This window comes from Salinivibrio sp. KP-1, assembly GCF_000968645.1.
GTDB classification, from domain to species: Bacteria; Pseudomonadota; Gammaproteobacteria; order Enterobacterales; family Vibrionaceae; genus Salinivibrio; species Salinivibrio siamensis.
In genome coordinates this window covers 633,703-691,373 of the sequence record NZ_LAQR01000048.1, presented here as the reverse complement: position 1 = coordinate 691,373, position 57,671 = coordinate 633,703, and the positions used below count along the sequence as shown (strand labels likewise).

The window sequence follows — 57,671 nt, the reverse complement described above, 5'->3', positions numbered from 1 at the left end:
ATCACCCAGTCACGTTGTTCGTGCGGCGTAATATGGATTTTGTATTGCTCATCAATGCTACCGTCGCGGTGCATTAAGTAGGAGACGTTATACAGTTTGCCATTTTCCAACACGGGCATACTGCCAGCGATAATATTGATGTTGTAGGTGACGGCCAATTGCGAAAAACGTTGCTTAATCGCCTGGGTAAATTCACTGAGAAAGCGAATTGCCTCGACGGAGCGCTTATCAGGTGCAAGCCCCATCAATGGTGCACAGAAAAACTCGGGAAAGAGCGCGAAATCTGACTGGTAGTTGGCTAAGGATGAGACAAAGAATTCGGCCTGATTCAAAAGATCATCCACTGAGAGCACATGACGCATCTGCCATTGCACGACCCCGAGGCGGACGATGGTTTTTTCAATATCATGCACGGAGGATGCATCTTCTTCATAGAAGAAGTTATCCCACTCCAACAGTGTGGCATAGCCCGCCGACTTATCGTCTTCGGGTAAATAGCGATTCATCAAACGCTTAACATCAAAGTCATTAGATAGCTGGAAAGAAAGGATCGGGTCGTGAATCTCTTTTCTTCTGACTTTATTAATATAATCCGTCACCGAAACATCATTGTGTTTGTGATAACCAGGTATACGGCCGCCGGCGAGGATCGCTTTTAGGTTCAGCGCCTGACACAGATCTTTTCTCGCTTCGTAAAGTCGACGGCCAAGGCGATGGCCACGATAATCAGGGTGTACAAACACGTCGAGGCCATACAGTGCATCCCCTTTTGAGTCGTGGAATACCACACCGTCATCCGTGATAATGTCGGCATAGGTATGCGGAAGTGAAAAGCGGTTGTAGGATACTTTTAGCGTTAACGCGGCGGCGACGATTTTTCCATTATCTTCAATGCATATCTGGCCATCCGGGAAAGCGGTGACCAGTTGCATGATCGTGCTCTTAGGCCAAGCACCGCCGACATCCGGGAAGACGAGATCCATCAACTCTGCTAAGGGTTGATAGTCGCTGACTTCAATGACACGCAGATTCAGTAGCGTGGCGGTGTTCTCATCCATTACACGTTCTCCTATTACGGGCTGAACGCCTATTATGACAAAGATTGACGCTCGAGATAACGTTTAGGCAGAGAAGGATTATCAGTTTCTTGGCTGATGGGCGATTGGTTGGATGTTGGTGACACACTGGAGGGCGCATCACGATGTTCAGTTAACGCAAATTCTACACGGTTTCGCCCGCGGGCCTTGGCTTCATATAAAGCCGTATCTGCGCACTCAAATAACTGGTTCATCGCAACATATTGCATTTGGCGCTTGATGCCGACGCCGATACTCACCGTAAACTGGATGTGATGGCCATGTTCGGTCGTCACCTGGCATGCCTCGATTTGTCGTTTCAGCTGTAGCGCTATTTCTTGTACGCGACGCACAGACTGGCCACTGAGTAGCAAAATAAATTCTTCACCTCCCGTTCTGGCGCAAAACGCCCCTTCTTGTTGGGTGATCCGTTCTAAGTGTTGGCTGAAAGCGACCAATACCTGATCGCCAGCAAGGTGACCATATACATCATTAATACTTTTGAAGTTATCCAAATCAGCAAGGATAAGGGCATTCGGCTGGTTAGAAAGGAGACACTGTGCGGATTGCGTCATAAAGGCGCGTCGATTCGGAAGCTGTGTCAGAGTGTCACGGAGCGCAAGTTGACAAAGTGTGTACTCCAGTCGTTCAAAACAAAGGTAAATGAAGGTCATAAACTTGACGAACTCGGCCATTAAGATCAAGTAATACACGGCGATATAACGTTGAGATAGGCCGGTGTTTTCCATCGGTGTGTCAAAGGCGAAGTAGGCACGAAGTCCATAAAGTATCAGTAAGAGGAAGAGCACGGACGCATAGAGAGTAAAACCTATCCGCTTCCTCTCTGGACTCTCAACAATGAGTTTTAAAACCGCAAGGTGCATTGCCACGTAAAACGCACAGTACCAAGTAATACGGAGCGCAAGCGGAATATGATTGGCAAGAATCAGTGTATAAACCCCTACACCCAAGAGTGCTGCCAGCGAAGCCGTCCGCCACGACGAGGACGTGCCCACGAAGGATTGCGTGCCTAACCACACCAGAATATGAGAGCAGATCGCGGCTGTGGTGCCAATCCAGACGAGCCCCGACGTTTCGGTGACATTGCCAATGTTATACACCGACGTGCCCGTTGAGATCAGCAGACAAGCCAGTCCCCAAAGCTTGATATCTTTGTGCTGATTAAACTGCCACCCAATCAACAAAACGCCAATGGTGAGTAGCCAGAACACACTGATGTAAGCCAGAGTCAGTGTGGGAAGGTGAAGATTAAACACGTGACCGAATCCATCCGATAAAGGCAAGGGCGTTAGACGCCACCAACGAATCAAAGTCAGTTATACGACTGACAGCGGTATAATATATCAGACAACTGTCTGACTTTTTATCGCTCAACGTCTGGTTCGTCGGTTTTTTACCCAGCTAAGTGGATGGATTACAACGACTGTTGGGTAAAAAGCCAGACTGCGAGTGCCGCAAAAACCAATGCCATGATTTTATGCTGATACATTTGGACACGGGTATTGGTGAGCATTGCACTGCCAAGCTTGCCGACTATTGCCACTAAAAGCAGATTAAACGCGAGCCCTAATAGGTTGAGGAGAAGACCAAGCGTTAGTAATTGCGTGCTGGACGAGGCTTGAATTTGATGCGAGATAAACTGCGGTAAAAACAACACAAAAAACAGTAACGCCTTTGGGTTCAATAAGTTGGTCATAACCGCGCGTTTATAGAGGTATTTGCCCATGCCTTGATGATGAGCGAGCTCGGCGCTGTCTGTTGGACGGGCGCGCCACGTATCGACACTCATTTTGAGTAAATACGCTGCCCCCACGTATTGCAGAATGGTTAAGGCCGTTGGCGACATCGCAATCATGGCCGATACGCCGGTTGCGGCTAACACGGTAAGGATCAATCCTGACGTTGCATTACCCAAACTTGCGGCCATACCAACCCGTCTGCCATAGCTGAGACTTGCGCTCACGATTAGCAACATATCCGGTCCGGGCACCAGCAAAAGTGCGACAACCGCGGTTAAATAAACGGGGAGCATATTGGGGTCGATCATAAAGGCACTACAGCTATCAAGATAAAGTGCGGAATTTTACCTTTTAGTTAGACTTTATCAACATTGATAAGTGATTAAGTTGGTTTTTAATCGCAAGGAGGGGGTTTAGGCTAGCTTATAAAACTAAAAAACCCCCTTAGGTAAGGGGGTATGGTTTTTCGCTTGTCATATGCACCAGGGTCTTAAGCGGCCCGAATGGTTGGCTTAGGCGTAGGCTCTTCGATAAAACAAGCGTGTAGGGCGCAGATCGACGCGTGGTAGAACTTATCAAGTACTACGTATTGCACGTCCACATCGCGCATCGATGAGTGAGCTGCTTTAGGGTTTATTTCTGCGTCAAGCAACGCCAGCATACCCTTGCTCATGGTTTGGTTTGAGTCGATACGACTACCAATGACAGAAATCAGTGCGACCATTTCACCCGTAATCTTCGCTTTCGGGTAGAGCTTCTCAACACGATTAATCACCTTATCTTGACTGGCTGTCTTGCCGTCTAAGTAGTAGGTAATTGAGTTGGCATTCATCTCTTTACTGATGAGCTGCACGTTCTCTTCGCGAATGATTTCCATCACGTCATAGCTGACCTGATCAACATGCCCAACCATTGATTGGTCAAAGATGTGGAGAGCTAGCACCTTATCTCGACCGGCGATGATCTCGATCTCTTTGTCTTTTGGACGATATTTGTGAGAGATCACCGTACCCGCGTGCTCAGGCTCGAAGGTGTTTTTCACGACCAATTCGATACCCACTGCGCGCATACCAGAGGCTGCATTCGGGTGGATGGCTTCCATCCCTAAGTTGGCAAGCTGGTCAGCCACATCGTAGTTACTGAGGCCCATTGGCTGTACACGCTCTGGACCTACAATGCGAGGGTCGGCACTGCTTAGGTGATATTCTTTGTGGATCACCGCGCTACTTGCTTTGGTTAACACGGCAATCCGGCTGAATGTCATTTCACTGTAACCGCGGTCATAGGTCTTCATCAGACCTTCATCACAATAGACGTAGCCGGTAACGATGGGCAGCTCAGTACTGAAGTCAATGTCTTCCATAGCATTGGCGATCACCGTGTTGAGGTCGCCTTTGCCTTCATCGGGGTTATCCCAACCAGAGAGGTCAACAAATCGTGAGTTAATTCCCACACTTTCGAGCAGTAGCGTTGAGTTGTGCGCACTGTGCGCCTCGCCGATAGAGGAGAGGAACTCACGAATTTGTGGTAGATAGCTTTCCAGAGAAAACTGCCCATAGTTACAGGTTTCGAGTATACCTTCGATACAGCTATGTGCTTTTTCCATGCGTTGGCGGATAAAGTTATCAGCACGCTCACGGTATACAGGATCGGGGAACATATTGCTGTTAATGAGCAGCATACGTTGCTCTAACTCGTCCATCGCATCACGCCATTTAGGGTTATTTGCCGCGAGAAGGCGATAAATGCCGGGCTTACCCGAACGCTTACACTCCAGCAATGCATCCGTGATGCCAGCGTAAGCAGAAACGACAAAAATGCGGTTGTACGGGTTTGACGGGTACAAAAAGATATTATCCATGACAGCGTCGTAGGCTGACATCGACGTACCGCCGATCTTTTCAACGGTATGATTCATGTGAGCTCCTTGTGGGCTTTTATGAATTAGGGAGTCGATTGGGTTTACAGGGGCAGCATCCGGCTGCCCCATGACGGTTAATCGACTAATGGATAAACACCGTTCTCATCGTGCGTTTCCTGCCCAGTAATAGGTGGGTTGAACACACAGGCCATGACCATATCAACACCTTTGTTAGCACGAAGCTGGTGTTCGTCATGTTTGTCTAGGATATACAGTGTGCCAGGTTTAATAGGATAAACCTTGCCGTCATCCGTGGTTTCAATTTCACCTTCACCCGACATGCAATACACAGACTCTAAGTGGTTCTGGTAGTGAATGTGCGTGTCAGTGTTGGCATAGATGGTGGTAATATGGAAAGAAAATCCCATATTATCATCGCGTAGCAGCATGCGTACGCTTTCCCAGTTTTCAGCCACCACACGGCGTTCAGTTTTCTGGCATTCTTCTAATGTACGAACAATCATGTTTATTCCTTCAACGTCTCTTCGTTAAGCGGGGATCGCCGTCTTCGCGATTACGATGCTTTCTTGAGCTTCTGTTTTTTATACTGCTCAACGGACTTAACGAAGATCTGCAGGCCTTTTTCCATCTCTGCTTCACTGACTGTCAGTGGCGAGAAGAATTTGATGACTTCATCATCTGGACCCGCGGTCTCGATAATCATGCCATTGTCAAAACACAGGCTGGAGATCTCATCTGAAATATCACCATTTTGGCACGCAATGCCTTGCATCAAGCCGCGGCCTTTGATGGTCTCAAAAAGATCACCGTGCTTGTTAAGCATCTCTTGCAACACTTTGCTCAATTGATCGGCACGTTCTTGAATATGCGTTTGGAATTGATCATCACGCCAGTATGTGTCAATCGCTTCCGCGGCAGTCACAAACGCGTGGTTGTTACCACGGAATGTACCGTTGTGCTCACCCGGTGCCCATTGATCCAGCTCAGGTTTTAGTAGGACCACAGCCATTGGCAGGCCATAACCACCAATTGATTTGGACAGCGTCACAATATCGGGCTTAATGCCTGACGGCTCAAAGCTGAAGAACGTACCCGTACGGCCACAACCAGCCTGGATGTCATCTACGATCATCAAGATATCGTGTGCCTTACAAATGTCTTGCAGGCGCTGCAACCACTCATTAGAGGCTGCGTTTAGGCCACCTTCGCCTTGGACGACTTCAAGAAGCACGGCAGCAGGTTTATCACCGCCTGTTAGACCACTTGATGCGTCATTCAGCATGGTTTCGAACAAAGTTAAACCATCAACGTCTGCATAGCCATCATACGGAAGACGTGTCACGGCGTTGTTGACAGGGATGCCGCCACCACCGCGGTGATGATGATTACCCGTCACTGCCAATGCACCATATGTACAGCCGTGGAAGCCGTTGGTGAAAGACACAATATTTGCGCGGCCTGTTACTTTACGAGCAAGCTTCATTGCCGCTTCAACTGCGTTGGTGCCTGTTGGGCCAGTGAATTGGAACTTATAGTCCAACTCACGCGGTGCCAAGATGTGCTCTTTAAATACTTCGAGAAAGCGTGCTTTTGCACCTGTGTACATATCCAGGCCGTGTGTAATGCCATCTTTCTCGATGTACTCGATCAGTGCTTTTTTCAACGTTGGGTTGTTATGCCCGTAGTTGAGCGAGCCGGCGCCAGCAAGAAAATCGAGGTAGCGCTTGCCGTCTACGCCCGTGATCCAGCAACCCTTAGCGCTTTCAAACACAACGGGGAAGTTGTTGGCGTAACATTGAACATTTGACTCCTGCGATTTAAAGATATCCATAACTCATCCTGTTATTTTTTGAGTGGAATTCGGAAAAGGTATTCGGTGTCATGTTCACCGTTGAAATGCTCCTGTTCGTCGAGGAACACGGAGCGCTGACCACCTGTACCGTAGAGGCGGTCTACCTTTTTAAACAGCGCCCAAGATCCGGCGTTGTCTTCTGTGATTGTGGTTTCAATGAAGCGAATATTGCTTGAGACTTTACGTGCCATCAGCGCTTCGATCATCGAGAGGGCAAGCCCTTCACCACGTGCTTTGGGTGACACTGCAACCTGCCAGACAAAAAAGGTGTCTGGCTGCTCAGGGCGAATGTAGCCCGAGATAAAGCCTTGTACATCACCCTCTCGCTCTGCAACGACACAGGTCTCTTTAAAGTGTGTCGCCTGTAGGAAGTTGCAATAAGCGGAGTTCACATCCAACGGTGGGCACTGCGTGATTAATCGATAGATGTTGCCGCCATCCTTGATGGCTGGCTTACGAAACACAAACTTCGTGTTGGTCTGGGTCTGTTTACGGTCACGTACCTTGGATTCAAGTACTGCCGTGTCTGTCGTTTTTGATCGCCACATAATTGTTTTGTGCTCTAACGAATTCGTTCTATATAATAGGCGATGAATTTGGTTTATCAACCCCAGATTTTACTGTTGGACTTGTCATCTATAATTAAGTTTATGAAATATATGAATTTATTTATTGTTAAATTTTTTGTGAAAGTAAGTGTTTTGAGGAGTAACATTTACTGGCCTAAAGGTGTGGGCAGGTTCCCACATCGAGGGGATGGGCTGAAGGTATGCCTGACGGCCCTAGAAAGGCCGTCTTGGAAGACAATGTAGGTACACTCTCACGTATTAAGGACCTTGCAGTAAAAAATCGCGATACTGAGTATCTTCACGAACGACATGGTGAATCCACCAATAACGCAAAAACTTAAAGAATTCAGAGCGGTATAGCTCTGGGTCGGCTTGGCACTGTAGCAGCACATATTGCGCTTGCCGGGCGAGGCGTTGATGAATCGCAGCATGCTCTTTGTATTTGGGGTAGGCGCGTGCTTCGAGAATATCTTCCTCTAGCTGAAAGTGAGTGTCGATATAGTCACGAAAGCGTTGCGCGAGGGCCTCAAAATCCGTCTTAGTCTCGTCCTCATGGTGATAGGCAATGGCCTCATACGTATCGTTGATGATAGAGAGCAGTTGCTTGTTACTCTCATCCAATGATGGATCCCCCACTGTATACTTTTCTTGCCATCGAATGAATTTTCGATCTTTCGACTCTCCCTTGGGTGAGGGCATGGATGGCTCTTTTGACGTCAGGCCAGGTTGCGCTTCGCCTTGTGGCTCGTTGATGCCTTCTATTTTCTGCTGCTCTTCTTCGGTAAAGACGATGGCCCCGTTATGCTCAAAATCCGTTGATTTGGCGGGGTCTGACTGATACATCTCAAAGTAAAATTTGGGGGGCTTTTTAGCTTTGGTCTGTTTAGAGAGCTGCTTGACACGGTTTTCTAGATCTTGTTTTTTCACCGGTTTAACCATAAAAGCATCGACGTCATAGCGAATGCACTCGCTGATCACTGCCTGAGATGCGTTAGCGGTTAAAATGATAATGGGCGTGTCATGACGCAAATGATAGCGGCCGCTTCGCATGAGGCGTAACATTTCCAACCCGTCAATGGGATCCATTTGTAAGTCGGTAATGATCAGATTGGGCTCTTCATGGTACGCCTTTGATATCGCTTCGGCACCATCTGCGGCCGTGATCACCGACTTAATACCAAGTGCTTGGGCCATCAATCCAATGGTGTCACGAATCATTTCATGATCGTCAACAATTAAACACGGAGATAGCATACGTCCTCCTGACAATGTCTATGTTTTCAGCCTAGTGGATGGTGGCAAGAGCGTCTATAGCGAGTGTGAAAGGAATGCGACCTTGATGAGGTTTCGTTTAAAAAATGATGGGGTAGACTAAAGCACAAATGATAGCGACAAAAAAGGCGCCCAACTGGGCGCCTTTCTCTTAAATTTGGTTTGGCTTACAGACGAACGACGTTCGCAGCCTGTGGGCCTTTCTGACCTTGCTCGATATCGAACTCAACCTGTTGGCCTTCTGCTAGTGTGCGGAAGCCTTCACCAACGATAGCACGGAAGTGAACGAATACGTCTGGACCGTTCTCTTGCTGGATAAAACCGAAACCTTTCTCTTCGTTAAACCACTTAACGGAACCATTAGCTTTGGACATGGTGTCTCCTGAATATATTAACTAGGTGTTGCAGTGACGCGAGTGCCGTTAATCGACTCTATGGGCAAATGTAGCGAATATCTTCAGGACAACTAACTTTCCAGCCTAGCGGTAGGGTGTTTCGATGTATCTATATTCAATTGCTGCATAAATTTCCGATTATCAAAGCTGCCAAGCAGCTTCAACAGGACCACGCGTTATTTGCGCGTCAGTTTACTATTGGTTGCAACATGGTGTGTCTACGACCAATAGTTCGTCAACCAACACGGTTGAACACTATCGAGAATACACCCAAAAGAGTGTGAGGTAAATCTATTTTGCGGATGAAAGAGGCAACTTTGTGTGAGCTTGTTGTGAAAATGAGAGCATGGCCTGATAACTGTGTTGTATCGACGCAAAGAGCCTCATAGAAAAGCGATCTAGATTGCGAGGAGTGTCAAATTAACCGTTGGATGATGTCTTTTTATGCTGACAATAACGTATCATAAAATGCGATGAGTAACGCCGTAAACACTTGTGTGCGCGCGTTTGTGTTTGTTTATGCGAGTCATGATTGTGACCCGCAGTGATAGGGCTTCTCCATGGATACGATTTTTTTAGAAACGTCGAGTTTTATTGGCGTCTGGGTAGTGCTGGCGGTCTTAGTGATCGTGGTACTACGCGGTGCGATTAAGTTTGTGCCACAAAACACGGCTTATGTTGTAGAGCGATTTGGTAAGTATTACAAGACGATGGAAGCGGGTCTCAATTTCATCGTGCCATTTATCGATCGTATTGGTTATACCAGAACATTAAAAGAACAAGCATATGATGTACCCAGTCAATCCGCGATCACGCGAGATAACATTTCGCTCGTTGTCGACGGTGTCTTGTACATCAAGGTATTGGATCCGTATAAAGCGTGCTATGGCGTCGATGATTATGTGTACTCCGTGACTCAGCTTGCGCAAACTACCATGCGTAGTGAAGTGGGTAAAATGGAGCTGGATAAAACGTTTGAAGAGCGCGAAAGCTTAAACACCGCGATTGTCTCTGCCATCAATGAGGCCGCTCAGCCATGGGGCGTTCAGGTGCTGCGTTACGAAATCAAGGATATCGATCCACCTCGCTCTGTTCTCGATGCCATGGAACGTCAAATGAAGGCTGAACGAGAGAAGCGTGCGGTTATTCTTGAGTCAGAAGGGGCGCGCCAATCGGATATCAACGTTGCTGAAGGTCAAAAGCAGGCCCGAGTCTTAGCGGCGGAAGCAGAGAAATCTGAGCAAATCTTGCAAGCGGAAGGTGAGGCGCAAGCCATTATCGCGGTTGCCGAGGCGCAAGCCGAAGCACTTGAAATCGTAGGGACACGAGCAATAACAGAGGAAGGCCAAAAAGCCATCCAGTTGGAGCTGGCAGAAAAAGCGATCAAGGCGAAACAGGCGATTGCCAAAGAGTCCTCAGTCGTACTGTTACCTGATTCTGGAACGGGTGCAGCGAATGTGGTTGCAGAAGCGATGACAATTATTGATACACTCAATAAGAGCAAAGCGTAAAACAGGATGTTTAGTGTGAGTATCTACCTCGCAGAATTAACCGTGATTGTGGGCTTGTTACTGTTAGCCGTCGAAGTGTGGCTGCTTGGCTTATCGACCATTGTTTTATTAGCAACCGGTGTTGCTGCCATTTTAGTGGGACTGTTGGCGATGGTCGGTGTTGTACCAGAAACCGTTACGGCGTTATTTAGCAGTACTGGGATCGGTGCAGGCTTGTTAACTGCCATGCTGTGGCGCCCACTTAAACAGCTACAACGCGGCGGACGACGTCCGGATAATCGTCATAGTGATTTTATCGGGTTGATATTGACGCTCAGTGAGCCGTTGAGCCGAGAGCAGCCTTCGACGATTAAATACTCAGGTGTCACTTGGCAACTGCGACTCAGCTCGGCCGCCGGTGATTGTACATTGCTGGCTGGCGAACAGGTCAAGGTCGTGGGTGTTGATGTTGGACGATTTACGGTCGAGCCCATATTGCCGGAGTAAGAGACACTTTCTGTATCTCGTCATGACAAATAGACGTTGATGGCATGAAAAATAAAAAGCTCGGTCGCAATGCCGAGCTTTTTTATTGCGTATCAGCCTGTGATTTAGGCTTTTTTTAGTTGCTTTTTGAGCTTCTTCAGCTTGGTTTCCTGTTTTGCAACTTTCGCTTTTGCTTTCTTAATCGATTTTTTCAAATCTTTTTTTGACGCTTTTGCCATGGTTTCTCTCCTTAATGATGATTTGCCGAAGCGTTTGCCACTGCAATACAGCTTCAATGCTGTGGACGGGGCCGGCATGTCCACCCCAAGTGTGATCACGATGATTTATTCGTTTCGTGGTCTTTTAAAAACTGTTTAATAAATCGGCGTATTTCCCGTGCTGCGGACGTATCCAGTTCGTCACAGGCCTCTAAGAATGCATCCCGTTGCTCACTATTGATTCTTATCAGTAACTGGCTATCTTTCTTTGTTTTTTCTTTTTTCGCCATGCTAATGCGCCTATCTTTTAGATATACAATGTATATACGTTTTTATGGTAGTGCTAGGAGAGAATGGTGAAATTGTGATCTACTTAGTACTGTAAACAATAGTCATCACGGGTATCAATAGGCTGAACGAGTTAGTGCTGAGCGCTATGACATATAGCCAAATCGATGTCATAAAATTTTATTTGGCCATCTAAATGTCTTTACTGCCTTTATGTAAATCCGTAGGCTATTAGTCAGTCAACCTAGGATGAGTGAAGTGAACGATGGAAAAGAAACACAGTCGTACGCAGCTAATACATGCCGGACGCCGTAAAGCCTATACCCTTGGTGGGGTCAACCCAGTCGTACAGCGCGCCTCTTCAATTGTTTTTGATACATTAGCCGAGAAAAAGCACGCGATTGCCAACCGTCACCAGCAAACCTTGTTCTATGGCAGACGCGGAACCACTACCCATTTTGCGCTTCAAGATGCCATGACCGAGCTTGAGCAAGGAACGGGGTGTGCACTCTTTCCCTGTGGTGCGGCAGCCATTGCAAACAGTATTCTCGCGTTTGTAAAAACAGGTGACCACATTTTGGTCTCAGGATCGGCGTATGAGCCAACTCAAGATTTTTGTCAGAAAATTCTCGCCGATATGCAGGTGTCGACCGAGTATTTTGATCCTCTCGAGGGTGCGGAGATTGGTCAACGTATTACGTCAAATACACGCGTTGTGTTTCTAGAGTCACCAGGTTCTTACACCATGGAAGTGCACGATACGCCGGCAATCGTTCAAGCGGTAAGAGAAAGAGCGCCAGATGCGATTATCATGATGGATAACACGTGGGCAGCAGGTCGCTTGTATCAACCGTTAACGCAAGGCGTGGATATTTCGATCCAATCTGGGACCAAGTATATTATTGGTCATTCGGATAATATGCTAGGTACCGCTGTTGCCAATGCGCGCTGCTGGCCGACCTTGCGCGAGCGCGCCTATTTAATGGGACAAACGGTCGATCCTGATACCGCTTACCAAGCCGCTCGCGGATTGAGAACCTTGGATGTACGCCTTGCCCAGCATCAGGATAATGCGTTACAGGTAGCCAATTGGCTGAACGAGCAAACCGAAGTAGCCAGTGTGCTCCATCCTGCATTTGCAGATTGTCCTGGGCACCGCTATTTCGCGCGAGATTTTACAGGCAGCAATGGGCTCTTTTCGTTTGTGTTTGATCAGCGTTTGTCTGATGCGCAATTGGACGCTTTCTGTGATCATTTGCAGCATTTCAGTATGGCTTACTCATGGGGCGGCTTTGAGTCGTTGTTGTTGGCCAATCAGCCAGAGCAACTCAATCGCATCCGGCCTGTGGGTAAGGTGGATTTTTCCGGCACACTCGTCAGGCTACATATCGGATTAGAGGACGTTGACGATCTGATTGCCGATCTGGCGGCCGGTTTCGCACGCATTAATAATGTCTAAGCCACATAGCTCCTGTGAAAAAGGGGCGTCCTCGATACGCCGAGAAGCGCCCTTATCACATCAAGCTATTAGGTTTGAAATTGGTCAGTTAATTGCGTCAACGCGCTGGATTGGTGGCTTAACTGACCACTGACATTACTCGTGGTATCGATTGCCTCGGTGAGTGATTGGCTACCTTGTTTGAGCGCGCGACGCTGCTGGGTGAGGTGAGCAATTTCTTTATGCTGAGAGCCCAGGGCTGCTTCAACTTCCGCGCTGAGTTGTTCAAGCCCTTGGAAAGTGGTATGCATCTCGCCTAAATAGCCCTGCAGTCGGACACTGGCTTGCTGATTGTCGGCACTGGCTGACTGTGTTTCCGTTAGTAGATTATTGGCGGTATCAACTTGGCCGAGTAAGTCATTGATCCAGTTTCGAATATCGCCAGTTGATTGTGCTGTGCGTTGAGACAAACTTCTCACTTCATCAGCGACGACGGCAAAGCCTCGCCCATGCTCACCAGCGCGTGCCGCTTCAATCGCAGCATTGAGGGCCAGCAAATTGGTTTGCTCTGCAATGCCCTCAATCACATCCATGACGCCGGCAATTTGGTTACTGGTTTGTTTCAAGGTTGCCATGGTACTCGACACGTTTTCCACCACCTTGACGCTATGGGCAATTGAGGCTTCTGTCGCACTCATTTGCGTTTGAATTTCATCATTGTCCTGAGAGACTTTGCCGATGTACTCACGGGTATCATGAATGGCGTTGGCGATTTCTGTGGTTGCGCTTTCCATAACGGTCAGGGATTGCGCGACATCGTTAACGTTTTGCCGTGTTTGCTCGTTAATCGTCGCCACTTGCGTGCTTTGTTGGTCTAAGGTATCTGACTGTTGATCAAGCGCTGATGTCCGCGATTGTATATCGGTGACAAAGTGACTGAACTTATCGAGCAGGTTATTAGATGCCCGAGCGACGGCACTGACTTCATCCTGATACTTATCGAATAAACGCACGGAGAGATCGGAGCGCTTATCGATATCCGTCAGGGATGTGGCAATATGATCCAGGCGCACCACCACGGTTTTTCGTAGCCAAGTCATCAGTACTAAGGCCAGCAATAGTGTGATCCCACAACCGACATAGACGATGTTCGATTGCTGGTGCAAAAAGGTAATAAGCGCGCCGGCAGAGTTTTTCGCGTTATCTTGACGCTCGGTCAGCTTTTCGTTGATGGCCGCTAACATGGGGTCAACGGCAGGGTAGAGGTCAAAGTCCACGAGACGCCCAGCATCGTAAAAGCTTTTACTGTCGACCGTTTTAGCAAGCTTGGTGAGGTATTGGTCGAACTTCTTTTTACCTTCTTGCTGTTCGGCACGCCAGTCCGACAAAGACGGATACTGTGACAACGCTTGCCAGCTCTGTTGATAGCGTTGTTGAAGCTTTTCAAACTCAGGGGTGATCTCGTTCCAGAATAAGACTTGTGCTTTGATTTTTTGCGACAGATTGACGAGGTCGCGGTGATCACGCTCAAGAGCTAAAAGCGCCCATACTTCGGGAAGTTGATGATTTACATATTCGGCTGAGGCATCCGCGGAGCGAGCCGATATCCAAAGTGCGAGACTACCGAGTCCGATGGTCGAGGCGATAAAGAGGGTGAAGGCGATCAATAACCGCTGTCTTACGCTCATGGTACTTCCTGTCAACTGCCTAATCTAAATATGCGCCGCAGCTTAAGGAGCCACTGTTTCAGTAGAATGACAGATGTCTCAGTAATGTGATTTGCGAGTGAAATCATTGTTCATTTTTATGAACATGACGCGGATAGCGTCAGTGACGAGGCTGAAAAATGGTGGAGAAAAGCGCGACAACAAAAAAGCGCCCCGCCTGAGCGGGACGCGTTCACAGTCAGCGAGAGTGCGTTATTGGCTAACTGGCTTTTTTCGTTGAGTCTTTGTCGTCAGGTGCGCTTGCGTGTTTGTGGCCACTTTCACTGAGAATACTGGCCACTGTTTGCCGTGAGAGGTGCCCAATTAGCTCGCCTTGATTATCAAAGACGGGTAGCGGCCATTTTGACTCCAACGTATCTGGGATGACGGTTTCCAATAACGAGTCTTGCTCAATGGCAGGCACGTCTTCGAGAAGACTTGCCTCGATATCACCGCTTGGATCTTTGTCACTGAGGTTTTTTTGACTCAGGGTGCCTTGATAGCCTTCTTCTGTGATGTAATAGCCATAGTTGGCCTTTTGCTGACGCATCTGCTGAATCGCATCGCCAATCGTGTTGGCACTGATACGACAGATTTGTGGCTGCATCACGGTTTCGACCGTTAATGCGCGAGCACGGTTAACGTCTTTCACGAAAGCCTCGACATAGTCATCGGCCGGTTGGAGCAATATATCGACAGGCTCTCCGACTTGTACGAGCTTACCATCACGTAAAATGGCAATACGGTCACCTAGCCTCAATGCCTCGTCCAGATCGTGAGTGATAAAAATGATGGTTTTGTGTAATTTTTCCTGTAATTCAATCAGCTGGTCTTGCATCTCGCTGCGAATGAGGGGGTCAAGGGCAGAAAATGCTTCGTCCATTAGCAAAATTTCTGCATCCGTGCAGAGGGCGCGTGCAAGGCCGACACGTTGTTGTTGCCCACCAGATAGTTGCGCCGGATATTGTTCGGCGTAGCCGTCAAGACCCACAGTCGACAACCATTGTTCCGCTTTTTGATCGCGTTGCGCTTTTCCCTCTCCTTGGATTCGCAAACCAAATCCAACATTTTCTCTCACTGTACGGTGCGGGAGTAGGCCAAAACGTTGAAACACCATGGACATCTTATGGCGTCGAAACGCCTGCAACTCTTTTTGCGAGTGCTTCATGATATCGGTGCCTTCGACGCGGATTTCACCCTCGGTGGGATCAATCAAGCGATTGAAATGACGAATTAAGGTCGATTTTCCAGAGCCCGACAGGCCCATGATCACAAAGACCTCACCGCGGCGAATGGATAGATTAATATCACTGAGTCCAATGGTATGCCCTGTTTCTTGTAATAAGGCATCTTTACTTTTTCCTGCTTTGACCGCAGGCATTACCTTTTGCGGGTGGTCGCCAAACACTTTATATAGGCCTTGGATCTCAATTAAGGTGTCCTGGACTGGCTTAGTCATGATCGCCTCCTTTGAGATGCTGCTGGGAACGTTTGGCGTAGCTTTGAGACACACGATCGAAAATAATCGCAATCACCACAATGGCGAGACCATTGAGAAGGCCCAAGGTAAAGTATTGGTTAGTAATCGATTTAAGTACAGGCTGTCCAAGGCCCGAAACACCAATCATCGAGGCAATGACCACCATCGCCAGTGCCATCATAATGGTTTGGTTAATGCCTGCCATAATGGTTGGCATTGCTAGGGGGAGCTGGATCTGGAATAAACGCTGAAAACCATTGGCGCCGTAGGCTGTGGCTGCCTCTAACACATCTTTGTCAACTAACCGGATCCCCAGGTTTGTCAAACGAATCACCGGAGGAATCGCATAGATAACCACCGCGATCACCCCGGGGATCTTGCCAATACCCAGCAACATCACCACTGGGATGAGATACACGAAGGCGGGCATGGTTTGCATAATATCCAGTAACGGCGTGACCACGGCTTGGGTACGATTGGACTTGGACATAGCAATGCCTATCGGCACACCCACGCCAATAGCGACCAGTGTACACACCAAAATGATACTCATGGTGCTCATGGTATCTTCCCACATGCCCAAATAGGCAATCAGGGTGAAAGAAACAACCACAGCCGTGGGGAGCTTCCAAGAGCGACTGGCGAGGTATGCAATACCGGCAAGTACGGCAATCACCAGCCACCAAGGTGTGGCGAGGAGTAAGTCTTCGAACCAAACGAGAAAGTGGAGGAGGGGGTCAAAGAAGGCTTCAATACCTTCACCATATTCGCGGGAGAAGTCGCGATACGCGCCGTCGAGTGTTTGTCGAATAGCGAGCAGATCACGCCTGCTCATTTCTGGCACTTCCGTTAGCCATGAATCAGCCATTGTTATTGTTCCTATACTGCTTAAGGAGAGCCAGCGCAGCGGCAGCTCTGCGCTGGCTGTTTCAACGTTACAGGGCGTCTTTTACTTTTTCAGCGACGTCACTGGGTACCCACTGGGTCCAAATGTCTTCATGATTGATGAGGAAATTGGTCATCGCGTATTCCCCATCGGCCTGGTTGTCTTCCATCCAGGCAAGTAGGCCATTCATTTGATCGTTGGTGAAGCCACGCTCTTTCAAGTAAGTCAGCGCTTCGGGGGCGCGAGTGGCAAAGCGTTCTGTTACCACGGTATCAACGTCAGCCGCCGGATACATGGTTGCTTGCGGGTTCATACAATCGTTCGAGGTAATACAATCCTTGTAGTGCTGTATGTCTGTTCCTGTCTCAAAGTCCACTTTTACCATGTCATATTTGCCCAACACAGCAGTGGGTGCCCAATAATAGCCAAACCACGCTTCTTCTCGTTCGTAGGCTTTGGCGATTGAACCTGCAAGGCCTGCACCAGAGCCCGGATCGACAATTTCGAAGCCGCTGTCAGCCAACTCTAAAGCTTCAAACTGGTTTTCTGAGGTAATTTGGCAGTTCCAGCCCGCGGGGCAGCCATAAAAAGCAGATTTGGAGGCATCTTCTGGATGGGGAAACAAATCAGCATTCGCTTTGATCCCTGAAATGGTCTTCAACTCAGGATGTTTTTCGACCATATAGCGTGGAACCCAAAACCCTTCTTCGCCGCCTTCAACAAATGCACTACCGGCGTAGCGAACTCGGCCCTCGTCGATACCGCGCTGCAGGCCTTCACGCATCGAGTTACTCCAAAACTCGGGGGCAATGTCGGGTTCACCTTTTTCAATCATCGAGGTGCCCGTTGGCATGGTATCACCAGGGACAAGCTCGGCATCGCAGCCGTAGCCATGCTCTAAAATAAACTGATCGATGTTGGCAATCAGGCTAGCAGAATTCCAATTCATATCGGCGATAGTGACTTTGCCACAGTGGTGGTCATCTGCGCTGGCCGGTAATGCCGATAGCGAGAGAATAGCGGCTGAGAGTAGTCGTTTGTACATATGCTTCCTTTCCTTTTCAAACATGCGTCCCAAATAATATTAGACCACTAATTAAATTGTTAGGAGGCAAAATGAGGTATAAGTCTCACTTTGCCGTTTTGCAAATCCGAAATTTGCGCATTATGACCACCACTACGTGATATCAATCATTAGAGATCTACTGAGTGCTTACTTGATGAGTGACAAAAACGCTTTAAAGTCCGGCCCCCCTGCGTGTTGTTGCCACTCAAACAACAAGGCTTCGACCACGGTGATCCAAGCACCATGCTGCTGCATCATTGCGATGCCACTTTGATGGTGTGCAGGGTGACAGGATGACATCCCGTCCGTGACAAGATGCACATGGTAGTGATGGCGAAGCAGATCACAGGCGGTTTGATACACACAAATATGTGTTTCAATGCCGCAAATAATTACCTGTTTACGGTTCAGTGAACGCAATGTCTGCGCTACACGAGGCTCGGCAAAGGCACTAAAGGTGTGTTTGGCAATGGGCGTGTTGTTTGGCATGAGGTCGGCGAGCGCCGACGTTGTTGCACCAAGCTTTTCAGGCAGTTGTTCTACCCAAACGACAGGCACATCGAAGTGTTCGCAACCGCGCACTAATTGGGCCACTTTTTGGTGTAATTCCTCGCTACCCACCACTTTTTGCGCCAGTTTACCTTGTATATCAATCAACAAAACGACGGCATTTTCGGTATTAATCATTCTAGTATCCCCCTGTTTTACCAATAAATAAGCATAGCAGCTCCACTTCATTGCGCTGGCGAAGTTCGCCCTCAACTATTTATCTTTTAATAAAGATACTTGATGTTGATCAATGTGTCGGCTAATCTATCTTCACATGAAGATAAATGGAGACAGGTTATGCATTATTTCATCGCGATTCTCGCCCCCATTTTTTGGGGAAGTACTTATTCGGCGGTTGCATTGTACTTGGGGGATCTTTCCCCTTACTGGATGGCGGTCTGGCGGGCGCTGCCTGCAGGGATCTTAATGCTGTTGATCAGTCGCCGTGGTTTACCCTTGAGTTTGCCGAGAATGCTCGCAGTGAGCTTTTTCAATATTGCTGCTTTCTTTTTACTGCTATTTATCGCGGCATATCGACTACCGGGCGCGGTGGCGGGGACGTTAGGAGCCACCTTACCGCTCGTTCTGATGCTGTTGCAGTGGTTAACCGAAGGAAAACGGCCAGAGCCTAAGCTGCTTAGCTTGGCACTACTCGGGCTATTGGGAGTGGGATTGTTGCTGAATCCATCCACAGACATCGATTGGGTGGGAGCGGGCGCAATGCTATTAGCAACCTTCTTTGTCGCGCAGTCAACATTGTGGATGAAGCGATGGGAAGCGAAAGATATTTTTGGTCTGACCGCATGGCAGTTAGTTCTTGGTGGCGTGATGCTCGTGCCGTTTGCATGGGGCTTGGCTGGGCCGCCGCAAGCGCCAACACTTGACGCTTTACCAGGTCTAGCGTGGATAATCGTACTGAATACCGCCGTTGGCTATTGGGCTTACATTCGCTCAATTACCGTGCTGGGCCCCAATCGTCAGTCGATCATCATGTTCCTCAATCCGCTTACGGCCGTAACCCTGGGGGTACTTTGGATTGATGAGACGCTACAACCGCTGCAATGGTTGGGTATTGCGATGATTCTCGCGTCTTTGTTGTGGATGAAATTCTCCGATAAATTGGCGTTACCGCGTAGTGCGAAAACGGCGGCGGCTCCGTCAAGATAATGAAAAAGGGAATGACACTATCGCTAATAGCGATAGTGCACGGTCCAAGACACGTAACTGTAGGTGTTATCGATAGCTTGTTCATAATCTTTGGTATGCAGTACGACACTGATATCCGTGCCCCAGCGAGGTTGATAAAACGCTACCCCAGCTGCGGCACTGGCTTGCCAATGCGTCATATCGATGTCTGCATTTTCTGGCGGCTTATCGCCATTGATGGTGATGTCATTGGCACGGTAGCGACCTTGGATAGCCGTATACAAGAAGGCACCTTGTTCACTGGCCTCAAATAAGCGGCTATCGAGGTGCCGGCCGGGCTCATAACTGATTCCTCCATACGTGTTGGCGAGATCCAGCCCCACTCGGTAGCTAAGGCCTGCTGACAGCTCACTACGGAAGTTGCCAATATCCGCACGTCCAGTCACTCCCCATTCTTGATGCTCGCTACGGTGTAAAAGCTGGTGCCGCTCATAGGCAAGCTGTGCCACTGGGGTATTTTCCACTTGATAGTCCCAGCCTTTAGGATCGGGAGAGTCAATGACATCATGAACATAAGACTGCCCTTCTTCCGTTTGTGACGCGGGACCAACCATACCAAGCATCAGTGACCACTTATCGACCCGTTCTGGCGTCTGCTGGTAGATACCGGGCTCGATAAATATCAACCCTGCATAAGGGCGTTCCTCGGGTTGAGGCGTGGTATAGGTAATATCATTGGGCGTCCACATCATTTGCCCAATATCCACACTCCAGCCTTGCCTTGCCGACTCGTTGAGCGGAAGTTGCTCGGCAAACCAACGAATAGGCGTGACAGACGCACGAGTGAGATCATCTGACCAATCCGCATGCCAATGCGCATAAACACCACTGGTGTATTGGTTGTCGACCCCTAATGGGCTGTCGTTTTCAATCGTTAATCCAAAGCCAGCCGCCAAGGCCGTGCTAGGCGCGAGTAGCAAAGTGGGAAACAGTAAAATAGTGCCACTGATCACGCGAGACGGTGTCATTCACATCCTCATTTAGTTGCATCTTCAATGCGAGGCTCTCAGTATGAGTAAAAACGCAGGCTGACACCAGATGAGAAAGGTCAATATCTTGTGAAAGAGTGGTAAGCCGTCAATCAACGATGAAAAGGAACCGTCAAAATGTCAGTGTTTGTAACCGCCGAATGGCTGGCTCAGCGCCTCGATACCGTGATCCCTGTCGACGCCAGTTGGTTTATGCCTGATGTGTCGAGGGATAGCGTTCAAGAGTGGCAACAACGTCGGATTCCGGGGGCCGTTTTTTTTGACTTCGACAGTCGTATCAAAGACCCCACGTCTAGCTTGCCCCATATGTTGCCTGATGAAGAGCGCTTCGCCCAGCATATGGGCGCATTAGGCATTGCGTCGCAAGATACCCTGGTGGTGTATGACACCCAAGGATTGTTTTCAGCGGCGCGTGCTTGGTGGATGTGTAAAGTGATGGGTCATCAAAATGTGTTTATCCTGGATGGTGGGTTACCTGCATGGATGGCTTCAGAAGGGCTGATTGATAATACCCCGCCGCAGCCACGTGTCGAAGCGACCTATCAGACGCAGTTTAAACCGTACCGCTATATGGATGGTGCCACCTTGGCAGACAAACTCGCCGTGATGAATGTGATTGATGTTCGTCCTGAAACACGCTTTTATGGCGACGCCCCTGAACCGAGAGAGGGGATTCGTAGTGGTCATATGCCTGGCGCCACGAATCTTCCCTTTGCCACGTTGACCGACCCACGAGGCTTTGTGATCAGTGAGCGTGAAGCGCGATCGACCGTGTTACCCCACTTAAGTGATACGCGGGTTAACGTAGTAAGTTGTGGCTCGGGGGTTACCGCGTGCATTTTGGCCGCTGTGGCTGAGCACTACTTCGCCTACCCTGTGGCGGTTTACGATGGGTCATGGACTGAGTGGGGTGGCCACTCACACTGGCCCGTAGTGAAAGCAGGTTAATTATCAAGCAATGACAAGAGGGGGTGTCGCAAGATTGACTTGAGAGTGATCTATGTCACTATCTGACAAGTGCGCTAATGATATATCGACATATTAATTAATATTAGTTTACATAATAGTGTGTTTTTTGTGCAGTTGGTCAGCTGGTTAATGGCAAATAGCGCTTGGCTTGCCATGATTAATCAACAAGCGCTTCGTGGTTATCAAGCACAAAAATACCCTGTATAGCGATGAAAATCGGAGTATCACTTGTCTCAAAATCTTGCCACCGTCAGTCAACGTGCTTTGCTACCTGAGCGTATAGCCAGCCTCATCAATGCGCTTTCCAGTGGGGTGTACGAGCGCGAACATACCATCAAGATGTGTCTACTGGCCGCGCTTGCCGGTGAAAGTATCTTCTTACTTGGCCCGCCCGGGATTGCGAAAAGTTATATCGCTAAACGATTGATCGAGGCGTTTGATAACAGCCAGTTTTTTGAGTATTTGATGACCCGGTTTTCTACGCCGGAAGAAGTATTTGGCCCGCTCTCGATTCAGGCGCTGAAAGATGAGGGCAAATATGTACGCTTGACCGATGGCTATTTGCCTAACGCCGACGTTGTCTTCTTGGACGAAATATGGAAAGCAGGGCCGGCTATCCTCAATACCTTGCTGACCGTGGTCAATGAGCGCACCTTTAAAAATGGCGAGCATGTTTATCCTGTTCCTATGCGTTTATTGGTGACAGCGTCCAACGAATTACCCGAGCCGGACAGTGGGCTCGATGCCTTGTACGATCGCATGTTGCTACGAGTGTTCGTCAATCGAATCCAAGAGAAGAAAAACTTCAAACTGATGCTTACCGAGCCCAGCCAGGATGAGGCAACGGTGGCCGATAAGTTGAAAATTAGCCATCAAGAATATCAGCATTGGCAGACCATTATTCCCACACTGGATCTGCCCGATGCGATATTCGAAAAACTCTACACCCTAAAACAACGGGTAGAAAATGCCGGCAGTGAGCAATCACAATTCGACCCAAGTGAGCTTTACGTGTCGGATCGCCGGTGGAAAAAGGCAGTGCGTTTGCTAAAAGCGGCCGCTTTTTTCAATGGTCGTGACGAAGTCGCGCCACTGGACTTATTGTTACTGGAAGACTGCCTATGGCATAGCCCAGAATCGCGCGATGTGGTGCAAACGGTAATGCAGGCATTTGCCAAAGAAGTCCTGTTCGATCAACAAGAAGTACTCGCCTTGATCGATGACGTCAAAGTGGCATTAGAAGAGATTGAGCAAGATACGGCTGAGGCGCTGACCTATCGACAAGATACGGCCACCGCTGGACTCACGCGCAAAGCAATGATTGACGTGAGTCAGTCGCCTCGCTTCACGGTCAACCAAAGTCGAGATTTGGTTCGTTTTGTCCTACTTCGGGCCAACCCATCGGTTTCAGAGCAAGAAAAAGGTGACAGTCGCTGGGTGTATCTCGATGCGGCCGACATTGAGAAAAAGTTGAAAACAGGCAGCACAGACTTGTATGGCTATGTGAATAAAAACAATCATCTGTGCCGGCTCACGTTAGAGTGGGATGCGCAGCACGCCTTGGTCATTAAAGATATCGCTAATCGACCTGTACCTATGGCTTTGGTGGGGGTTAACGATCCGAGCGAATCGCAGCTAGCAGATTGGAAGCAACAAACCGATCATGCGCTTGAACAATTGCAGCATGCGCAGTTTTTAATTCGTCGCGCGCGCAGTCAACTCAATGCTGGATTACCGCATTTATTTGCGCAACCGGATCTGCTGGAAATCGCATCAGCGAGTTTGGTGGATGTGGAACATGAGGTAAAAACGCAGATTGATAACCTAGAGCGTCAAGTTAATCGTTTAGCGCGCTTAGGTGAGTTCTTCTCAGGAGCGAGCCATGCTGAGTGCTGAGAGCTTGAACATGGGGTTGATGCTCGCGGAGTCTGGGTTACTGGATGCGGCGATGACAGAGTTGATGTCTCACCCCCAGTTGCTGGTGTTGACGGAACGAAGCCCAGCGATTAAGCGAGCCGTAAAAAAACAGCTTCAGCGCTGGCGAGGGCAAACGAAACGCAAGCTGGTGCAGCAAGGGTTGTCAGCTTCCTTGAAGCAAGAAATTCAATACTACGAGCAGGCCACCGAAAAAACCGCGCGCGCGTTTGAAAAAGAGATTGATACTTTACTGAGCCAATTAAAATCGGTTTCTTCGTTCTATCCGCAGGCGGAAAAGCTCGCCGCCCATCAAGCTCAGCACGCCGATCCCATGTTTCAGTCGTACTTTTGCAATAAATGGCACGCGCATTTAAAAGCCGAAATACAAAAAAATCAGTCCGACAGTGTTGAGGCGCAAAAACAAAAGCTCTTGGAAGATTTGTACCGCCGGATTTCAACCTATCAGCAAATGGATGGCGTTGACCAGTCGGGCGATATCAGCAAAGTGGGGCGGCTGTGGGATATGGCGGCGAGCTCTCTTTCTCAGCAAGACGTCACCTTGCTTAAACGGTTTATTGCTTTTCTAGAGAAAAATCCAGAGCTTCAGGCAATCGCGGAACAACTCGGGCGCATGGCCAATCAGGTGAATCTTTCTGGGCCAAGCCAACAGCCCACTGAGACACTGAAAACCAAACCAGAGCGTCAGGTGGATGTGCCGGACGATATCACGGGGATTTGCCAAAGTGATCGGGTTGATCGCTTGTTGCCCAATGAAGCCGTGTTGCTCGCGGATCCGGCGCTTGAAGTAGTGTTTTACAAGCAACTGGTAGACAAACAGCTCCTCAATTATCAGTTTTCTGGTAAGGCCTACCGTCGTAAAAAAGTGGAGACGCACGCGCCTAGTCAATCTATGCCTGAAAAAAAGAAAGGGCCGTTTATCATTGCGGTGGATGCCTCTGGTTCCATGAGCGGTTTTCCAGAGCAGTGTGCTAAAGCCCTCGCGTATGTATTGATGCGGATTGCCGCCACTGAGCACCGAGACTGTTACGTGATGCTCTTTTCCACGGACCATATTAGCTACGAGTTAACCGGTGAGCGCGGTTTGCAAGAGGCGATGAGCTTTCTCTCTTACCGTTTTCATGGCGGCACAGATATGACGCCAGTCATTGATAAAGCGCTCAACCTGATGGAAAGCGATCGCTATCAAAACGCCGATCTGGTGGTCGTGTCAGACTTTATCGCGCCTAAGCAATCGGATGCGATGATAAACAAAGTTGAGGCACTGAAAGCCAACCACAATCGCTTTCATGCCGTAAGCCTGTCCAAATATGGCAACCCCAGCCTAATGGCCATGTTTGATCACTGTTGGCGGTATCAGCCGTCACTCGGTGGCAGGCTGCTGAATCAGTGGTGGCCGGGCAAATCATTTACAGCGCAGAAGTAGGTCTGGCACGCGCTTTTAGTCCCAACCAGCGGCCAATGCGCCGACCCAACACAGACAGGCTCAAGCCAGAGACAATCAAGGCCGCGCCAACCCACTCAATCATCGATAAGGTTTCTCCCAACCCGATTGACGCTGCCGCCATACCGACAATTGGGATCAATAGCGCAAACGGGGTGACCGAGGCTGAGGTGTGCTGGTTGAGCAACCATCCCCAGATAGCGAATGCAACCAACGTCGACAAGTAACCCACGTAGGCAATAGAGACCCAACCTGATAACGGTGTGGCTTGCAACAAGGCAATAGGCTGGTGGGTCTCAAACCAATACGAGAGGGCAAACAGTGGTAGCGGTGGGATTAAGCTCACCCAAACCATAAAATGCATCAGGTTAACGCCTGGCATTTGTTTCATCACCATGTTGGCGACTGCCCAGAAAAAGCCAGCGGCAACAATCATCGCCACGCCCGTGAGTGTCGCGCTTCCCGTAGAGGCAACAAAAAATAGCCCAAACCCGGAAAAAGCCACGATAAGTCCGATGCGTTGCGGCACGGTAACATGCTCTTTAAGCACCAGAGCGCTTAGCCCGATAGTAAAAATGACCTGTGACTGCAAAAGTAGGGAAGCGATGCCGGCTGATGCATCGTTTTGCATGGCAATAAACAGCAAACTAAATTTAATGACGCCTAGGCTCAGTCCCACGGCGAATAGTTGCCACAGTTTTACCTTAGGACGCGGAATAAAAAATACCGCCGGCAAGGCGACGATAAAAAACCGTAACCCTGAGAACAAAATGGGTGGCAAGGTTTCCAGCCCAACTTTAATGACGGAAAAGTTGACGCCCCAGATCAGTACGACCAATAAAGCGAGCAGAACGCTTTGGATGTTCATAGTCAGTCCCTTACTAAGATACCGCTACCCTAGCATGGAATACTGGCTATCACGAAAAATCTGGCAACAAGAATAGAAAATTGGGCGCTTATTCGAAAATAAGCGCCGTCTGTTTTCCTTGATGTGAAAGGCTGAGTTAGCCGAGCAGCAAACTGTCGTCGGCAAGGGTTTCGCCACGGACTTTATTGAACATTTCCAGCAGATGCGGGACATCCATATTCTTGCGTTCATCACCGTGCACATCGAGAACAATATTGCCTTGGTGTAACATCACGGTGCGATCGCCACAGGCCAAGGCATCTTTCATTGAGTGAGTGACCATCATCGCTGTGAGGTTAAACTCATTGACGATGGTTTTGGTCAAATCAATCACGAATGCGGCCATACGTGGATCCAGCGCTGCGGTGTGTTCATCAAGCAGTAAGAGCTTACTGTCTGACAGTGTTGCCATGACCAAACTTACCGCCTGGCGTTGGCCCCCTGAAAGCAGGCCGATGCTGTCACCGAGCCTATCTTCTAACCCTAACCCCAAAATCGCAATGCGCTCTTGGAATAATTGACGCCGTTTACTGCCAAGCGCACGCGTCCAGCCCCGGCCTTTTCCACGCCGATAGGCTAGGGCTAAGTTTTCCTCAATGGTTAACGAGGCACACGTACCCGCGAGTGGATCTTGAAACACCCGAGCGGCGAGGGTGGCTCGTTGGTGAACGGCTTTTTTCGTCACATCGATGTCGTCAATCATGACCTGACCACCAATCATCGGGGTTTCACCTGTCACTGCACCCAACAAGGTCGACTTCCCCGCGCCATTGGAGCCAATGATGGTGACGAACTCTTTTTCAGGAATCGTGAGATTAACGCCTCGTAACGCGCGGTTCTCCAGCACGGTCCCAGGATTAAAGGTGACTTGAATGTTGTTAAGCGAGATCATCCTGACACCTCCGCCTGTTTCGCACGTTTTGACTTTTGATATTGCTGGCGCATTTTAGGCGCAATGAGCGCAACGGCAACCAGTACCGCGGTCACCAAGTTGAGATCAGAGGCTTGCAAGCCAAACATGCCACTCGACAGCGCGAATGCGACGGCGAGACGATAGAGGATAGAGCCTAAAATAACCGCGATAACGGCTACCCAGACTTTACGCCCAGGGATGAGCGTTTGTCCCAATATCACCGCGGCGAGCCCCACCACAATGGTGCCGACGCCAGAGGTTACATCCGCAAAGCTATTGGTTTGCGCAAATAGTGCCCCCGCAAAGCCGACAAAGGCGTTGGATAGCGCAAGACCAAAGTAGGTATACATCGCGGTACTCCCACCTTGGGCTTTCACCATCCGTGCGTTGACCCCGGTGGCACGTAGCCCAAGACCGAAGTCACTGGCCAATAAGCGGATGACGAGGAGGCCACTAATAATCACTAATACGCCCACCACTAAGGGGCGAAGATAGGCTGGGGCAATCCCGAGTGATTCGAACGGGGTGAGGATGGTTTCTTCCCCGAGCAAAGCGATATTGGGGCGCCCCATAATACGGATGTTGATAGAGAAAGCGGCAATCATGGTCAAAATACTCGAGAGTAAATTGAGGATGCCGCATTTTACGGTCAAAAAAGCGGTGACGAGCCCAGTGATCCCCCCGGCCAAAATAGCCACTGCCGTCGCTAGCCATGGGTTATAGCCAGCGACGATCATGGTTGCTGCGACGGCAGCACCCATTGGGAAGCTGCCGTCAACGGTCAGATCAGGAAAATCCAAAACACGGAATGTCAGATAGACCCCGAGAGCGACCAAGCCATAGATCAGCCCAACCTCTAAGGTGCCGAAGAACGCAATTGCAGTCATTTACTACTCCAAGACTGATACAAACTAGTCTACGATGCGTGAGGCGCGATCTAAGATAGACGCAGGCACCTCGAGGCCGAGTTTCTTAGCCGCTGCGCGATTGACAGCAAGATCTGACCCTTCCGCCACTTTAGCTGGCAATGATGAAATCGGTTTGCCTTCCAGCACCGCGGCAACATAATCTGCGGTTTGTACGCCAACCGAGTAGTAATCAAAGCCTAATGCCACCACGGCACCATTAGGGGTATAAGAGGTGGAGCCGCCGATGACGGGTTTGCCGGCTGAATTGGCCGCTGCCACTAAGCCGTCAATGGCACTGGCGACTGTATTGTCTGTTGGGGCATAAATCACATCAGACTGTGTCGCAACGACTTGTGCGGCAGACTGGACGTCGGCACTTTTTAGTGCTGTCCCTTCGACCACTTTAATCCCATGCTGTTGCGCCGCTTCTTTGAGAAGTTCGACTAAGGTCACTGCGTTTGCTTCGCCCGGGTTGTACACCACGCCAATAGAGGAAAGGTTGGGTAAAAGTTCTTTGGCCAGTGCGACGTGTTGGGCCACAGGGGAAAGATCAGACAGGCCTGTCACATTGCCGCTCGGGGCATCCATGTTTTTGACCAGCTTAGCGCCGACAGGGTCGGTCACGGCGGTGAAAATCACTGGCACATCACGGGTAGCGGCCGCGAGTGCTTGTGCCGAGGGCGTCGCAATCCCGACAAGTACATCCGGCTGTTCGCCGACATACTGGCGAGCGATTTGTACCGCAATAGCAGGGTTACCTTGTGCAGTTTGATATTTAAAATCGAGATTCTCGCCCTGGGTATAACCCTTGGCAATTAGCCCATCCAATAGACCATTGCGGGCGGCGTCAAGTGCCGGGTGCTCCACAATCTGAGAGACGGCGACACGCGCCGTTTCAGCCAGGGCGGAGGTGGTCGTTCCCACTGACAGCGCAGCCGCGCAGACGATGGCCGCGAGTTTAGGTGCTTTCATAGTGACTCCCTTCTTCGAACTATGCATCCCAGCAAGATAGCAATGATGCGTTTGCGATGTTGTGTAAGTGTTATTTTTTGGTTTTTTCAATGAGGATGACTAAAATCATTCACTTTTTATTTAAATCTAGTCGATTTTTGCTGACTATGACAGCGATTACCAACTAGTAAGTTGATATTATTAATCTTGACAGTAACCCATGTCACCTCTTTTTTACGGTTGAAACGTGCTTAGTAATAGACGTTAACGCCATATTTGTTAATATTATGTTCGCTTTTGTTCTGCGGTGACCTATCCGTGCAAAATAAACAATTGATACATTGCACGATTGCCACAGAGCACGCTTTTTAAACTGTCTTTTAATGGTGAGAAATGTGTCACCACGCCGAGGCGACGCGATTTGTCTCTATGGCGGGTGGTCGGTCAATAAACAGTCGGAAACAGGCTGATTAACACGACTTAATTGTCATATCAGAAGTAAGGAAACAAAATTTGGAGGCTCAAGGATGAAGCGTTTGGTTGCGGCGTTGGCAATGGTATCGCCAACGGCTTTTGCCGCTACGACAGGAGAAGGGCTGGATTTAACTCAGTCTTGGGTGGGCTATGCGTCTTTGGCAATCTTTGCGGTTGCCTACAGCTTAGTGATGCTAGAAGAAAAGCTTCACTTGCGAAAATCGAAGCCTGTTTTGCTGGCGGCTGGCTTGATTTGGCTGCTCATTGGTTTTGCTTACTCTCAATGGGGCAATATGGCACCGGCGCATGCCGCGCTGGAGCACAATCTGTTGGAGTACGCCGAGCTATTGCTGTTCTTGTTGGTGGCCATGACCTATATCTCGGCGATGGAAGAACGGCGTTTATTCGATGGCTTGAAAGCGTGGATTTTGAGTAAAGGCTACGATTTGAGAAGCCTGTTTTGGATTACTGGGATCCTATCTTTCTTTATCTCGCCAGTGGCGGATAACCTTACCACTGCACTGTTGATGTGTACCATTGTGCTAAAAATTGGCGGTGATAACCCTCGGTTTATTAATCTGGCTTGTATCAACATTGTTGTGGCGGCAAACGCCGGCGGTGCATTTAGTCCCTTTGGCGACATCACCACCTTGATGGTGTGGCAGGCGGGTAAAGTGACCTTTGCCGAATTTGGGGCCTTGTTTATTCCGTCTGTGGTCAATTACGTGATCCCCGCCTTTATCATGTCGCTATTTATCCCACGTACACAACCGGATGTGATGCAAGAGCATGTCGAGCTCAAACGCGGCGCTCGCCGCATCATGGTCTTGTTCTTGCTCACTATCGCCACGGCTGTTGCTTTCCATGGCTTTATCCATTTCCCGCCGGTGATGGGGATGATGATGGGATTAGCTTACCTGCAGTTCTTTGGTTTTTATCTGCGCCGCACACTGCCGCGCTCGTTAGCGCGTAAACGTGCTATCGCTGAGGCGAAGAATGACGAAGCGGCATTACGTCGACTGGGGTCAGTGGTGCCTTTTGATGTCTTCCGCCGCATTTCCCATGCCGAGTGGGACACCTTGCTTTTCTTCTATGGGGTCGTGATGTGTGTTGGCGGCCTTAGCTTGATTGGTTACTTATCGCTCGTCTCGAATGTGATGTATCTCGAGTGGAATCCTATTTGGGCGAATACACTGGTTGGGATTTTATCTGCGGTGGTGGATAACATTCCGGTCATGTTTGCCGTATTAACCATGAGCCCTGATATGTCGCACGGTAACTGGCTATTGGTGACGTTAACGGCGGGTGTTGGTGGTAGCTTGTTGTCGTTAGGCTCAGCGGCCGGGGTGGCCTTGATGGGACAAGCCCACGGCAAATACACCTTTTTTGGCCACCTAAAATGGGCACCGGTGATCATGCTCGGTTACCTTGCCTCTATCGGTGTCCACCTGGTACTGAATAGTCATTATTTCCACCTACAATAAAAGCGCTGCAAACAGTGATAAAAAAGGCCAGCATCTTTCGATACTGGCCTTTTTCTTGTTGTGATGACCGAGTGTGCGTTACAACGCGGAAAACGCCATCACGGGTGATTAAACCACCATAGTGGGACAATGTGCCCGCCCTGCCACACGATGGGAGACACTGCCGAGAAACATACCGTCTTTGTCTGAGTGGGTGCCATGCGCGCCCATCACAATCAAATCCACCTCTTTGCTTTTCGCAAACTTGATGATGGTTTTGGAAGGGCGCCCGCCTTTGACAAATCCGCGCACACTCTCGCCACCGTTTTCGACTGCATGTTGTTTGGCTTGCTCAACAATATTGCGGGCGTATTCGCTCAGGGTCTGGTCTGGGATCTGCAACCGATCGGGGCGAACCATCGATAGTGATGCCTCAAACAAACTGTGATGTTTAAACACACACAATAAGTAGAGCTCAGCATGGGTGAGTTGTTGCAACTCAATCGCTTTATCTAACGCATTTAATGCAGAATATGAGCCATCGACGGCAACCAGTATTCGTTTAAACATCCAATCACTCCTGTTGTTTAGTTACCCAAACGCAATATCACGCAGGAATAACGCAATCTGAGGGAACATCACCAGTAACGCCGCTGACAGAAGCAGCATTGCAATAAATGGCCCCGTTCCACGGATAACTTCCCAATAGGGTTTTTTGAAAATCGCAATAGCGGTGAAAATATCACAGCCAAACGGAGGCGTTGCTGAGCCGATCGCCACTTGCAAGGTGATCACAATCCCGACGTGTACAGGATCAAGACTAGTGGCTTCTATCGCAGGTGCAAATATAGGCGTGAGCACCAAGATAACCACAATCGGGTCAACGAACATACAGGCGACAAAAAAGGCAATTGAAATGGAGGCCAATACGCCCATCGGGCCCATTTCACTTATCCCCACTGCCTCGAGAATGGTTTGCGGAATTTGCGCAAAAGAGATGATCCAAGAGAAACCATTTCCTACACCGACAAGAATAAAGACCACAGCGGTAATTAAGCCGGTTGAACGCGCGATCGTGAACACATCTTTGCTGCTTAGTGAACGAAAGACACCAAATTCCAAGATCATCGCATAAAGCACACACACCGCTGCCGCTTCTGTGGGACTAAAGACGCCGCCATAAATCCCACCCACGATAATCAGTGGGAACATCAGTGGCCATAACGCTTTTCGTGTAGCGGTAATCCGTTCACTCCAGCTCGCTTTAGGCTCTGTCGGCACTTTGTGGACAGTGGCGTAATACAAGCAGTAGAGCGAGAAAAAGGTCAGAATCATTAACCCAGGACCAATCCCGGCAATAAATAGCTCGGCAATGGAGGTTTCTGAGATCACCCCGTAAATGATCATCCCGATGCTGGGTGGGATCAAAAAGGCGATATCACTGGAGTTGATGATCAACGCGAGCGAAAAAGAGTCGCTGTAGCCTGCGCGAAGCAGCTTTGGACGCAATGCCGAGCCAACCGCAACGACGGTTGCCTGCGTTGAGCCAGACACGGCACCAAACAGAGTACAAGAGGTGGCGGTACTGATCGCCAACCCGCCGCGGATATGACCAATAAAGGTCATGACCATATCAATCAAGCGGTTAGCAGATTGCCCCCGCGTCATAATATCGGCGGCGAGAATAAACATAGGAACAGCAATCAGTGAGGCAGGACGGATCCCTCCCAGCACTTGCTGAATAAAAGTATCCATTTGACCAACGCCGCCAAACATCATGTAAAAACCGGTTAGCGCGGCAGCAATCAAAGGGACCATCATTGGAAAGCCAAGCACGAGCAAGACAATCATGATGAGCATTAACGTCATGGCCATAGTGGTAGGTGCCTATTTAAACTTCACTTTCTGTCTCAGCGTAACCATCGAGGACGCCAGCGGAGAGGTAAACATCGGGCGAGGTGAGATTTTTATAGACAGTCAACCAGTACTGAATGCCGGTGACGATAAAGCCGAGTGGTACCCAGATATAAATCCACCAAATCTCGAAGCCAAGTGCTGGCAAGATACGACCGCGGTCATAAACGGAGACAATATATTGATAAGAAAAATACGCCAACACCAGCATGATAAGGCCTGTGATCAGCGCAATGCTTGTCATTAAAATTTTTCTACCTTTGAAAGGCAGGGTGTCATACAGGGCAGACATACGGATGTGGCGACCATGACGCGCCGCGTAGCCAATCCCTGCAAAGGTGATTAAAACAATTAAAATGCGATTGATTTCGCCAGAAAAAAACAAGCCCTGCCCAAAGCCAAAGCGAGCAATGACATTGACACAGGTATTAAGGGCCATTAGGAGCACACCTGCGGCCAACATAAAGGACTCGATTTTACAAATCAGGGTATCCAGTTTGCCAAGGAGGCCGGGAAGCTCGGAGTGGTACGTGAGAGAGTCGGAATCGGTCATTACGTATTCCTCGAGTAAACAGGCACCGCATGACACGGTGCCTGAGTGATTAGCGACTAGTTAGTAACAGCGTCCAAGTCTTTCTTAAACTGGTTAAGAAGTGCTTTACCGCTTTCACCGGTCATTTCGTAGAAGGTTTCCTCTACCTGTGGCGCACGTGCTTTAAACTTCTCAATTTGCTCATCAGTCAAGCGTGTCACAGTGACTTCATCACTCGATGATTTGATTTTCTCGAGCGATTTTTCAGCCAAGCCGCGAATGTGTTCAACCGTTTCGTTAAACGCATAGTCAGCGGCATCGCGGATCATCGCTTGCTCGTCGGATGACAAGCCGTCAAAGAAGTCTTTATTTGCCATTGAGGCGGTGGTAAACCAGCCGTGGTGCGTAAAGATCAGGTTAGGTGACACTTCGTACAAACCGCCTGACTCAATCCAGAAAATCGGGTTTTCTTGACCTTGAATCATATTGGTTTGAAGTGCGCCGTATACTTCACCCCATGGCAATGGCGTTGGCGTCGCACCAAAGGCTTCATACGTTGATGAAAGCAGTGGGTTAGTCATGACGCGAATTTTCTTACCTTGAAGATCGGCAGGCTCAGTCACAGGCTCGTCCGCCGTCATCACCATTTCGCCTTCAGGATACATTTTGAGCAGCTCAAGGCCTTGCTCTTCATACAGCTCGGGGAAGTCTTCATTCACCGCTTTACTCTGACGGAAGAACTCAATCACGGTTTCCATATCCGTCGGCATCAGGTAAGGGATAAAAAAGATTTGTGCTTCTGGGATCAACGAACCGGTAAAGCCAGGTGATTGGTTTACAAACTGAAGGATACCTGCCTGCGTTTGTTCCATGATGTCGTCGGATTCACCGAGTTCACCGAAACGATAAATTTGCAGTGTGTGCTCAGAGTTCTCCTCAATATATTCTTTGAACTTATGTGCATAGACGTCTTGCACGTCACCTTCGTACTCCTCGTGGGCATAACGCCAAGTGTCGGCATTGGCCATGGCTGAGAAGCCTAACGCGGCGGCAACGCATGAAATTGCAGTCAATTGCTTAAGGTGGCTGTAAATGGACATCATGTCCCTCCGATATGTGGATTAGCTTTCACTCGTGGTTAACGAGAGTGTGATTGAGATCGGTTTCTCATCGAGTGAGGTGGCAGCAAGTGCCTGTCTCTCCTATACCCGTAAAAGCATCTGCCGATGTTTCTAAACAAATAGCAGATAATACAGACAGCTTAACCATCAGAGGTGTAAATATTAAAGTCAGATGAATATCAACGTGCCAGCAGTGTGATTTAGATCTCTTTTTGATACTTTTTATGACGATAAACGCGACGCTCCATAACGTGTTCTTTTGCATCAAATCAGCGTTTTAAGGGGAGCTATTGCAATAGCGACGGATAGAAATCAAACGTGATTGAGCATGAGTAAACTCAATAGAGCTGGCATTAAAAAGGCTGGGGGAAGCCGCTTTTTTCTAGTTTATGCTTCCACCTCTAAGTAATCTGTGCTTGTTTTTCGCGCTAACCGTCATACTCGCCGACATCATTGCTTAGACTCCCTTCGCGCGCTTCGGCGCTGGTCGACGCACAATTCTTGTTATTCAGTTGAAGAAATCCGGTATACTGAGCGGCTTTAATTTCATGAGGCATCCCGATGGCCAAGAAAGCAGCAGCCCTTCACATACTGGTGAACGATAAGTCGCAAGCAACCTCTTTGCTTGATCAGCTTAAAAAAGGTGCAAACTTCCAAACGCTCGCGAAGAAGTACTCGCAATGCCCCTCGGGTAAGCGAGGCGGGGATTTAGGCGAATTTCGTCGCGGTGACATGGCACCCCCTTTCGATAAAGCCGTATTCAGTGGTGAGTTATTGCGCCCGCTTGGGCCGATAAAAACCAAATTCGGCTGGCACATTATCAAGGTCTTGTATCGCAACTAATCCTATCGCTCACGATCTATGGATAGCATCGGCGCGAGGACGCTGAAACTGTCATAAAGATTAACCGCCAGAAATTGAAGCCGCGCACATTGATTGGCGGTAAACGGCCACGGGTTAAGTGGTAAAGTTAAAGCACGCCCTAATTAACGTATCTCTGATGTTTAAACTCGATGCACCGACACTGCTCATTACTCTGACTGCAATCCAATGGCTGCTAGCGGGTTTTCTATTAGTACAAAACCGCAAAGAACCAGGGATTAACGGATGGGCACTCTCGCTTTTTATTCATGGCTTTAGCAACCTATTCTTGTTTGCCCGTCCTCACCTTCACCCTTATTTAGGGATCGTTTTTTACAATGCCTGTGTGATGGTGGCATTTTCGTTCAGCCACTGGGCGTTGGGGCAAATTTTTGCGCGCGACGTACCGCGTTGGCAGTTGGTGCTACCTGTTATTCTGTCTGTTGTATCGATGTCGTCATACCTTGATGACATCGGGAGTCGTGTGGTTTACGCGAGTTTGATCGTCAGTTTGCAGTTAGGGCTGATGACACAAACCATCGTGAGTAGTACGAACATAGGGGGCCAGCGTTTAAAGCGTTGGCTCATCATGGTGATGGGTGGATTCAGTGTTGCCTATGTAGGCAGGGCGACATTTGCACATCTCTATCCTGATCTATTTACGCAACTGCTGGGCACCTCGCTGTTACAAGCAGGGCTGATTTTGTCGGGCATCGCCTATAGCGTGATCAATACCCTGATTATCTTTCTTTATAAGCTGGAGCGCGTGCACGAGAAACTCCACCGCGAAGCGACTCGAGATAGCTTAACGGGGCTGTTTAATCGCCGCGCCTTTTTGGCAAGAGCGAAACGACGTGTTGATACCGCCGCTTTTCCAATCAGTGTGTTGATGATTGACTTGGATGATTTTAAAGCCATCAACGACTCATTCGGCCACTCGGTTGGCGATAAAGTACTGATCCATTGTGCTAGCGTTTTCGAACAAGTTATTGATGACCAAGGTGTTGTTGGACGTTTGGGGGGAGAGGAGTTCGCGGTCGTGCTGCCTTACTGTGACAGTGCTAATGCGCAACAGTTGTCTGCAGAGTTGCTGAATGCTATTCAGAGCAGTGGCTCAACGCTTGAAATGAGCTTGTCTGCCAGCATTGGAGTGACGACCACCACCGAGGTGCTCGATATTGATTGCTTGTTGGCGCAAGCGGATGATGCCCTTTATTGTGCCAAGCATGAAGGGAAAAACACATTTAAAGAGTACACTCCTACACGCCATTCCTTGAGCAAAGCTGGTTACGAACCAGCTTGAAGAGCCAAACCTATTTCGTCCCTCACTGTTTTGGCATCCGTTATACAGGCCAATGAGGGTTTCTTAATCCTCAGCGAAACACTGACTACGCCTTGCTTATCATCCTCATACAAGTGGCCAAAGGAGGAGGGCGGCATGCGTATAGCGCTTATAATTTTGAGTTATTGAATAAGCCCCATAACGGCAACACACTCGATGCGCGAACGCGATGAGGAGAAAGACATGAACGGCTTGCAAGCTCCCCAATCATCAGGAGCCAACGTTATCTTACATGCTTTTGATTGGAAGTATGCGGATGTTGCCCAACGTGCCGCGGAGATCAGGGCGTTAGGGTATGGCTCGGTGCTCGTATCTCCCCCGATGAAAAGTGCGCAAGACGAACGCTGGTGGCTGAGATATCAACCTCAAGACTATCGTGTGATTGAAAATGCACTCGGTAACACCACGGACTTTAAAGCAATGGTTGAAGCGTTAAACCGTGTTGGTGTGCTTACTTACGTCGATGTGGTCTTCAATCATATGGCCAATGAAGCGCATGTTCGCAGCGACTTAAATTATCCCAGCCAAGCGGTGAGGGCGGCCTATCACGCGCACGAAGACCACTATCGTACACTGACCTTGTTTGGTGATTTATCCGAGCCACTCTTTACTGAGCATGACTTCGTCGACGCATTTGGGATACAAGATTGGAAAGATCGGTGGCAAGTACAAAACGGGCGTATTAGCGGCGGGGCGAGCGATCCGGGATTGCCAACGCTGCGTGTATGTGATCATGTGATAGCGCAGCAACGCGCCTATCTTAAGGCGTTAAAAGCCATTGGCGTAAAAGGGTTTCGGATTGATGCGGCTAAGCACATGACACTAGAGCACCTCAAGCGCGTATGGACCGATGACATCACCCATGATGCGCATATTTTTGGAGAAATCATCACCGACGGTGGCGCGAGCAAAGCAGAGTATGAATTGTTTCTTGCTCCCTATTTACAACAGACGTGTTTGGGCGCTTATGATTTTCCGCTTTTCTCAACGCTCTACCATGTTTTTTCCAACCAGGGCAGCCTTAAATCATTGATTGACCCTTATTGCTTCGGGCAAGCCTTATCGAAAGGGCGTGCAATCACTTTTGCCATTACCCATGACATTCCCAACAATGATGTATTCTTGGATTTGGTGATGGACGAAGCGAGCGAGTGGCTTGCTTACGCGTATATCTTGGGGCGTGATGGTGGCGTGCCCCTGATTTATACCGATCTTGATACTAGTGGTATCAAAGGGGGAGACGGCCAACCACGCTGGAAAAATGCGTGGAAAGATCCAAAGATGGTGACAATGATTGCCTTTCATAATTTAACCCATGGTGAGCCCATGAGCGTCTTGGAAGCGACCGATGATTGGCTGGTGATTCAACGGGGCGAGGCAGGAATATTGGTGTTAAATAAATCCCTGGAGCCGCAATCACTCTCATTGACGCTGGAAAATGATTGGCGCGATATGCTCACGGGTATCACGGCCTCGAGTGGGCAACGAATTGATGTTGCAGCCCAGTCGGCGATGATGCTCGTGCCGGCATAACGACGAGGTCGCGCGATGCGATCTCGCTTGTCGTTTTGCTATTTTTGGGTAAATTTGTACTTTTTGCCAAAAAAAGCTAAATTTGCCGGAGTTGGTTAACAGGGATAAGTGATGGCGACAGAAAGCAAGGCACCCATTGCGGTGATCAGTGGCGATCTGGTGGATTCAACCGCCTTAAATCGAGATGAGTATGAGCGAGTACTGGCGCAAATCAAAACCATACAAGCCCATATTTCACAAGCGCATTGCGCCAATCAGCACAGCATTATACGCGGTGATGAGTTTCAATCTGTGATCCATGATGTAGCGAACGCGCTTCACTATGTCGTGATGTATCGTGTCGCCATCAAAGCACTGGGAAAACCGTTTGATTGTCGCATCAGCTTTGCGATTGCCGAGCAAGCGGATTTGCGTGAGGCGGTGTCAGAGTCAATGGGACAAGCGTTTGTACTATCTGGTCGCGGCTTAAAAGCAATGAAAAACCAGCGGCTGGCCTTTTTTTGCGCCAATGCCAATCTTGAAGACAGATTTGCGTTGTTGATCCGTTATCTTGACCGACAACTCAGCGATGCGACATCTCGTCAATGCGAAATGATGCTGCCTTTATTACATCGCGATCAATCACTTGCGTACGGTGAGCTAGCGGCCGCACTTGGAGTCGCGAATGCAACCGTGAGTAAGTCCCTTAAAGCGGCGGGCTGGGAGCTTATCGAGGCATTGTTGGCCGAGTTTCAGCAAGCTGTGGAGGCGCAAGTATGATGGCCTTCCTTTCTTTGCTGGTTCCCTTGTTACTGACCCACCTTATTTATGACTTCTATCTACAGCCTGCGAATTGGTGGGCGAAATCGACACCACGCGCACGAATACTGGATTGGGCGGTTGCACCGCTCCTCTACGGTTTATGTTTACTGGTGCCAGCGGTGTTTTGGACCCAGCACGTTTCGCCGCTATTGGGTGTATTGCTGGTTGGCATGGTGACCAAGTGTGTGGTGGCAGTGTTTGATGGCCAACTCGTCGCGCAGTCATCACTGGCCCGTTTCACGGTTAGCCAAGGCATACACCTTTTGGTACTAGGGCTAATTGCCCTGAGTTTTGTGGCGCAGCCACCTTGGGTTGGACTGACCGAGATGCCTCTGTTTAGCGAGCTCGTCGTAATTGGCACAGGCTATTTATTGATCTTAAAGCCGACATCAGTATTGATTGGTCACGTGTTACAGCGCTTTACGGTCACGTTGGACTCACCCTCTGATCATCAACACAATTATCATGGCCTCGTGGCTGCGGGGGCGTTGATTGGCTATTTAGAGCGTATTCTGATCCTGACCTTTACCTTGCTTGGCAGCTATACCGCTGTCGGTTTTGTGCTGGCAGCCAAGTCGATTTTCCGCTTTGGTGAGCTGACGCGTTCTGCCGATCGCAGCCTAACTGAATACGTTTTAATTGGTTCGTTATTGTCGGTAGTGATCACGACATTAGTGGGCGTTGTGATCACACAAAGCCTCACTTTGCTATAATTAGCCTTTTATGGCTAAAAGACAAGAATTAGCTGTTTTAGGCTTATAATACGGACTGGTATTAAGAAACGATGCGTCAGCCAATTGTTTGGCGAACGATAAAAAGAATATTGTTTATTGGAACTTGCTTAATACCCTCAGGTCAGTAAAGAGATGCTTGTTTGTTAAATTACTGTTATGGCTAAATAAACCTGAAGGAAAAGTATGTCCCGATACATTTTACTCACCGGAGCACTGGCGGTGTCTTTGCTCTCAGGGTGCAGTTTTCAAGGAGAGTCACACGTGAAAGCTTCCAGCCCAGGCGAACTGAGTGCGCCTGTCGCGAAAAAAATCCCTCATGAAATGACCATTCACGGCGATACGCGCGTGGATAACTACTATTGGATGCGTGATGATGCACGCCAAGATCCTGACGTGATCGCCCATCTTAATCAAGAAAACGCCTATGCCGATCAGGTGCTCGCACACACTGAGCCAATGCAGGCCAAGCTATTCGATGAAATCAAGGGGCGTATCGTCAAAGACGATGCCTCGGTCCCGGTCAAAAAAGGCAGTTATTTCTATTCCAGCGAAGTGGAAGGCGATAATGAATATCGCACTTACGTGCGTGCGAAAGACTTTGCCGGCACCGACAAAACGGTAATTTTGGATGTCAATGCGCTCGCGAAAGGGCATGAGTTTTACAGCATTGGCCAACTGAGCGTCAGTCCAAACGAAAACCTATTGGCCTATGGGGAAGATACCCTCAGCCGCCGCGTTTATACCATTCAAGTAAAAGACCTCACCACCGGTGAGTACCTCGATGATAAGATTGAAGGCGCCTCGAGCAGTATTGTGTGGCAGAACGATAACCAAGCCTTCTACTACATCAAAAAAGACCCGCAAACCTTGTTGGGGTATCAGGTGTATCGCCACCGTTTGGGCACCCCGCAATCCGCTGATGCGTTAATTTACGAAGAAACGGATACCAGCTACTACACCGGATTGAGCAAAAGCAAAGACGGTGAGCAAATCTTTATTTGGCACGCTAGCACTGAAACCAGCGGCGTATCGCTCGTGGATGCCAATGATCCAAATGCTACCGCCCAAGCGTTTTATCCGCGAGAAACTGGCATCGAATATGAAGTGGCAAAGCGTGGTGAGTGGTATTACATCTATACCAACTATCAAGCGGTGAACTTTCGCTTGATGAAGGTACACCAAAGCGAGCGTGACGATCGTAGCCAATGGCAAGATGTGATCGCGCCAAACGATAAGGTGCAGTTGGTTGATTTTACGCTATTTGATAACCATTTGGTCTACGAGCAGCGTGAAAATGGCTTGCCGCGCACTACGGTGCGTAACCTCACCACTGGGGAGGAATATCAGCTTAGGTTTAACGACTCGGCCTATGCGTCTTACCTGACCGGCAATGCGGAAATGGACAATTCTGCGGTGCGCGTGTATTACACCAGCTTGACCACACCGGGCACCTATTACGAGTTTGACTTGGCGTCGGGCGAGCGTGAAATGCTCAAACAAAACCAAGTGCTGGGCGATTTCAACCCAGACAACTACCAATCCGAGCGGGTGATGATCACCGCACGCGATGGCGCGCAAGTGCCTGTGTCTTTGGTGTACCGTAAAGACCGTTTCAAAAAAGACGGCACTAATCCGCTCTATCAATACGGCTATGGCTCCTACGGCGCTACTATGGAGCCCATGTTCTCTACCACGCGTTTAAGCCTGCTAGATCGCGGTTTTGTCTTTGCTATTGCCCATATTCGTGGCTCTGAAATGCTAGGGCGCCCTTGGTATGACGATGGTAAAAAGCTTACCAAAAAGAATACCTTTAACGACTTTATTGATGTGACCAAAGCGCTGACTGCGCAAGGCTATGGCGATAAAGACAAGGTGTTTGCCGTCGGCGGCTCAGCAGGTGGCTTGTTAATGGGGGCGATCATCAACCAAGCGCCAGAGCTTTATTTAGGGGTGGCCGCGCATGTGCCGTTCGTCGATATCGTCACCACCATGTTGGATGAGTCGATTCCACTGACCACCAACGAGTATGACGAGTGGGGCAACCCGAATGACAGAACCTACTATGAGTACATGCTCAGCTATTCACCATACGACAATGTCACCGCGCAAGATTATCCCAACTTGTTGGTCACCACAGGCCTGCATGACTCACAAGTGCAGTACTTTGAGCCAATGAAATGGGTCGCGAAACTACGTGAGTTCAAAACTGACAATCATACGCTGGTGTTTAAAACCGACATGGAAGCCGGCCACGGCGGCGCGTCGGGGCGCTTTAAGCGCATCAAAGAAGATGCATTAGAGTATGCCTTCTTCTTCGACTTGCTCGACAAGCAGGATGAACAATAGCTTGCCTTAGAGTGTACTGACTTATGGTTGAGGTATGAGCCTCAACCATAATGATTGGCGTGTGGCAGTTTATGATATAGCTTTGGTTTTTAGTTCCTCTTTCATGAGCCGTACTGATGGTATTGCACATAATAACGTGACTAGGGTTAAGCCCATCAGTACCGGTTGAAATGATGCCGAGTGTGCGCCCTGCACATACAGTATCGCGACCATCGCCGGTCCGACAGAGGCACCCAGCAAGGTCAGGATCCGCGATAACGCACTGGCATCCGGGGTTTGTGTGGGTTCCAAGTCATGATAGGTATGCGACATCCCCAACAAGGTCAACAACCCAATCCCGGCCCCACGCAGAACCATGGTCAACGCGATGAGGGGATCGCTTCCCTGAATGTCCGGCCACAGAAACGGCACGGTTCCCAGGACAGCAAGGCCGCAGCCCAGCAACGCGGTATTCCCGACGCCAAGCCGCTCACACAGGGTTTTCAGGTAGGGGCGGGAAATCAACGCCCCGAGGCCATGTGCGCCGACCCATACACTGGCCAACCATTCACTGTGTCCAAATCCCTGAATAAACATCAGGGGCAGCGCAAACAGCCCACCGTAAAAACTGATACTTGAAAGAAACAGCAGCCCCATCGAAGCACGAAAGGATCCCACGCTAAAAACCTTTAACCGGATCAGCGACTGCTCGCCACGTTTTCGTGTGTGCCGTACAAACAGGAACAGTAAGCAGGCACCGATTAAAGATGCCCCCGCAGTTTCAAGCCAGCGTCCTCCTCCCTGGTGGCCCAGATCAGACAAGGATGACAGGCTGTACATCAACAAGATCAGTGCCGGCGCGAGCACCATAAACCCAAGTCCGTCAAACCGGTTGTTCGCCTGTGAAGGCGCGCCAGGCTGCCGCGCTTGCTGCAGATCATCTTTGGCGATCATCATCCAGCCCAGCACAATCGCTACCAGCCCAATCGGCAGGTTAATATAGAAAATCATCCGCCAGTCGCCGATATGAAGGAGGTATCCCGCCAGAAGCGGCCCGGCAATCGGGGCCAGGACCGTCGGCACCGCCATCGTCGCCATCGCCGTTTTCAGCAGCGGTTTACCCACGGTATGGACCAAAACGGTCTGCATTACGGTCATCAGGATCCCGGCCCCAACCCCCTGTACAGCACGGCTCACCAGCAGCCAGTTGATTGTTGGCGAGACTGAACACAACCCGGAGCCTAAAGTGAAAATCACCAGCCCGGTGATCCAGAATGTTTTCGCCCCCCACTGCCGGGTTGCCCAGGCACACACCGTCACCGTCACGGCAGCAACCAGGGTATACAGCACAGAAACCCACTGTATTTGGGTGACAGACGCTGAAAGGCTGGCTGACAGATCTGGCAGCGCCACCCCCAGAATCGTGGCATCGATCAGCGGTAAACAAACCCCGAAGATCAAACTGACGATGACCCAACGCTGCGCTTTGCTGAACACAATGTTTTCAGTATCGTTCGCATTTTTCATACTATGCCTCCATTGCCATCAGCCGTTGTGCTGTATCGCCCTGATGATTCACTTGTGACGAAGGCGTGAAAGATAACACCAGACTCTCCGGGCCGCGGGTATAGAGTCCCGTTTCCAGATAGGTTTCCGGGCGCTCCATTCGCATATCCCGGAGAGAATCGAAAATGATATTCGCCGTGACTTCCAGCTGGAGTAAAGAGAAGGCCGCGCCGAGACACATATGCATCCCACCGCCAAATGCGAGGTGCCTTTTCTTCTTGCCGGCATCGCCTTGTACCGTATTCTTACGGCGCTCTAGATTAAACTGCGCCGGCTGCGGAAAAACATTTGGATCCCGATTTGCAGCGCCAATCATGCAATAGACATAAGCACCTTTCGGGATCGGGATCCCTGAGATACAAACATCTTCACTTACCTCCCGTGGAATTAACTGCACCGGCGACGTCAGCCGCAACGTTTCCTCTAGCGCATCACGGATCAAACGGCGATCGTTCACGACCTCATCCAAAGCGCCGGGCTCGGACAACAGATGCTTGATCATCATTGCCAGGGTTTTGTCCGCCGGCTCGGTCGCTGCTAACAGGATATTCAGACACAACGCTGTGATTTCAGGAGTCGACATATTTAATGCAGGCTCGGCATTACCGCATAGCATAGAAATGAAATCATTCTGCGGCCGTTGACGACGACTTTCCACCAAGGGGGTGATCAATGAAATCAATTGCTTGCTACAATCTAGGCTATGTGTTTTCTGTTGCTCAGTCTGATCAAAGTGGGTAATAAATTCGGCAACCCCTTTGTGCCAGTCGGCAATATCCCGATAGTTCTCCGTCGGCAGTCCCAAAATACCCAGCGTCACCAAGACGGCATAATCCCGGCCGAAGTCATTCACCAAGTCGATTTTTCCACGGGAGAGAAAGGGGGCCAGTAAGTCATGGGTGATCTGTTGAATCATGGGTTCGTACTGATTGACGAAATAATCCTTTGCCAGACCGCGCATGACCAGTTTGCGCTTGGCTGCATGCTCTTCACCTTCCATCTGCGCGAGGACACGATCTCCCATCACCGGCTCCGCCCTGACCATCAACGGTTTGGTGGTAAATACCGAAGATTTCAGAATCGCATCAACATCATCGTATTTCCCCACAAAGTAACTCTGATTGGCTTCATCCACATAGATTAAATCCTGTTGATGCAGCGCTTCATAAAAGGGGTATGGATTGGTGAAAAAGTTTGAATCATGGATACTTAACGAGGCTAGCTTTGACATTGTAAGAGGTCCTTCTTGGTCTTATACTCGCTGTTCTGATGCTGACGTGAGAGTAACGATCCCGTAGCTTTGATTTTTTGTCACCTGAATGGGGTAGTGGCCGTGATATAGCCCTTTGCCGATAGGCCACGGGCGATGGTAAAGCAGTGTCGACAGATTCACGTCGAGCAAGGAAGGGGTGTCCAGGAAAAATGGTAGCTCCGCGAAAATATACGGCAGTGCTTTTTGTATCAATTCAGGATCAACATCTTTTTGGCATTGCCCGGTTCCTTTGAGTCGCCCTTTTACAGCCTGGTAGGACATATTCAGGCAGTCTTTCCGGAACCGCGAACATGACTCAAACGCATTCTCAACGGAAGATCTGATTTTCTGATAACGAGGGTGATCCGCATAATGATTAAACTGGATCACTTGAATACCCCTTCCCTCAAAACTTGGGCCCGATAGTACTGCCGCCAGATGGTTTTTATGACGTCGCAGCTCCCGATCCGTTTTCTTGATGGCTTTCTTTTCTTCCATGCCCGTTGCTTTCAACAGACGAGACGCTTCCTCAACACAAGGCAGCAACAAATCGATATGCTCAAAATGCGCTGCCGCCCATGTCACCAAAGCGGTGACATAGGCTTTTGAGAAACGGGAATTAAACGGGCTGATCCCTACCAGCGCATGATCGCGCTGGTCAATAATGACATTGCAGTGTGACGTTTGACCGGTAACATCAAAGGACGCTTTCAATATGTTCTCACCCGGAAATGAACATACAGGTGGCAATGGGCACGCCTTGTTCGCTGAAGTTGAAATAGATAACTGACTCATTTCTCACTCATGTAATTGTTTATAATAGAAAAGTGTATTTTGCTTGCATGATCGGAACTCGATGACTCGCCATGTCTATATTCTCGAGTTACTATTTATACTAGGAATGGAACTGGGTGAATTTCGTATATATGGCAAAAAGTATCGAGAATCAGTCAATCCGCCATGATCCGTCCATGGAGCCCATGACGCATCTGGGTTTGAACGAACAAACGCCGATCCGGGCTATCGCCAAACAGGTCGTTGAGCGGGCGGACGTCGAGCTCCATCACCATCCCTGGGGACAAATGGTGTTCTCTGATACTGGCGTCGTGCAGGTCAAAACCCCGCAGGTTGCGTACTTGGTGCCGCCGCAACATGCAGTCTGGATCCCCCCTGGTGTTGCCCATGACTCCTCACTACTTGAAAAGGCAGAAATATTCTCGGTCTATATGTTCCAAACTAATTGTTACTTTCACGGCGAAACATGGCGTAAAGAGTGGGGAGTCTGTCGCTGTTTTCAGGTCAGTACTTTGCTCAGTGAATTAGTCAGGCGTATTGCAACTCAGACGACCGAAAAGATCGGAGAGCAGACATACAGTGCAATGTGCACACTCATAAGCTCAGAAGTGAGGCAAGCTAAAAAAGTCGCTCTTGGCCTACCTATGCCGGAAGATAAACGGTTGCGACATTTATGCGACTTATTTATTCAGTCACCATTACAAACGACAACACTGTCTGCCCTCGCGGGTCAGGTAGGCGCAAGTGAGAGCACGGTTGCGAGGTTATTTAGACAGGAATTACAAATGACGTTTAGGCAGTGGAAACATCAAGCTCTTTTGTCGAAGGCTATCGATATGGCGGCGATGAGAGTGCCAACGGGTATCATAGCCCAAGAGCTGGGCTATGCGACTCATAGTGCGTTTTCTTATATGGTAACGTCTTTGGTTGGTAAGCCACCTAAAGCATTTTTATATCAAGATAAAAATGACGATAGTACGCCTAAAATGAACAAGTAGCGTGTTTTACCATTCTTTTACAAGACCTTAGTTTTAAAAGTGAGGGTCTCGATTTAACATTGTCTCTCCGCATCTTCGCGCTTGATCACTTTGTGGCCTTCTTCGGTCACGCCATTTTTCCAATAGCTGCTGATGTAGATAAACTCACGCTCGACGTCATGGTCATTGCGGAAATATTGGCGCAGTGCGCGCATACTTTCAAATTCACAGGCACACCACACGGACACTTGCCCTGCTAACCAAGGCTGTGCTTTTACCGTTTCGGCCAATGTCGGTGTGGTTAGCCAAATAATCTCCATGCCAGCGGGAGCGTCGAGTGGTTGGGCATCTTCCTCGGCATCGAGCTGAACCACCGCATAGCCTTTGGCATCGCGAGGCAAGGTTTTGATCTTGGCTGATAGCGCGGGCAACGCGGTCATATCGGCAACCATAAAGAACCAATCCGCATCTTGATTAATCGGCGCAATCGTCCCAGGGCCGGCAATGTTAATGGTATCACCCACTTGGGCATTCAGTGCCCAGCGCGCGGCAAAGCCACAGTCGGCTTGCTCGATTTGATGGCGAACCATATCTACTTCAATTTGCTGCTGGCTAGGCATAAAGCGGCGAATGGTATAAGTGCGCATCACAGGGCGCTCGCCTTCTGCTAATCCGCTCAGATCTGTGCTTCCCGCTTTATCAAACAGCAGCTTGATATAGCCGCCTTCACACTCCGCTGGGAAGTCCGCGAAGGCGTCGCTTTGTAAGGTCAAGCGTTGCATATTAGGTGTGACGGTTTGGGTATCGATAACGTGAGTGAGGTGATAGTTTGGCTGTTTCATATTATCTAACTTAAAATCATTATCATTTACAACTATCATACCATCAGGATATGGAATGTGTAAGTGCTTTACATTGGTTTACGCTTCTTCGCTGGGCAAGACCGTGAGAAATGGGTAAGATGACGGCACAATATTATTACTAAAAAACAATCAGATGGAGCAAAAATGAAGAAAGTCATACTCACGGGTGCGGTGGCGGTACTGCTGTCGTTGAACGTCTCGGCCTCTGAGCTCAAGCCGATCATGAAAGAAATGAAAATGACCTTTAAAGAGGCGGCGAGTGCACAAAGTATCGAAGCCATGCAAGCGCCGGTTGCGAAACTAGAAATCCTGGTCGCGAAAGCCAAAGCAGGTAGCTACCCACCGGAAAAAGCGGATATCTTTATGGAAGGGTTCGATAAATTGGCGGTGACCTTGGATAAGATTGATACGGCACTGAGCGAAGGCGATCTCGACCAAGCAAAACAAGGGATGCGCCAAATCGATGCCTTGCGTGAAGAGTACCACGACAAACGCAACCCAAGCATTTGGCAGCGTTTGTTCGGTTAATAGCCGAATAATAGGAATATAACGATAGCGAGTGCACGATGGCGACTCAAAAAACGATTTTGCGTTATCCCTCGCTGTCGGTGGCGTCTGCATTTGAGAAAGAGCAGGCGCTGATCCGCCGGATAGAGCAGGGCGAACTCAACGAGGCATTACTGCTTTGGCAGCCAGATGCGCAAACCTTGGTACTGCCGGCGGGCCAAAAATGGCCACAAACCCCTGCATTACACCGCGCGTTATCAGCGTTAGGTTGGCAAATACATAACCGCCAAACAGGCGGGGCGCCGGTGCCGCAACTGCCAGGGGTGATTAACGTGTCTTATCTGACGGTGTGGCCGGCTAACACGCCGTATCATATCCAGACGGCTTACCAGTATTTTTGCACCATTTTACAGTCTTTTTTCCATCAGTTAGGCATTGCAACGACGGTGGGCGACACGCCCGGTTCGTATTGTGATGGTGACTACAACCTCAATATTGCCGGCAAAAAAGTGGTGGGAACTGCCCAGCGTATCCTGCGTTTAGGCGCGGGAGCAGGCGATGCCAAACAAACGGTGATGCTGGCGCAAGCGTGTTTGCTGATTGATGCGGATTGCCAACATATTGTTGCCCCTGTATCGCTGTGTAATCAGCTTTGTGGTCACGTCGATCGCATTGAGGCCGAGGTGCATACTCCATTAGCCGAGCACCTAGATGAACTGCCGGCAACCGAGCAGCTGTTTCAGTTGCTGACTCAAGCGTTTGTGGCGCGCCCGCCACTCGAGGTTGGCAAGGCTTGAGGCCGACGCTCAATATAGTATGCTTAGCCGCAATCGTGCGTAAAACAAATCCCAAGGAGTGAGGAATGCGCGTCCATCTTGTTATTCACGAGGCGTTTGAAGGCCCAGGTGCCATTTTAGATTGGTGTGACGAGCGTGCCTATCATGTGACCACCAGTCATTTGTATCGGGGCGAGCCGTTGCCAGAAAGTGGTGAAGGCATTGATCTGCTGGTGGTCCTCGGCGGGCCGCAAAGTCCAGATACGCCACAATCTGAATGCCCGCACTTTGATAGCCAGCGCGAGCAAGCGCTGATTAAGCAGTGTATCGAGCAAGGCAGTGCGGTATTAGGGATTTGCCTCGGCGCGCAACTGATTGGTGAAGCCTTGGGCGCACCGTATCAGAAAAGTCCTGAGCCCGAGATTGGCTACTTCCCCATCCAGTTAAGCGAAGATGGCCATATCGATGAGCACATTCCGCACTTCGCGCCGCAAGAAATTGTGGGCCATTGGCACAATGATATGCCGGGGCTGACACCAAATAGTCGTGTACTGGCCAGTAGCGAAGGCTGTCCGCGACAGATCGTGAAGTACGGACCGAGGGTGTATGGTTTTCAATGCCACCTTGAATTGACGCCGCTGGCGGTTGAAGGCTTACTGCACGCCGCCTATCCAGAGGGCGAGGCCGCTAACAAGCGCTTTATTCAAGACCCTGCCTCCATTCGCGCCTTTGATACGGCACCGATGAATGCGCACTTGTTTGCCTTTCTCGATAGCGTGCTAACCGACAACGATCTTGTCACTGAATGGCTGTTTTAAGCGACTGGGTTAGGAGCACGGTAATCGCAACTGTGCTCCGTCCTCGAGGCGCTATCGTCCGAGCGCCATCTATCTTGCGTTAGTGCAACATACCTTCACACACGGTGGTGACATCGTCATCCAATAAACTCAACTCAATGGCTATCTTCATCGCCGCCACCACATCACCCACTGGCATGCTCGGGGCGCGGTGCTTACACGCTTGTGCTGGGCTGTAGGGAATATGAATAAAGCCGGCGCGTACTTCAGTATGATGAGCGAGCGCATGCATCAAGCCATAAAACACGTGGTTACACACAAAGGTGCCTGCGGTGTAAGAAATACTGGCAGGGTGATGCGCTTCGTTTAACGCGTTCACTAAACGGTTGAGCGGCAAGGTAGAGAAATAGGCATTGGGCCCAGATGACACCACTGGCGTGCCATGTGGCTGCTTACCGGCGTTGTCGGGAATAGGCGCATCTTGATAATTGATCGCTACTTTCTCCAAGCTTATCTCAGCGCGACCACCGGCTTGGCCAAGAGCAATCACCATCACCGGACTGAGCGATTCCAACGCGCTGTGTAACGTCGATAAGCTGTCTTCAAAAGTGCAGGGCAGGCGCACGGCTTTGACGATGCACTCCTCATTAGGCTGCCAGCCTTCTAATGCTTTTGCCACTTGCCAAGACGGGTTGTCACTCTCGCCGCCGAAGGGTTCAAATCCAGTGATCAATATCGTGTGCATCCAATGCCTCGCGTAAAAAAGCGGTAGAGCTTTACTCTACCGCAGGTTTACAAGCCAATCACGCACTGGTTGCGTTATTCAAACAGATAAAGATAATCCTCATAACCCGCCTCGGCCATTTTATCGACCGGCACAAAGCGCATCGCGGCTGAGTTCATGCAATAGCGCAAGCCGGTGGGTGCGGGGCCATCTTCAAACACATGGCCAAGGTGCGAATCGGCAACCTTGCTACGGACCTCGGTGCGCGTGTAGAACAGGGAGTTATCCGGCTTGGTAACCACATACTGCTCATTGATGGGCTGTGTGAAGCTCGGCCAGCCGGTACCGGATTTGTATTTATGGGTGGAGGAAAACAGCGGCTCACCCGAAACAATATCTACATAAATCCCAGCTTGCTTGTTGTCCCAATACGGGTTGCGGAACGCGGGTTCGGTACCGTCTTCTTGCGTGACTTCGTACTCAATGTCTGACAACATCGCGCGAATTTTTTCATCCGAGGGGCGCGAGTATCGGGTGTTCGTTGCTGTCATCTCTTCCGCTTGTTGCGCATCAATCATTTCTCGCAAGGTGACCGGATTGTCTTTGCGATCGTCACCAAAAATCTCGTCCAGATATTGGTCGCGCCCTGATGCATAGCGGTAGTAGCTATAGCGAATGCTGTGGTTTTTGTAGTAATCCTGATGATAGCTTTCTGCTGGCCAGAATTTCTCGAACGGGATCAGCTCGGTTTTCAGCGGCTTTTTGAACACGCCTAACGCTTCAATTTCCGCCATAAAATCCGCGGCAATTTGTTTTTGTGTTTCAGAGCGATAAAAGATCGCGGGACGATATTGCGGGCCACGGTCAACGAACGAGCCTTGGTCATCGGTGGGGTCGATATGACGGAAAAACTGATCGAGCACCTGTTCGTAATCCACGACTTTTGGATCATAGGTGACATCAATCACCTCAATGTGGCCACTGGTGCCGGACGAAACCTCTTTATAGGTGGGATTTTCAAGCTCACCGCCTGAGTAGCCAGATACCACATCAATCACGCCGTCGAGTTTTTCAAGATCAGCTTCCGTACACCAAAAGCAGCCGCCGGCAAGGGTCGCCTTTTGGTAGCCTTGCGACGTGGTGGCAGTGTCTTTCACCGCCGCATAACTTGCTATCGATAGCAAACTGAACGCTGTGAACGCGATAACTCGCCACATTGATTTGTGCTGTTTCATGATCGCCTCGTTATTGGGGTTGGTGAGGATAAAGACCTGCGCGCTAAGCAGAAACTTTCATCCTCTCCCACTTTTCTGTTGTTACAGATAACGTAGCGCAGAAAAGCTCTTAGCGATCACCTACCAAAGCAGCTGACCCAATATAGGCGCAAGCAACACAGTGACCATGCCCGCAATCATCATTACTACACTCGACACCACCCCTTCGGCATGGCCTATCTGATAAGCTTTAGCGGTGCCTGCTCCGTGTGCTGACGCCCCCAAGCTTGCGCCGCGGCCTAAGCGTGAGCGAATCGCAATCACGGTCAAAATACTTTCACCAATCGCCATGCCAATCACCCCAGTGAGAACCACAAACAGGGCGGTGAGATCGCTTTGCCCGCCAATCGCTTTGGTGGCTTCTACAGCAAAAGGGGTGGTGATTGAGCGCATCGCCAAACTGCGTTGCAGCAGTTCAGATAGCTCAAACACCCGCGCTAGCACCACAGTACTGGTAATGGCGACCAGCACAGACACTGTGACGCCTATCGATAGTGACAACCAATGGCGGCGGATGAGCGCGCGGTTATCATACACGGGGATCGCAAACGCTACAGTCGCCGGGCCCAGCAGCCACAGCAGCCAGTACGATTGCGCCATGTAGTCTTGATACGGGATATTAAACCCAACCACCATCGCGACAATCAGCAAGGGCGCGAGCAACAATGGCATTACCAGAATGGAGGGGTGACGGCGATACAGCCATTTGCTCATGTAATAAAAGCCAAGGGTCATTAAAAAGCAGGTAACGCTTAATAACGAGGCGTGAAGCCAAGCAGGTAAAGACATCATGGCTTAGCACTCCGGTTTTAGATCAGGATGATGCGTGTGATGATGATTACTGCGGCGGCGCGCCATTTTAACCTCAAAACGATACACTTTATCGACCACCCAAGCGGTTGACGCAATCACCATCGCGGTACTTAAAATCAGTACAACCATGATCTTACCGCCTTCTTGCAGCAATAAATCTTGGTAGTTGACCACCGCCACCACCGCCGGCACAAAAAACAGCAACATCTCGGCTAACAGCCACGCTGCCCCGCGACGTAACCAATCGGCACGGACAATTTTCAACATTAATGCGCCTAACAACAGCAACATACCGGTGAGGTTGGCCGGTAGTGGAATAGCAAAGGTTGTGACCAACCAATCAGACAAGAACCAAATGCCTGCTAAGACAAAGACTTGCAGTAAGGTAAGTAAGGCGTTTTTAATCAATTGCATCGAAGGCGTGCCAAGAATCTGTGAGATGGCTCATAGTTTACGTCTTGGCAGAGAGTGAATAAAGTGACTTTTTTTTATTTAAACTATGCAAAAATGGCATGATTTGTTGAGCGATAAAGCTGCGTTAGCGACGACCTAGTCCCGTGAGGAATCAGTTTTTCGTCATACATGCCTGGCACTAAAAGTGAAACTATGTTTTCATATATATCCTTAAAGATAATTTATAGTTTCATTTTTATGGGCAGTCCGTCATGTTGTCTTTGACAAATCGAGTCTTAGCAGATTGTCTTTGATTTCTTTTTAATGTGAAACTATATTTTTACATATTGAGTTTTTATCGAGTTTTAGTTTCATTATGATGAAGTATGATAAGGAAGCGCCACCCAAACGCGGTGCCACTGTGTTCCCGCGGCAGATGAAAATATTGCATCAATTGGGTGAAAACATCTTATTGGCGATGAAACGTCGAGGGATCAGTCAAGATAGAATGCATCAGCGCACAGGGATTTCGAAACCAACGCTACGAAAAATCACAAAAGGCGATCCGACAGTGTCGTTAGGCCATTATGTTAATGTGCTCGCCGTACTCGGTTTGTTAGACGATCTAGGTAAAGTCGCGCTCGATGATGAACTTGGTAGGAAACTGCAAGATATCGAGTTGTTGAAAACGAGACGATAGGGCATCAAACGAATGGAAATCTTTGTCTACGCCGATTGGATTGAAACTGAGCCGCCCTTGTTTATTGGGACACTGAGAGCATCGCGAATCCGTGGTAAAGAGCATTTCAGCTTTTGCTATGACAAGACCTGGCTTAAATCTAAGTATGCTTCTCAAATCGACCCTTGCCTCCATCTATATAGTGGCGAGCAGCACGCTGAAGACGACAAAAACTTCAAGATATTCTTGGATTCTTGCCCTGATCGATGGGGGCGCTTGCTGATGCAACGTCGAGAGGCTGTTATAGCCCGCATTGAGGGACGTAGAGCGAACACATTGTACGAAACCGACTATCTCCTCGGTGTTCATGACTCTTTTAGAATGGGCGCTTTAAGGTTTTGCACCGAGCATGGTGGCAATTTTCTTGACGACAATGACGATCTGGCGGCTCCAGCTATGACTTCACTCGCGGAGCTAGAATGTGCAGCGCAAGGCATCGAGGACAAACCCGACTTTGACAATCCTGACTACCTCAAATGGTTGAATATGCTTATCTCACCAGGGTCATCGTTGGGCGGAGCTAGGCCGAAAGCTTCTGTAAGAGATGTCGATGGTACTTTATGGCTGGCAAAGTTTCCAAGTCGGTATGACGATTATGATATTGGCCTGTGGGAATACTTGGTGTACCAAATGGCCTTGGACTCTGGGATCAATATGGCTGAATGTAAAGTGCAGGCCATTGGTTCAGACCACCATATTTTCCTGACTAAGCGATTTGATCGTACCGATGACGGCAGGAGACTGCAATTTACGTCAGCAATGACACAGCTTGAATATTTCGATGGCAATGATGATGGAGCGAGCTACTTAGAGTTAGCGGAATTTCTTATCCAGAATGGTTCTAATACGCGGGCGGACTTGGCACAGCTTTGGAGACGTATGCTGTTTAATATCATGGTTGCCAATAGTGACGATCACCTACGTAATCATGGCTTTATTTTTGACATGACAGGTTGGCGACTGTCACCCGCCTACGACATCAATTCAACACAACATGCCCACGGTCTGCACTTAAATATTGACGACAAAGATAATGCTTTAGATATTGACCTAGCGTTTGAGGTGGCGGAGTACTTTCAACTTGATGTGAAAACAGCTGACAAAATTTATCGTCAAGTCGCCCAGGCCGTGTCTAAATGGGAGCGCTTGGCAAAAGGAGCAGGTATCAAACGCGGTGAGCGAGACTTAATGAGAGACTGCTTCATGCTACCGAAAGTGTAACCTAGTGACGCATGGTAACAAGTGCCAGTTCCTCTGCTTTTTTCGCCATCAACTATGCCAAAATGGCATGGTTAACGATTAGCTTTTAAGGGCCGTTTATGGATATTCGTGCGTTGCGCTATTTTATTGCCTTGGTGGAAAAGCAGAGCTATACCGCCGCGCAAAGAGTAGCTAACGATGCTTGATTCCATAAGCTTTTCAGAATGATATGTGCATTTTGATGAATAGAATAATTTCTATTCTGCCTTGCTTTGCGCGTCAATCTGGATGTGGATAGGTTCTAAGGTTTGCTTATCCTTCACCCAGACAACATTGGTAAACTGAAAGATCTCACCAGTCATTTTTATCATCAACGAGTGACTGTCTCTGGCGGTAATATCCACGTCTGGTGTGCCCGAGATTAAAAATGGTGTGGTTAATGGTGACTCGTTTGCACGAACGTAAAAGTGATAGCGAAAGGGAATGGTGGCGCCGCCAACATTATTGCGATACCCCACTACAGATACCGACTCAGAAACAGGCACATCTAGGACTTTTTTATCCAATGTGACCTGGGGCGTAAAGCCATTAATGGCGAAGTATGTTACTAACCCGCCAAGCACAATGAGGCTAATAGCCTTTAACTTTTTCATATTTGCTATGATGCCATGAATTTCGCTATTGGCCTGATGTTAATCACTTTCTTGAGTGAATGTCCCAAAAATGTGCGTAGTTGGTCTTCTCTGAGCTCGCCCAGCTTCGTTTTTAATCTAATCGAAGGTGACTCAACGTCGTTTAGCATGCACCGCTCAAGGTTGTGATGAGTAAACGCATAGGCTTTACCCAAATTATGCCAAAATGGCATGGTTAACAGACAGCTTTTAAGGGCCGTTTATGGATATTCGTGCGTTGCGCTATTTTGTTGCCTTAGTGGAACAGCAGAGCTTTACTGCCGCATCGGCGTCGTTGCATGTGACGCAACCGACGATCAGTAAAATGGTGCGTAATCTTGAGCAAGATGTGGGTCAGCCGTTGTTGCACCGAGAGGGAAGGCGGTTTTGGTTAACCGATGCTGGTGAGGTGGTGTATCAGCGTGCGCAGAGCATTATTGCTGAGTTCGAGCAGCTAAATACCGAGCTCGACGATCTCAACCAACTGGCGCGCGGCCAGCTTAGGTTGGGGATGCCACCGATGATAGGGCCGCTGTATGCCAATGTGTTACGTGAGTACCGTCAGCGATATCCGAACGTGGCGCTCAGTATTGTCGAATACGGTGGGCGGCGCACCGAACAAGCGCTGATCAATGGTGAGATTGATGTGGCAATCACCATGCTCACCGACACCCAGCCCGAGTGCTTGCAAAGTTTACCCCTACAAACTCACCCCATTTATGCAGTGTTGCCTAACCAAGCCGCGTGGCGTGCGCAAAAAAGCCTGACATGGCAGGCAGTCAAAGACGAGCCGTTTTATCTGTATAGCGCTGAATTTACCTTAAGCGATCGGATTATTGCCCGTTGTGAAGAGCATGGTTATCAGCCCACCATTGCCGCGCGTAGCAGTCAGTGGGACTTTTTAGCCGCCTTGGTGAAAAGTGGTGCAGGGGTGGCGTTCTTACCTGCGCCCTTATGCCAGCGCCTTAGCGCCAGCTTGGAAGACAGTGAGTTATTACTGGTGAAACCAATAAGCCCAGCGATTGAATGGCAACTGGGGTTAGTCTGGCACGGCGAGCGCTATGTTTCACGCACCGCCGAGGCTTGGATGCAGTTGTGTCAGTCGACAGAGGTGATGGAGAAATAACCGTCCCCCTTAGCTAAGCTAGTGCTGAAAAATGGAATTGTGCAACATTCAAATAAAATGTAGGCCTCGCGACACTTATTAAGTGCGACTACTGTTGGTCTGTGTGGAGGTTCTCAAACTTCTCTGCATGTGTCCCCATCTCTGCCAGTTTAAATGATATTTCAGATATAATTTCTGAAACAACATTACCCTCAGGTACATCGCGAGCTTCATTCCAGTAGCTATCAGAAATACCATCACGTACATTTTTGTGAATAACTTCACGAGCTCGTTGCGGGACTTGTAAATAAAGCTCATAGGCACTATTGAATAACTCACGCCAACAGTTATCATTTGAAAAGTATTTTATTAGAGCATCTTCAAGCCTTTCTGATATAAAATCTACACCTTCGATATCCCGCTCATAACGTTCAAGCTCTTTTTGACTATCACTGATAAAAGCACCCAGTTTCCTTTTAGAAGCAAGAATCTCATAACCTAAATCGATACCTAGTAACTCAGAAATTCTTAACGCTAGAGTTCGTTGTTTTGAAGTTGATGGTTGTAAATCATCTGGTATAGCACTACTGTAGGCTTTTTCGAAGTCACTAGACAAAAATGAATCTGTAACTAAATCATTAATTTCATCCTGAGAGTACATAGACAAAGTTGAAAGAGCTAAAGCTGGTATTTCAATGCCAGCCTCTTTTCCATCAACTCGTAACTTCACAAATGCCGTCTTCTTCAATCTACTTTTTAAGTGAATCTCGCGAATAATGGATGTAACGTTAATCTCTCTTTCACGACCTTGAATAAGCGCTTCTTTATAACTTTGCATAATAAACTCAGAAACTGGAATCTCTTTAGTCACACCAGTCTCAGGATCAACTATTTCCAACTTACTCAATTTATCCTCCTAGAACGTAATATTAAATTAGTGCACATATCCGGTTTTCCAAAGTCCTTATATGCGCGATTCTCTGCCTAACTGGCTGTTTAAAATTCTATTTATTACTCATAATAAATGCTGATTGTCCGCGAATGTGTTCACGCCGCTTATCTCTTTTTCAGCATTAACACTATCCCCACGCAAGCTATATGCCTAATCGACGCTTTAAATCATCCGTTATGGCTGGGGGAGTGTGCATCTATCACGGATAAACGCGTACGCTTCTGCGTATAGTTGATGAGCTCATAAATATCGGTGAAGACCATTTGCAGAGAGCCTGTTAATGCGGCGGACACCTTGATGCCTTCTAACGAATTAGGCACTGCAACCGCGCAATGTCATCAGGGCCATGACGTGAGTCAGTAAAAGGCCGAATGTAGAGCAGCAGTCCAAACCAAACTCAATACGCTTCGCGGATGCTTGACGAACGGGGGAATCCATGTAGCCTTGTTAAGCTACGCTTGCTCTGCATTTTTATACAATTGTTCAACGTCATATTGAGCTTCCACTTTTTCATTGGAACCAAAGTATTCAT

The 57,671-nt window shown here is 49.1% G+C and carries 56 protein-coding genes (2 of these 56 only partly in view); 21 read left to right on the top strand and 35 right to left on the bottom strand.

Features of this window, described 5'->3' with window-relative positions:
- The 9 genes from WN56_RS16465 to WN56_RS16420 all read right to left on the bottom strand — a co-directional run.
- Window positions 1-1,058: the 5' portion of a bifunctional GNAT family N-acetyltransferase/carbon-nitrogen hydrolase family protein gene (locus WN56_RS16465; RefSeq protein ID WP_046075987.1), read on the bottom strand. It extends 472 nt beyond the left edge of the window; only the first 1,058 of its 1,530 coding nucleotides appear in the window; its start codon is at window positions 1,056-1,058; its stop codon lies off the left edge, out of view.
- Window positions 1,059-1,090: 32 nt separating this feature from the next.
- Window positions 1,091-2,353 carry a diguanylate cyclase gene (locus WN56_RS16685; RefSeq protein ID WP_052708153.1) on the bottom strand — a complete coding sequence of 421 codons (1,263 nt, stop codon included), beginning with the start codon at window positions 2,351-2,353 and terminating at the stop codon, window positions 1,091-1,093.
- A gap of 158 nt (window positions 2,354-2,511) precedes the next feature.
- Window positions 2,512-3,144, bottom strand: coding sequence for a LysE family translocator (locus tag WN56_RS16455; protein WP_046075986.1), 633 nt, complete (start codon window positions 3,142-3,144; stop codon window positions 2,512-2,514).
- Window positions 3,145-3,326: 182 nt separating this feature from the next.
- On the bottom strand, window positions 3,327-4,754 hold the full coding sequence (locus WN56_RS16450; RefSeq protein ID WP_046075985.1) for an aspartate kinase: 1,428 nt from the start codon (window positions 4,752-4,754) through the stop codon (window positions 3,327-3,329).
- A 77-nt stretch (window positions 4,755-4,831) separates the two neighbouring features.
- Window positions 4,832-5,221: an ectoine synthase gene (locus WN56_RS16445; protein ID WP_046075984.1), complete on the bottom strand. Its 390-nt coding sequence runs from the start codon at window positions 5,219-5,221 to the stop codon at window positions 4,832-4,834.
- A gap of 50 nt (window positions 5,222-5,271) precedes the next feature.
- Window positions 5,272-6,549 carry a diaminobutyrate--2-oxoglutarate transaminase gene (gene ectB, locus WN56_RS16440; protein ID WP_046075983.1) on the bottom strand — a complete coding sequence of 426 codons (1,278 nt, stop codon included), beginning with the start codon at window positions 6,547-6,549 and terminating at the stop codon, window positions 5,272-5,274.
- Between the two features lie 11 nt (window positions 6,550-6,560).
- Entirely contained in the window at window positions 6,561-7,118 is a 558-nt protein-coding gene (gene ectA, locus WN56_RS16435) for a diaminobutyrate acetyltransferase (RefSeq protein WP_046075982.1), read from the bottom strand.
- Between the two features lie 279 nt (window positions 7,119-7,397).
- Window positions 7,398-8,393, bottom strand: a complete 996-nt coding sequence (locus WN56_RS16425; protein ID WP_046075980.1) for a bacteriohemerythrin — start codon at window positions 8,391-8,393, stop codon at window positions 7,398-7,400.
- 185 nt (window positions 8,394-8,578) lie between these two features.
- The gene (locus WN56_RS16420; protein ID WP_025744354.1) at window positions 8,579-8,785 is read right to left on the bottom strand and encodes a cold-shock protein; all 207 of its coding nucleotides are present in this window, start codon (window positions 8,783-8,785) and stop codon (window positions 8,579-8,581) included.
- Between the two features lie 581 nt (window positions 8,786-9,366).
- On the opposite strand from WN56_RS16420, the gene WN56_RS16415 reads away from it, so the two are divergent.
- Window positions 9,367-10,317: a slipin family protein gene (locus tag WN56_RS16415; RefSeq protein WP_046075979.1), complete on the top strand. Its 951-nt coding sequence runs from the start codon at window positions 9,367-9,369 to the stop codon at window positions 10,315-10,317.
- Between the two features lie 15 nt (window positions 10,318-10,332).
- The gene (locus WN56_RS16410) at window positions 10,333-10,803 is read left to right on the top strand and encodes an NfeD family protein (protein WP_369795717.1); all 471 of its coding nucleotides are present in this window, start codon (window positions 10,333-10,335) and stop codon (window positions 10,801-10,803) included.
- A 313-nt stretch (window positions 10,804-11,116) separates the two neighbouring features.
- Here WN56_RS16410 and WN56_RS17010 read toward each other — a convergent pair whose 3' ends face one another.
- Entirely contained in the window at window positions 11,117-11,290 is a 174-nt protein-coding gene (locus WN56_RS17010; protein ID WP_167369758.1) for a hypothetical protein, read from the bottom strand.
- Between the two features lie 263 nt (window positions 11,291-11,553).
- Here WN56_RS17010 and metC point away from each other — a divergent pair, with 263 nt between their 5' ends.
- Window positions 11,554-12,747: a cystathionine beta-lyase gene (gene metC, locus WN56_RS16405; RefSeq protein WP_046075977.1), complete on the top strand. Its 1,194-nt coding sequence runs from the start codon at window positions 11,554-11,556 to the stop codon at window positions 12,745-12,747.
- Between the two features lie 68 nt (window positions 12,748-12,815).
- Here metC and WN56_RS16400 read toward each other — a convergent pair whose 3' ends face one another.
- From WN56_RS16400 to WN56_RS16380, 5 genes are all read right to left on the bottom strand, one after another.
- On the bottom strand, window positions 12,816-14,414 hold the full coding sequence (locus WN56_RS16400) for a methyl-accepting chemotaxis protein (RefSeq protein WP_046075976.1): 1,599 nt from the start codon (window positions 14,412-14,414) through the stop codon (window positions 12,816-12,818).
- Between the two features lie 238 nt (window positions 14,415-14,652).
- Entirely contained in the window at window positions 14,653-15,891 is a 1,239-nt protein-coding gene (locus tag WN56_RS16395) for a glycine betaine/L-proline ABC transporter ATP-binding protein (protein ID WP_046075975.1), read from the bottom strand.
- Complete coding sequence (locus WN56_RS16390; RefSeq protein WP_046075974.1) at window positions 15,884-16,780, bottom strand: proline/glycine betaine ABC transporter permease; 897 nt, start codon at window positions 16,778-16,780, stop codon at window positions 15,884-15,886. Before WN56_RS16390 ends, WN56_RS16395 begins: the two co-directional genes overlap by 8 nt.
- 67 nt (window positions 16,781-16,847) lie before the next feature.
- On the bottom strand, window positions 16,848-17,843 hold the full coding sequence (locus WN56_RS16385; protein WP_046075973.1) for an ABC transporter substrate-binding protein: 996 nt from the start codon (window positions 17,841-17,843) through the stop codon (window positions 16,848-16,850).
- 168 nt (window positions 17,844-18,011) lie between these two features.
- Complete coding sequence (locus WN56_RS16380) at window positions 18,012-18,551, bottom strand: isochorismatase family protein (RefSeq protein WP_046075972.1); 540 nt, start codon at window positions 18,549-18,551, stop codon at window positions 18,012-18,014.
- Between the two features lie 159 nt (window positions 18,552-18,710).
- Between WN56_RS16380 and WN56_RS16375 the strand changes: the two genes are divergently transcribed.
- On the top strand, window positions 18,711-19,580 hold the full coding sequence (locus tag WN56_RS16375; RefSeq protein WP_046075971.1) for a DMT family transporter: 870 nt from the start codon (window positions 18,711-18,713) through the stop codon (window positions 19,578-19,580).
- Between the two features lie 23 nt (window positions 19,581-19,603).
- Here WN56_RS16375 and WN56_RS16370 read toward each other — a convergent pair whose 3' ends face one another.
- Window positions 19,604-20,587 (bottom strand): lipid A deacylase LpxR family protein, encoded by a 984-nt coding sequence (locus WN56_RS16370; RefSeq protein ID WP_052708152.1) that lies wholly within the window; start codon window positions 20,585-20,587, stop codon window positions 19,604-19,606.
- Window positions 20,588-20,725: 138 nt separating this feature from the next.
- Between WN56_RS16370 and WN56_RS16365 the strand changes: the two genes are divergently transcribed.
- The 3 genes from WN56_RS16365 (at window position 20,726) to viaA (ending at window position 24,938) form a co-directional block, all read left to right on the top strand.
- Window positions 20,726-21,556: a rhodanese-like domain-containing protein gene (locus tag WN56_RS16365; RefSeq protein ID WP_046075970.1), complete on the top strand. Its 831-nt coding sequence runs from the start codon at window positions 20,726-20,728 to the stop codon at window positions 21,554-21,556.
- Window positions 21,557-21,805: 249 nt separating this feature from the next.
- A complete protein-coding gene (locus WN56_RS16360; RefSeq protein WP_046075969.1) occupies window positions 21,806-23,473 on the top strand; it encodes an AAA family ATPase in 1,668 nt (555 codons plus the stop codon).
- Complete coding sequence (viaA, locus tag WN56_RS16355) at window positions 23,460-24,938, top strand: ATPase RavA stimulator ViaA (RefSeq protein ID WP_046075968.1); 1,479 nt, start codon at window positions 23,460-23,462, stop codon at window positions 24,936-24,938. The genes WN56_RS16360 and viaA overlap by 14 nt, the downstream gene beginning before the upstream one ends.
- On the opposite strand, the gene WN56_RS16350 is transcribed toward viaA, so the two are convergent.
- From WN56_RS16350 to WN56_RS16335, 4 genes are all read right to left on the bottom strand, one after another.
- On the bottom strand, window positions 24,922-25,824 hold the full coding sequence (locus WN56_RS16350) for an EamA family transporter (RefSeq protein WP_046075967.1): 903 nt from the start codon (window positions 25,822-25,824) through the stop codon (window positions 24,922-24,924). The genes viaA and WN56_RS16350 overlap by 17 nt on opposite strands.
- Before the next feature lie 136 nt (window positions 25,825-25,960).
- Window positions 25,961-26,755, bottom strand: a complete 795-nt coding sequence (locus WN56_RS16345; RefSeq protein ID WP_046075966.1) for an ABC transporter ATP-binding protein — start codon at window positions 26,753-26,755, stop codon at window positions 25,961-25,963.
- A complete protein-coding gene (locus WN56_RS16340; protein ID WP_046075965.1) occupies window positions 26,752-27,663 on the bottom strand; it encodes an ABC transporter permease in 912 nt (303 codons plus the stop codon). The genes WN56_RS16345 and WN56_RS16340 overlap by 4 nt, the downstream gene beginning before the upstream one ends.
- 24 nt (window positions 27,664-27,687) lie before the next feature.
- Window positions 27,688-28,656 carry an ABC transporter substrate binding protein gene (locus WN56_RS16335; RefSeq protein WP_046075964.1) on the bottom strand — a complete coding sequence of 323 codons (969 nt, stop codon included), beginning with the start codon at window positions 28,654-28,656 and terminating at the stop codon, window positions 27,688-27,690.
- Window positions 28,657-29,162: 506 nt separating this feature from the next.
- Between WN56_RS16335 and nhaD the strand changes: the two genes are divergently transcribed.
- A complete protein-coding gene (gene nhaD, locus WN56_RS16330) occupies window positions 29,163-30,593 on the top strand; it encodes a sodium:proton antiporter NhaD (protein ID WP_046075963.1) in 1,431 nt (476 codons plus the stop codon).
- A gap of 108 nt (window positions 30,594-30,701) precedes the next feature.
- Here the strand turns inward: nhaD and WN56_RS16325 are convergent, their stop codons facing one another.
- Genes WN56_RS16325 through dctP form a run of 4 tightly spaced genes read right to left on the bottom strand, consistent with a single transcriptional unit; the run spans window position 30,702 to window position 34,121 of the window.
- The gene (locus tag WN56_RS16325; protein WP_046075962.1) at window positions 30,702-31,142 is read right to left on the bottom strand and encodes a universal stress protein; all 441 of its coding nucleotides are present in this window, start codon (window positions 31,140-31,142) and stop codon (window positions 30,702-30,704) included.
- Window positions 31,143-31,163: 21 nt separating this feature from the next.
- Complete coding sequence (locus WN56_RS16320) at window positions 31,164-32,447, bottom strand: TRAP transporter large permease (protein WP_046075961.1); 1,284 nt, start codon at window positions 32,445-32,447, stop codon at window positions 31,164-31,166.
- Window positions 32,448-32,463: 16 nt separating this feature from the next.
- Window positions 32,464-33,039 (bottom strand): TRAP transporter small permease, encoded by a 576-nt coding sequence (locus tag WN56_RS16315; RefSeq protein WP_046075960.1) that lies wholly within the window; start codon window positions 33,037-33,039, stop codon window positions 32,464-32,466.
- 56 nt (window positions 33,040-33,095) lie between these two features.
- Window positions 33,096-34,121 carry a TRAP transporter substrate-binding protein DctP gene (dctP, locus tag WN56_RS16310; protein ID WP_197075773.1) on the bottom strand — a complete coding sequence of 342 codons (1,026 nt, stop codon included), beginning with the start codon at window positions 34,119-34,121 and terminating at the stop codon, window positions 33,096-33,098.
- Window positions 34,122-34,700: 579 nt separating this feature from the next.
- Here dctP and ppiC point away from each other — a divergent pair.
- From ppiC to WN56_RS16280, 6 genes are all read left to right on the top strand, one after another.
- Window positions 34,701-34,982 (top strand): peptidylprolyl isomerase PpiC, encoded by a 282-nt coding sequence (gene ppiC, locus WN56_RS16305; protein ID WP_046075958.1) that lies wholly within the window; start codon window positions 34,701-34,703, stop codon window positions 34,980-34,982.
- Window positions 34,983-35,139: 157 nt separating this feature from the next.
- The gene (locus WN56_RS16300; protein ID WP_052708151.1) at window positions 35,140-36,303 is read left to right on the top strand and encodes a GGDEF domain-containing protein; all 1,164 of its coding nucleotides are present in this window, start codon (window positions 35,140-35,142) and stop codon (window positions 36,301-36,303) included.
- A 222-nt stretch (window positions 36,304-36,525) separates the two neighbouring features.
- Window positions 36,526-37,875, top strand: a complete 1,350-nt coding sequence (locus WN56_RS16295) for an alpha-amylase family protein (protein ID WP_082084489.1) — start codon at window positions 36,526-36,528, stop codon at window positions 37,873-37,875.
- 111 nt (window positions 37,876-37,986) lie between these two features.
- Entirely contained in the window at window positions 37,987-38,634 is a 648-nt protein-coding gene (locus WN56_RS16290) for a hypothetical protein (protein WP_046075956.1), read from the top strand.
- A complete protein-coding gene (locus WN56_RS16285; protein ID WP_046075955.1) occupies window positions 38,631-39,389 on the top strand; it encodes a DUF3307 domain-containing protein in 759 nt (252 codons plus the stop codon). The genes WN56_RS16290 and WN56_RS16285 overlap by 4 nt, the downstream gene beginning before the upstream one ends.
- 204 nt (window positions 39,390-39,593) lie before the next feature.
- Window positions 39,594-41,756: a S9 family peptidase gene (locus WN56_RS16280; protein WP_082084488.1), complete on the top strand. Its 2,163-nt coding sequence runs from the start codon at window positions 39,594-39,596 to the stop codon at window positions 41,754-41,756.
- A 69-nt stretch (window positions 41,757-41,825) separates the two neighbouring features.
- On the opposite strand, the gene WN56_RS16275 is transcribed toward WN56_RS16280, so the two are convergent.
- From WN56_RS16275 to WN56_RS16265, 3 genes are read right to left on the bottom strand one after another with little or no spacing between them, the layout of a single operon-like run.
- Window positions 41,826-43,262, bottom strand: coding sequence for an MFS transporter (locus WN56_RS16275; RefSeq protein ID WP_046075954.1), 1,437 nt, complete (start codon window positions 43,260-43,262; stop codon window positions 41,826-41,828).
- 1 nt (window position 43,263) lies between these two features.
- Entirely contained in the window at window positions 43,264-44,532 is a 1,269-nt protein-coding gene (locus WN56_RS16270) for a cytochrome P450, cyclodipeptide synthase-associated (RefSeq protein ID WP_046075953.1), read from the bottom strand.
- 21 nt (window positions 44,533-44,553) lie between these two features.
- Window positions 44,554-45,348 (bottom strand): tRNA-dependent cyclodipeptide synthase, encoded by a 795-nt coding sequence (locus WN56_RS16265; protein ID WP_082084487.1) that lies wholly within the window; start codon window positions 45,346-45,348, stop codon window positions 44,554-44,556.
- Window positions 45,349-45,479: 131 nt separating this feature from the next.
- Between WN56_RS16265 and WN56_RS16260 the strand changes: the two genes are divergently transcribed.
- Window positions 45,480-46,346: a helix-turn-helix domain-containing protein gene (locus WN56_RS16260; protein WP_046075952.1), complete on the top strand. Its 867-nt coding sequence runs from the start codon at window positions 45,480-45,482 to the stop codon at window positions 46,344-46,346.
- Window positions 46,347-46,399: 53 nt separating this feature from the next.
- Here the strand turns inward: WN56_RS16260 and WN56_RS16255 are convergent, their stop codons facing one another.
- The gene (locus WN56_RS16255; RefSeq protein WP_046075951.1) at window positions 46,400-47,167 is read right to left on the bottom strand and encodes a siderophore-interacting protein; all 768 of its coding nucleotides are present in this window, start codon (window positions 47,165-47,167) and stop codon (window positions 46,400-46,402) included.
- A gap of 165 nt (window positions 47,168-47,332) precedes the next feature.
- Between WN56_RS16255 and WN56_RS16250 the strand changes: the two genes are divergently transcribed.
- From WN56_RS16250 to WN56_RS16240, 3 genes are all read left to right on the top strand, one after another.
- On the top strand, window positions 47,333-47,716 hold the full coding sequence (locus tag WN56_RS16250) for a cytochrome b562 (RefSeq protein WP_046075950.1): 384 nt from the start codon (window positions 47,333-47,335) through the stop codon (window positions 47,714-47,716).
- Window positions 47,717-47,754: 38 nt separating this feature from the next.
- Entirely contained in the window at window positions 47,755-48,492 is a 738-nt protein-coding gene (locus WN56_RS16245; RefSeq protein WP_046075949.1) for a lipoate--protein ligase, read from the top strand.
- A 65-nt stretch (window positions 48,493-48,557) separates the two neighbouring features.
- On the top strand, window positions 48,558-49,289 hold the full coding sequence (locus WN56_RS16240) for a gamma-glutamyl-gamma-aminobutyrate hydrolase family protein (protein ID WP_046075948.1): 732 nt from the start codon (window positions 48,558-48,560) through the stop codon (window positions 49,287-49,289).
- A gap of 79 nt (window positions 49,290-49,368) precedes the next feature.
- Here WN56_RS16240 and pcp read toward each other — a convergent pair whose 3' ends face one another.
- The 4 genes from pcp to WN56_RS16220 form a co-directional block, all read right to left on the bottom strand.
- Window positions 49,369-50,013, bottom strand: coding sequence for a pyroglutamyl-peptidase I (pcp, locus tag WN56_RS16235; RefSeq protein ID WP_046075947.1), 645 nt, complete (start codon window positions 50,011-50,013; stop codon window positions 49,369-49,371).
- A 74-nt stretch (window positions 50,014-50,087) separates the two neighbouring features.
- On the bottom strand, window positions 50,088-51,227 hold the full coding sequence (gene msrB / locus WN56_RS16230; RefSeq protein WP_082084486.1) for a peptide-methionine (R)-S-oxide reductase MsrB: 1,140 nt from the start codon (window positions 51,225-51,227) through the stop codon (window positions 50,088-50,090).
- Between the two features lie 120 nt (window positions 51,228-51,347).
- A complete protein-coding gene (locus WN56_RS16225; protein WP_046076098.1) occupies window positions 51,348-52,055 on the bottom strand; it encodes an LrgB family protein in 708 nt (235 codons plus the stop codon).
- Between the two features lie 6 nt (window positions 52,056-52,061).
- Window positions 52,062-52,493 carry a CidA/LrgA family protein gene (locus WN56_RS16220; protein WP_046075946.1) on the bottom strand — a complete coding sequence of 144 codons (432 nt, stop codon included), beginning with the start codon at window positions 52,491-52,493 and terminating at the stop codon, window positions 52,062-52,064.
- 415 nt (window positions 52,494-52,908) lie between these two features.
- Here WN56_RS16220 and WN56_RS16215 point away from each other — a divergent pair, with 415 nt between their 5' ends.
- The gene (locus tag WN56_RS16215; RefSeq protein WP_051503382.1) at window positions 52,909-53,172 is read left to right on the top strand and encodes a helix-turn-helix domain-containing protein; all 264 of its coding nucleotides are present in this window, start codon (window positions 52,909-52,911) and stop codon (window positions 53,170-53,172) included.
- Window positions 53,173-53,184: 12 nt separating this feature from the next.
- Window positions 53,185-54,432, top strand: a complete 1,248-nt coding sequence (locus WN56_RS16210) for a type II toxin-antitoxin system HipA family toxin (protein WP_046075945.1) — start codon at window positions 53,185-53,187, stop codon at window positions 54,430-54,432.
- Window positions 54,433-54,668: 236 nt separating this feature from the next.
- Here WN56_RS16210 and WN56_RS16205 read toward each other — a convergent pair whose 3' ends face one another.
- A complete protein-coding gene (locus WN56_RS16205) occupies window positions 54,669-55,064 on the bottom strand; it encodes a hypothetical protein (RefSeq protein ID WP_046075944.1) in 396 nt (131 codons plus the stop codon).
- 241 nt (window positions 55,065-55,305) lie between these two features.
- On the opposite strand from WN56_RS16205, the gene WN56_RS16200 reads away from it, so the two are divergent.
- Complete coding sequence (locus WN56_RS16200) at window positions 55,306-56,208, top strand: LysR family transcriptional regulator (RefSeq protein WP_046075943.1); 903 nt, start codon at window positions 55,306-55,308, stop codon at window positions 56,206-56,208.
- An 88-nt stretch (window positions 56,209-56,296) separates the two neighbouring features.
- Here WN56_RS16200 and WN56_RS16195 read toward each other — a convergent pair whose 3' ends face one another.
- Together WN56_RS16195 and WN56_RS16190 are read right to left on the bottom strand one after the other, a co-directional pair.
- On the bottom strand, window positions 56,297-57,094 hold the full coding sequence (locus WN56_RS16195) for a hypothetical protein (protein ID WP_046075942.1): 798 nt from the start codon (window positions 57,092-57,094) through the stop codon (window positions 56,297-56,299).
- 497 nt (window positions 57,095-57,591) lie between these two features.
- Window positions 57,592-57,671, bottom strand: partial view of a hypothetical protein gene (locus tag WN56_RS16190; protein WP_046075941.1) — the final stretch only. 487 nt of this gene lie beyond the right edge of the window; only the last 80 of its 567 coding nucleotides appear in the window; the start codon falls outside the window, past its right edge — the gene reads right to left on this strand; its stop codon occupies window positions 57,592-57,594.

What these genes read in the sequence shown, in the direction of transcription:
- WN56_RS16455 (WP_046075986.1), bottom strand. Translation starts at nt 3,144, where the DNA reads ATGATCGACCCCAATATGCTCCCCGTTTATTTAACCGCGGTTGTCGCA.
- WN56_RS16450 (WP_046075985.1), bottom strand. Translation starts at nt 4,754, where the DNA reads ATGAATCATACCGTTGAAAAGATCGGCGGTACGTCGATGTCAGCCTAC.
- WN56_RS16445 (WP_046075984.1), bottom strand. Translation starts at nt 5,221, where the DNA reads ATGATTGTTCGTACATTAGAAGAATGCCAGAAAACTGAACGCCGTGTG.
- ectB (WP_046075983.1), bottom strand. Translation starts at nt 6,549, where the DNA reads ATGGATATCTTTAAATCGCAGGAGTCAAATGTTCAATGTTACGCCAAC.
- ectA (WP_046075982.1), bottom strand. Translation starts at nt 7,118, where the DNA reads ATGTGGCGATCAAAAACGACAGACACGGCAGTACTTGAATCCAAGGTA.
- WN56_RS16425 (WP_046075980.1), bottom strand. Translation starts at nt 8,393, where the DNA reads ATGCTATCTCCGTGTTTAATTGTTGACGATCATGAAATGATTCGTGAC.
- WN56_RS16420 (WP_025744354.1), bottom strand. Translation starts at nt 8,785, where the DNA reads ATGTCCAAAGCTAATGGTTCCGTTAAGTGGTTTAACGAAGAGAAAGGT.
- WN56_RS16415 (WP_046075979.1), top strand. Translation starts at nt 9,367, where the DNA reads ATGGATACGATTTTTTTAGAAACGTCGAGTTTTATTGGCGTCTGGGTA.
- WN56_RS17010 (WP_167369758.1), bottom strand. Translation starts at nt 11,290, where the DNA reads ATGGCGAAAAAAGAAAAAACAAAGAAAGATAGCCAGTTACTGATAAGA.
- metC (WP_046075977.1), top strand. Translation starts at nt 11,554, where the DNA reads ATGGAAAAGAAACACAGTCGTACGCAGCTAATACATGCCGGACGCCGT.
- WN56_RS16400 (WP_046075976.1), bottom strand. Translation starts at nt 14,414, where the DNA reads ATGAGCGTAAGACAGCGGTTATTGATCGCCTTCACCCTCTTTATCGCC.
- WN56_RS16395 (WP_046075975.1), bottom strand. Translation starts at nt 15,891, where the DNA reads ATGACTAAGCCAGTCCAGGACACCTTAATTGAGATCCAAGGCCTATAT.
- WN56_RS16390 (WP_046075974.1), bottom strand. Translation starts at nt 16,780, where the DNA reads ATGGCTGATTCATGGCTAACGGAAGTGCCAGAAATGAGCAGGCGTGAT.
- WN56_RS16385 (WP_046075973.1), bottom strand. Translation starts at nt 17,843, where the DNA reads ATGTACAAACGACTACTCTCAGCCGCTATTCTCTCGCTATCGGCATTA.
- WN56_RS16380 (WP_046075972.1), bottom strand. Translation starts at nt 18,551, where the DNA reads ATGATTAATACCGAAAATGCCGTCGTTTTGTTGATTGATATACAAGGT.
- WN56_RS16375 (WP_046075971.1), top strand. Translation starts at nt 18,711, where the DNA reads ATGCATTATTTCATCGCGATTCTCGCCCCCATTTTTTGGGGAAGTACT.
- WN56_RS16370 (WP_052708152.1), bottom strand. Translation starts at nt 20,587, where the DNA reads ATGACACCGTCTCGCGTGATCAGTGGCACTATTTTACTGTTTCCCACT.
- WN56_RS16365 (WP_046075970.1), top strand. Translation starts at nt 20,726, where the DNA reads ATGTCAGTGTTTGTAACCGCCGAATGGCTGGCTCAGCGCCTCGATACC.
- viaA (WP_046075968.1), top strand. Translation starts at nt 23,460, where the DNA reads ATGCTGAGTGCTGAGAGCTTGAACATGGGGTTGATGCTCGCGGAGTCT.
- WN56_RS16350 (WP_046075967.1), bottom strand. Translation starts at nt 25,824, where the DNA reads ATGAACATCCAAAGCGTTCTGCTCGCTTTATTGGTCGTACTGATCTGG.
- WN56_RS16345 (WP_046075966.1), bottom strand. Translation starts at nt 26,755, where the DNA reads ATGATCTCGCTTAACAACATTCAAGTCACCTTTAATCCTGGGACCGTG.
- WN56_RS16340 (WP_046075965.1), bottom strand. Translation starts at nt 27,663, where the DNA reads ATGACTGCAATTGCGTTCTTCGGCACCTTAGAGGTTGGGCTGATCTAT.
- WN56_RS16335 (WP_046075964.1), bottom strand. Translation starts at nt 28,656, where the DNA reads ATGAAAGCACCTAAACTCGCGGCCATCGTCTGCGCGGCTGCGCTGTCA.
- nhaD (WP_046075963.1), top strand. Translation starts at nt 29,163, where the DNA reads ATGAAGCGTTTGGTTGCGGCGTTGGCAATGGTATCGCCAACGGCTTTT.
- WN56_RS16325 (WP_046075962.1), bottom strand. Translation starts at nt 31,142, where the DNA reads ATGTTTAAACGAATACTGGTTGCCGTCGATGGCTCATATTCTGCATTA.
- WN56_RS16320 (WP_046075961.1), bottom strand. Translation starts at nt 32,447, where the DNA reads ATGGCCATGACGTTAATGCTCATCATGATTGTCTTGCTCGTGCTTGGC.
- WN56_RS16315 (WP_046075960.1), bottom strand. Translation starts at nt 33,039, where the DNA reads ATGACCGATTCCGACTCTCTCACGTACCACTCCGAGCTTCCCGGCCTC.
- dctP (WP_197075773.1), bottom strand. Translation starts at nt 34,121, where the DNA reads ATGATGTCCATTTACAGCCACCTTAAGCAATTGACTGCAATTTCATGC.
- ppiC (WP_046075958.1), top strand. Translation starts at nt 34,701, where the DNA reads ATGGCCAAGAAAGCAGCAGCCCTTCACATACTGGTGAACGATAAGTCG.
- WN56_RS16300 (WP_052708151.1), top strand. Translation starts at nt 35,140, where the DNA reads ATGTTTAAACTCGATGCACCGACACTGCTCATTACTCTGACTGCAATC.
- WN56_RS16295 (WP_082084489.1), top strand. Translation starts at nt 36,526, where the DNA reads ATGAACGGCTTGCAAGCTCCCCAATCATCAGGAGCCAACGTTATCTTA.
- WN56_RS16290 (WP_046075956.1), top strand. Translation starts at nt 37,987, where the DNA reads ATGGCGACAGAAAGCAAGGCACCCATTGCGGTGATCAGTGGCGATCTG.
- WN56_RS16285 (WP_046075955.1), top strand. Translation starts at nt 38,631, where the DNA reads ATGATGGCCTTCCTTTCTTTGCTGGTTCCCTTGTTACTGACCCACCTT.
- WN56_RS16280 (WP_082084488.1), top strand. Translation starts at nt 39,594, where the DNA reads ATGTCCCGATACATTTTACTCACCGGAGCACTGGCGGTGTCTTTGCTC.
- WN56_RS16275 (WP_046075954.1), bottom strand. Translation starts at nt 43,262, where the DNA reads ATGAAAAATGCGAACGATACTGAAAACATTGTGTTCAGCAAAGCGCAG.
- WN56_RS16270 (WP_046075953.1), bottom strand. Translation starts at nt 44,532, where the DNA reads ATGTCAAAGCTAGCCTCGTTAAGTATCCATGATTCAAACTTTTTCACC.
- WN56_RS16265 (WP_082084487.1), bottom strand. Translation starts at nt 45,348, where the DNA reads ATGAGTCAGTTATCTATTTCAACTTCAGCGAACAAGGCGTGCCCATTG.
- WN56_RS16260 (WP_046075952.1), top strand. Translation starts at nt 45,480, where the DNA reads ATGGCAAAAAGTATCGAGAATCAGTCAATCCGCCATGATCCGTCCATG.
- WN56_RS16255 (WP_046075951.1), bottom strand. Translation starts at nt 47,167, where the DNA reads ATGAAACAGCCAAACTATCACCTCACTCACGTTATCGATACCCAAACC.
- WN56_RS16250 (WP_046075950.1), top strand. Translation starts at nt 47,333, where the DNA reads ATGAAGAAAGTCATACTCACGGGTGCGGTGGCGGTACTGCTGTCGTTG.
- WN56_RS16245 (WP_046075949.1), top strand. Translation starts at nt 47,755, where the DNA reads ATGGCGACTCAAAAAACGATTTTGCGTTATCCCTCGCTGTCGGTGGCG.
- WN56_RS16240 (WP_046075948.1), top strand. Translation starts at nt 48,558, where the DNA reads ATGCGCGTCCATCTTGTTATTCACGAGGCGTTTGAAGGCCCAGGTGCC.
- pcp (WP_046075947.1), bottom strand. Translation starts at nt 50,013, where the DNA reads ATGCACACGATATTGATCACTGGATTTGAACCCTTCGGCGGCGAGAGT.
- msrB (WP_082084486.1), bottom strand. Translation starts at nt 51,227, where the DNA reads ATGAAACAGCACAAATCAATGTGGCGAGTTATCGCGTTCACAGCGTTC.
- WN56_RS16225 (WP_046076098.1), bottom strand. Translation starts at nt 52,055, where the DNA reads ATGTCTTTACCTGCTTGGCTTCACGCCTCGTTATTAAGCGTTACCTGC.
- WN56_RS16220 (WP_046075946.1), bottom strand. Translation starts at nt 52,493, where the DNA reads ATGCAATTGATTAAAAACGCCTTACTTACCTTACTGCAAGTCTTTGTC.
- WN56_RS16215 (WP_051503382.1), top strand. Translation starts at nt 52,909, where the DNA reads ATGAAAATATTGCATCAATTGGGTGAAAACATCTTATTGGCGATGAAA.
- WN56_RS16210 (WP_046075945.1), top strand. Translation starts at nt 53,185, where the DNA reads ATGGAAATCTTTGTCTACGCCGATTGGATTGAAACTGAGCCGCCCTTG.
- WN56_RS16205 (WP_046075944.1), bottom strand. Translation starts at nt 55,064, where the DNA reads ATGAAAAAGTTAAAGGCTATTAGCCTCATTGTGCTTGGCGGGTTAGTA.
- WN56_RS16200 (WP_046075943.1), top strand. Translation starts at nt 55,306, where the DNA reads ATGGATATTCGTGCGTTGCGCTATTTTGTTGCCTTAGTGGAACAGCAG.